The sequence below is a fragment of the Acidisarcina polymorpha genome (assembly GCF_003330725.1).
GTDB lineage: Bacteria > Acidobacteriota > Terriglobia > Terriglobales > Acidobacteriaceae > Acidisarcina > Acidisarcina polymorpha.
In genome coordinates, this window is record NZ_CP030840.1 from 6902975 (window position 1) to 6960645 (window position 57671).

Genomic DNA, 57671 nt, shown 5'->3' on the forward strand with positions numbered 1-57671 from the left:
TAGCGCTAACTGTGCGCAACAGGGTTAATGCAACAGAGCCTTAAAGCGGCTGTGATAAGAGTCGACGATGCGGCGCGCCCCGGGGTTCCCAGGCCAGTAGGGCAAAGACGTAGGAGACGCCTACAACGGAACGGACGAGATCGTTGTCCCTGAGTTTAGATCACCGCTGGATATGCGCTCGATAGACGACAAAGGCAGTATGGATAGCGGGCAATAACAGTCGAGAAAGGCGCATAGAGCCCTCGGCGACTGTTTTATGGCTAGAGGAGGAGCTTTTTATCGGACACTGTGGTCGATTGGGAGCACCACTCAAGTGCGGGACGCTTCAAGAGAAGGAATGTTGGCAGCAAATCGCTGTTCGGCTGTTAAGTTTCTCCGCCGAAGAGATCGAGATCGTCAAAAGAGAGACCACTTTTGCTACAATCATAAGAGGCAGTGACAGTGCCGCGAGATTCAGGTCTCCTCCACAGCAACTCTGGTGTCTCTTACTGGATGTTTACTGGATGTTTCCCCCGAAAATTGGTCATATTCAATGGAAAGTGTGGAATCTGGAGAAAGTATGGAAATTCAGGTTGACCAGTAGAATCAATGAGTTAGGACAACTGGTTAAAAACATAGCAGGCGCGTAGCTCAGTTGGTTAGAGCGCTACCTTGACACGGTAGAGGTCAGGAGTTCGAGTCTCCTCGTGCCTACCATATTTTCAACAACATAAGAGGACACTTCACCTGACAGCATGTATTTTGTGTCGTTGTTTGTGTCGTAACCCTCGGTTGTTGGCCTCCTCGGGCACTTCGCCGATAGTACATTCACCGCTTCCCTCTTCGCTTCCTGGCGGACGTGGGAGTAGTGCTCCAGCATCTTCCGGGAGACATGCCCAGCCAAGGCCATGATGGTAGCATCGCTCGCCTGCGACTCGGCAAGCTCGGTAATAGCATGGTGGCGGCAGTCATGAAAGCGGAAGCCCTTAAGCCCAGCAGAGGCAGTCAGCTTGCGCCAGGCCGTGCGCCAGCTCTTCTGGCAGCGCTTAGGGTCGATATAGCCACGCTCACAGGCCGGGAAGAGGAAGTGGTCAGGCTGAGTGCCGCCGAACGCTTTAGCGCGCTCCCAGAGCTCAAGAACAGTACTGTATGCGTCCTCGTTCATCGGGATCGACCGCAACCCCGCATCGGTCTTGCTACGCCGGACAGTGAACCCACGCCGGGGCCAGTCTACATCCCGCCAGCGCAGATTTTTGATCTCGACGCCCCTCATGGTAGTGCATAAAGCCAGTGCCATCGCCAGCCGGGCATTTTGCCATTCAGGTTTGGAGTCGGCAGCCTGGAGCAAACGCAGTTTCTGCTCATGGGTCAAGGCCTGACCGATGGAGCGCGGTTCCTTCAATGGCCGAACGTCATCGGCAATCAGACTCCAACGCTTCGCCCTTTTGAGGATCCGGCGCACAGCTCCGACTTCCATGTTGATGATCGCTGGACCAACCCCGCCTGCCGTGCGCCACTGCCGATAGGCGAGAACATCTTCCGCCGTGATGTTTCTCAGCCGTCTGCCCCGAAAGAACTCTTTCGGCTTCACCAGTATTTGGCGCTCCTTCTGCTGGCTAGATTCAGCTAGTTCGGGCAGCCGACCCTCGAGATACTTTATAGCTGCTTCATCGAAGATCAACCTTGCGAAATCCTCACTTGATGCGCTCAGTTTGCCCTGTTTCGCCGCCGAAATTAGGGTTTTCTCTTTTGCTTGCGCCTCTCGCCAGTCGCTTGTTTCCAGCGACTGGCGAAAACGCTGTCCGTCAACAAAGAAATGCGTGTGCCACGTCTTACCACGTTTTGTAAGCGCCATCCATTCCTCCTAAACGAATCCTGCTGTCGCCGTGATCGGTGTCATATCTCTCAGCGGCTTTCGATCTTGGTAAGCTCCCGCATGACCCAATTTGCCTCTACCTCGGCTTCGCTTTTTGACTTTCGCGTAACCCATTCTGCGATCCACTGCCATCGGTCAAGCCCGCTCTGGCTTTTAGGTGTTAGTTTCTCCCATTGCTGTGCGGCCTGTTTGAGGAGCCTAATCTTGCCCCTACGGGCTGTTGTAGTAACGTAGTTGCGGCATCTACTGGAGCAAAATCTATCACGACCTCGAACCTTATCTAGCCATTTGCTACATCGAACGCACTGTACCCATCCACGCGAGGAAAAGTTTCTATCTAAATGTATTGAGATACACACAGCGGCCATCGGAGAATCCACTTCGGCGACTACATGCGGAGAGCCGCTACTATCCCAAGAGAACTTCCCACGCATCACTTCCGACGTCCCCGTCCCCCTGAGAGCCAAACCCAGCGTTTCAGGGTCGAGGTGTGAAGGTGCCTTGACTTCTTTGATGAATTCTCTGGCCGGATCTTTCAACCGAGGATTTTTACCGCACTCCATGGCTCTGACACGCGTCTGATGGAGTTCGTTCCGGATTTCGCCATATTCCTTCGCAAGACCGATGGCGTTACGGAACTGCTCTCCGTTCAGGCCTATTAGCCACGCAAAGACATCGCGGAAGGTCTGTACTCTCTGCCTTATTGCTGGTGTCAAGAACTCCTCACGCCATCCGAGATCCCGAGACGACATATTCTCCACGTCCTTTCGCGAGAAAACCATCGACTCTGGCTTTTCCAACATCTCGAACGGCACGTACCCCGCTGCACCCAACCATCCGATGACAGCATCGCCATCGTCAGTTCTTAGGTTCACAAGTCGTTCTCGAAGGCTCCGCCAATCCCGCTTCATCAGTCCTTCACTGATTGCGCAATTTTCCGCGGGCATGAACCTTAGCCAACCTCCATCTTCGAAGCCTGTGCGATCAAGCGTCACCACACCCGACTTCATTCGAATGGAGACGGGAACGCTCGCTAAGGTCAGCAACGAGGCATCGTTGTACTCCTGTTGTACGCTTGTTCCCATAGTGACATTCGTACTGCACACTCGTAGCATAAGCACTAGGCCAACTCGGGTCAAGGAGGAATCTTTCGTGAAATATCAGCGCGAAGCTGAAATCACCGCAGTTGAAGCTGCCCGGAGGCTCGGAGTCGGGTTGGATTATGTGTATTCATTGCTTTGGACGGGAAAGCTGCAAGGCCGCAAAATTGGTAAGCGATGGATTGTGCCTGCCCGGGTTGTTCAAGCTCGACTTAAAAAGCTAACGGGAGGTAGCAGTGATAGAAGCCGTTCCTAGCTTGCTAACGCTCAATACAGTGGCCACCGCACTTGCTGTGAGTCCTCACACTGTCCGGTCATGGGTACGTAAGGGCCGTTTACGTCCTGTGCGCTTGTGCCGCCGACTGCTGTTTGATCCAGCAGAAGTAGCACGTATGGTCGCGGAGGCACGCTAGCCACGATGCCTAAACGCAAGTCCAAATCAGACCAGAAATCAAGTTCGCGCCCGGAAAGCTCGCCAGCATCTATCTCTTCTTTCGCCATGACCGACTCCGGAAATGGCGAGTGGATCGGCGAGCTCTACAATCGCCGTCTGTGCTTCGATCATCGCAGGGGAAAGTGGCTATTTTTCAAGGAGAACCGCTGGATTGAAGACTCCAACGGTGAAATTTACCGCGTTGCAAAGGCTGCCGCAAGGAAAAGGCTTGCGCTTGCGGCGGATCTACAAGAGGAAAAGGAGCGCAACGAGCAAGCCGAGTGGGCCCGAAAGAGTGAATCGCGATACCTGATCGACGCTGCTCTAACCATGGCCAGGAGCACAGAGACGCTAGCGGACTCTGGAGAAGGCTGGGATGCTTCTGCAACTCTCATAGGTGTTCGCAATGGCGTTGTGGACTTGCAATCAGGTCGAGTGCGAGCTGGATGTCCCGAAGATCGACTTACGCTGCAGACATCCGCAGCCTTCGATCCCTCTGCACAATGCCCTCGGTTTGAAACCTTTCTAAATGATGTCTTTTGTGGCGACGACGAATTGATTCGCTATGTGCAAAAGGCGATTGGTTACTCTTTAACCGGGGAGGTAGGCGAGCAATGCCTTTTTCTCTGCTTTGGCGATGGCGCGAATGGAAAGAGCACTCTGCTGGAAACGATAAGGCATATCCTTGGCAGTTACGCCTACAACGTTCCTTTTTCCACATTTGAGCTGAAAGCCCGTTCAGGTATACCGAATGACGTCGCCGCACTTGTGGGAAAGCGCTTTGTCACTGCCGCTGAGACGAACGAGGGAGCGACCTTCAACGAAGCGCGCGTCAAGACGCTCACCGGTGGTGACAATATCACCGCGAGGTTTCTGTATAAGGAAAACTTTACATTCCAACCAGTTGCAAAAGTGTGGCTGGCCTTCAATCACAAGCCGGAAGTCATCGATGAGTCTCATGGGTTTTGGAGGCGGATACGGCTCATTCCATTTCATGCACAATTCGATGGTGCGCGGCGAGACCCTGAATTACCCTCCAAGCTCAGGGAGGAGGCAAGCGGCATCCTTGCCTGGGCCGTGCGAGGATGCCTGCTTTGGCGAAAGGAAGGGCTGGTACAACCCACCTGTGTGACAGAAGCGACGAAAGCATATCGCGAAGAGAGCAATCCAGTATCGGCCTTCCTAGAGGACACCTATGAGGTGAAACCCGGTGGTTTTGTCCCGTCCGCGCTGCTCCGTACGGGCTACGAGAGGTGGTGCCACGAGAATGGAGAAAAGCCTCTCGATGCTCGCGCCCTCGCGAGTAGGCTACTCGCTAGAGGCTTCACGCAGGACCGCCAAGGACATGGGAGAACTCGTGGCTGGAAGGGGCTGAGGCCGAAGGCTGAACACCTTTCCGACGCCCAAAAACCTGCGGACATGAGGACGGGGGCGGACGCGTTAGTTCAATGATCTCTATACTAGCTTTTGCCTAATGGACTTGTACCAAAATGCTGTCCGCCTCTGTCCTCGTGTCCGCACTAAAAAGCGGTCATGTACGTTGTTCACTGATCCTCATATTCCCAGGATTGAACGACCATGAAGAACATTCGAATATCGAGCAGTGTAGCGGGCTTGATCGTGTTGGGCATTGTTCTCGGCCTATGGATCAACCGTCCCAGAGAGCCCAGCATTGATCTAGGAGCAGCTGCACCAAAGTTCGTGGCCGCTGGAACTATGAAACTGTTGGATGTGGCTAGCGTGGAAGTTGCGACGGTGGGTGTCGATATCATGCCACCCGAGGTTCAACTGCGGATTGACCTCAATAATGGAGCTAATGGCTATCTCGGCTACTACACAAACGGAAGGTGGGGTGCCAACCTCGTACTGACTAGACCTGTACAAGGAGGAACAGACAACGTCGGCCAGGTCACAGTCGAAGGATTTTCTCTCGACGACTTCTACAATGTCTATTCTAAACCGCCACAATCATCGGGGGTGTTTGTGCCTGTGCATCGGTCCAGAGTATCAACCTTCTCGCGCGAATGGTGGCTTTCTCTTATGGACCGGGAAGGTCTGGATTCATTGGAATCCGAAATTTCTTCCGAAGACACGCGATTGGTGAGGCGGGACGGAACTCCTTTCGCGGTCTGCGGGCGTGACAAATACGGCATACCGACAATCGCATTCGTTTCGTCTAAACTTGCACTCCAGTCCATCTTAAAGTTTTCGCCGATCCAGACCGACGACGGTTCGACGGTCTCAACGTCACTCGAGGTATACAACGTCAAGGGACAGAACGTGGCTCTCGTGGACACCAGACCCTCGCCGGGGCCTCAGCTCTCCCTCACGAGTGCAGTGGATCATGACTCGGAAGTGCCCATCCTCGGGCACACTCTCGACCCGACCGGAACGAAACTCATCCCCTTCCGATCGCCATACCCACAAGGAGACGAAGGCGTTGTCTCATGGCTTGCACAGCCCATGTATCGAGGGCGATTACCTCTTCGCCTTATTGGGGCGGACGGGAGTGAGATATGGTTTTCCGGCAAGACAATAGGCAGATAAGGACGAAGATGTTTCGGCTTGTGTCACCATCCTGCTTGCGAACAATCTTCTATGTTCAGGCGACTCTGGATGGAAAGATGGAAACGGCCTCGCGTACAGCCCTATCGGGACGCATTGATCCTGCGCCAGTCCCGCATCCGCGCCGCGTGGCAAGGCCTGCAGTAACGCTGAGTTTTCGTGCTTGGCGGCCTGTCGTTACAGGCCGGGCAAAGCTTCTCTCCACGCCGTCTCATAGCACCAGTGTGACACGAAAGGTGCCACGTGGAACGGCGCGAACTGAAGGTTCGTGGAACTATACACAGAGTCGTGTAAATCGAGCGCGGCTGAGCGATCACTTCCTAGGCTTATCCAAATTCACTGCGCACAAGCTTTTCCATGATCCGCGTGAGCACCAGCCGCCTTGGCATCCGCTTCGGTCACATATTTTCCCACTTTGGTGGTGCCGTAGTACTTTGTTCCCGGGCAGTGATAGACATTGCTGGAAGTGTTCAGCCATACCAAACCAGGACCACCTCCTGGCGCTGGCGTTCCCGATGCAGCGCTACTGCGGGCCTTGGTCGAAGTTGGAGTGGCGCTCTGCTGAGACACCGAGGAAGGTGTGGGGGCGTTAGTAGCGGTGGCCGGTGCGGCAGCCGGTGCGGGTTGAGCGGAACCTGTGGGAGTTGTTTCCGCGGTTGCATACCAGACTTTGACTCCCTGATGACCGCGGCATGCTCCCTTCTTTGTCGCACTGGTTGAAAATGTTCCATCATTGCACTGGCCGCTAGAGCCTGCAGGTGCCCCGACGGGCGCCTGTGCCCTGCCAATGAGGCAAGTCAGAACCATCAATGCAAAAGTGAGTATGTTGAGCCGCCATTTCAATGGAAGAACCTCATTCCGCATAGGTTTCAGGGAGACTCCCCTGCCGCGCGCCATCATACCAGATTCGAGGCTATATCCGGGCCGAAAAGCCATGGCCGTTCGGCATCAAAGCTAACGCCACGCCTTATTGCAACAAGCAGAAGCTACGCGGGCCCCCCGCTGTGATGGCGAACAAGCTGGCGCACCAGACAACAGGCCACTGCAGAAACCTCATCAATGTTGCGTATATCTCACGGCATAAGGCCACAGCGAGCATAACGCGAAAACGCCGCGACCGTGGCCACGAGACTCGTGGCGATGCGTTGGCCCGATGGAGTTCGGTGTTCAGTCTGCGGAAACGACAAAATCTCCAAGATCAGCCGTAAGGGTGGAAGCAAGAACAAGCGCGGCCAAATCTACCAATGCCTGCCAAATCTACCAATGCCTTAGGATGACCTGCGCGCCCAGCAATTCTCAGCCACATCCGGCACAATCTTTGGCGACTCTCATCTTCCTCTGGCAAAATGGCTCATGGCTTTGTCCATCTTTGTAGACGCAAAGAAAGACATCTCGGCAAACCGGCTCAAACAGCATCTCGGCATCGATTCCTATCGGACGGCCTGGTATATGTGCCATTCGGAACAAAGTGCGAACGGATGATGCACCGAAAGATCGAATTACCTAGACGTGAAGGATGTAGAGGCGGACGAAATCTGGGGTCTTGTCCGCAAGAGGGAAGGCCGCAAATCAGATCAGGAAGGCCTGGAACTGGCGATGCGTATTGCTTTGTAGCGATGGAGCGCAACACGAAGCCGGTACTTGCTCACCATCTCGGCAAGCACAGCAAAGTGTCCGGCGCTTCGCCTTGGTGCCGCCAAGCAGTCGGTGTCGTCTTCTTGCAGTTCGGGCAACGAAAGCGACTGAGTCCGTTGCGGTGCTTTCCGAAACGCTGGCAGTTGACTTGGCAGAGGTAGCAAGTCATCGTTTTTGCGGATTGGACGGCGTAAGCGCTAGCTGTTTTTCAACGCTGAAGGGTGTTATTGTCATGGCGCGGACGGTGGGACTTGCACCCACAATTCCTCGACAGGACGGCGGTTTTGCAGACCGCTAGTATTCTTCCACCACGCCCGCGCATCAGTACAGCCGGGGAGCATTTTCCAAATGCTCCCCGTTGGTGTTTCTGAGCATGTAGTGGTGGCCCTCGAATGTGTAAATTGCTTCCCATGTGATTGACAATAAAGCGCCATCACCGGGGAAGGTCGAGAGGGGAAATGCTTAACAGTACCGGGGAAATACTCGGAAAAAGCAGGGGATAAACAAGGGGGAAACAGGGGAAACCTTTACTCCCACCCCTTGGGTCTAGGTGGGGAGCGGAGCACTGAGGGTGCCTTACCGCTAGTCAAGACCTGGCGAAATGCTCTGTCAGGCGTAGACCCGTCTTTGCTTTCGTAGTGAATCCACCGCTTCCACTCTCGGTAGTGCTGCTCAGCGGCCCAACAAATGTCTCTGATTTTTGCGATGGGAAAAGTAGCCCGGTAGGAATCAACCAATGCGCGTCGTTCATCGGTGACGGGTTGCAAGTTCTCCCCTCTCCGAAGAACGGCTTCAGGGGCCCTCATCACAAGTGGCGATTCAGAATCTGGATCTATTCCCAAGACATCTCTTTCCAGCTCTTTCTGTGGAGAAAGAGGAACGAAAACTGAAGGGCGTGCATTGGCATGGGGAGTCGAGGTCACGACGCGTTCGATGTAGTTTCGAGCGGCATGAGCAGTTATGGTCTGTACGAGGCCATCCCAATGTGCTTTGGTAAATGCATCCCTCACGCCGTAATTGTTGTCGATGCATCGCAGAACTCGGCCCAGTGATTGCCTCTCGGCTGCACAATGCCAGTACGCTTTATATTCCCGGTATTGTGAATAGACCTCGCGGTAAAAGTCGTAAAGATCTATAGCGGTAGCACGGGAATAGTCAATTGCTCGCGAAATATCGACATTATCGTAGTGGTCACACTCGCTTAGGCGCCTTCTCAATCGAAGTCCTATAGCTTCGACTTCGCGAAGAGCATCATGCGTAAGCGGGGGCAAGTCTGGGCAATCCGCCTGCTTTTCCATTCGCACCATTGCATAGGCGCGAGAATAAACATACAAAGAGGGTATCCAGCCGCATCACCGAATGCCCCCGCCTCGCGCCGGGCTTTCGTTTTGTAATGGAAGAATTCTACTAGGATTCTTTGCGGGGTCTTCCGTCAGCGTTCGTCCTCCGCTTTGCGGCAAGCTGATGAAACAACGAGCCGCCGGGAGCTTATCCTGCTTGAAGAGGTCATCCGTCAAGGCGACGGCAGCGCCAATTCTGGCGTTCCACGAATGATGTACTTACGTGCTTCGGATCGGGGTTTCCAATGACCGTCTTCATTCCGCAGCCAATGCACTGGGCTGGCGAGTAGCGCTTCAGACTCGCTTGGCGCTCCGTAAATCTTGTGGAGCACTGCGAAGTCTACATCCATGCCAAATGCGCCCTCACAGCCTCCTGATAGGCTTTGTGCCCGTCCATAGTGAGTTGGAGACAGCCTTTGATGCGGCTGACACAATCTTCCATGAAATCGTGCTCATCCACTATCCCGAGCGCCTACTAGGTAGCTCAGGCACAGCTTTTGTGTCCGCGTCGATTGCCGTCCAAGTCCAATCGTCCGCCCCGACCCATCGATTTCTGTTCGAGGGTAACGTTCTTTGCCTTCACACCAACGGAGCACCAAACTTCATCGCATTGCAAACCGTGCACCTTGACGTTGCGGACGGCCCGATAATGGAATCCTGCGGCAGCCGTTCCAACATCCACCAAGAGCTTGGCGACGGTGTTGATTGAAACATCGGCCATCCGACTAGTGGCGCGGAGCCTGCTTCCTCTTCCAGCATCCCGACGATCTTTGCCCGGTCTTCTGTGGACAGGCGGTTCATGAACCTAACAACAATGAATTCTTAGCCATAAAGTTCAGTTTCAATCCGTAATTAGGGTGGCGCGGGTACAGCGAACGAGAAAAATGTGACAGCGAGCGCAAGAAACCTGACAGCGAACGGAGGTAAGATTGCCGGATGGAAGAAACCCAAAAATATCGTCTAATGCACGAAATTCACGAAGCCTTCACGCCCGGAGCCCCGATCGACAGCAAAGACTTATTTGCGGGCCGCAAAAAGCAGAGAGAGCGGGTCATGGGAACGATTTTTCAAAAAGGCCAACACGCGATTCTTTTTGGGGAAAGAGGCGTCGGGAAGACTTCCCTTGCGAATACGATATATGACTTTTTGGTGATGATGGGCAAGTTCAAGTATCAGCGGGCCCGCGTTAACTGTAGCGAGGAAACCGAGTTTGGCGACATCTGGCGCTCGGTTTTTAAGCAGTTGACCTACGAACCAAACAGGGACGTGACCCTCTCGCTTGAAGACGCGCTTCCTGATAACCCAAGTCCAGAAAACATCAAAGAGACCTTCCAGCTCATGAGTGGGCCGAGCATTGTTGTCATCGACGAACTGGATCGGCTGGGCGATCCCGATATTCAAACCAGACTCGCTGACACAATCAAAACCCTTTCAGACAACGCCATTGATACCACTCTGATTTTGGTAGGAGTTGCGGACACGATTGAGCAACTCATTGCCGAGCACGAGTCGATCCAACGTGCACTCGTTCAAGTTCCAATGCAGCGAATGTCAAAGGCTGAATTGCTAGAAATTGTAGACAAAGGTTTATTCAAATGCGAGCCGCTGATCATCCTTCCCTACGTTAGAGAGCGAATCGCGGACTACTCCCACGGTCTTCCGTTCTACGCCCATTTGCTCGCGAGGGAAGCTGCGTTGAATGCTGTGGATGCCGAGCGGACTGTCATCGTGATTGACGATCTTGAGTACGCCGTAAAGCAGGCTGTAGATAGCCAACTGGAATCCATGCTTGGAGCCTACAATCGCGCCGTCTCCGCCCCTCGCGGAAACAATTACAAGCCAGTCCTGCTTGCCTGCGCTCTAGCACTCAAGAATGAGCAACGAATGTTTTTCGCCAGAGATGTAATGGAGCCACTGAGATGCATCACGACCAAGATTTACAAGGTTCCAGCATTTGCCAAGCACCTAAAAGAATTTTGCGAAGAAACTCACGGCCCTATTCTGGAAAGGCGGGGACCTCCGCGCAAGGTGCAATATAGATTTATTGCGCCCCTGATGGAACCGTATGTGATTCTGCGGGGATTGGCGGAGAATCTGATTAAAGAAGCACAGCTTATTCCGCCTTCGGAGCGCTCCACCGCGTTTGCGCAGCTTTCACTGCTACCTCCCGCTTCTGATCCTGCGATAGAGCTTTAGCGCGAGCTATGCCGCCCTTGAGTCCGCCCGCCCTTCCACGAACCTTTGATCGATTGCGCATCTTTGGGCTCACCGTGTCCTGAGCCTCACCCGTTGCGATGTCCACAATCAGCTTAGCGAGCTGGTTCGGATCGCGAGGACGTTTCGGCATCACTCATTGTCCCGTCCACCCTTGGGGCCCGGCGCAAGGGCAGTGGATTTCAAACTGAGACACTACCAGGTAGTGGGTCATGTGTTTTCCACTTGGCCCACCACCCACTACCGGGGTAGTGTCTGAAAAGTGCGTGATCTCGTTTATCATTCATTGCACTTGTCCGATTCCAACCCTATCGACGAATTCCTCGAAAAGAAGTTGTCGCTTCGTCGCTCCAAAAAATCACGTTTGGGAGCGGCCCCGTGGGTAAGCTGACTTGGCTTGGGATAGTGGCTATCGTCGCCACCGCCGTCATTGCGCGAGGGATCTTACTGACACCGACTCTTGGGATGGTTGTTATCGGCACAGTGGCGCTTTTGTGCGTCATGCTTGTCGGGGCAATCCTAGTGGTAGTGGTTCGCAATCCAGAGGCAGCGTGCTCGAAGGGGGCCAGCTTGTGCAATGGCAAGCGCTGGTACTTGGAGCAAAGGACTATAAGCCAGGAAAAGACTTGCCGCCGATCCCTGATCCTAAAATGGAACTTTCTGTCGGGAATCAGGACGAGGCGCAATGAGCACAAAATCAGACTTCGCGGGGATTGGCGCTTTTCTCGCCGGGTTAACCAAGAATCACTATCTGCATATTTTCTTTTATATTCCGCCATCTATGTCTTCAGTTGAGACAGGACACAGGATTCAACCCATAATCAACACTGAGGCTGACTGGATTAGATATACCGAGAGTTATTGGATCGTATGGTCACCCTGACACCAGACCAGTGGTACCAGATGCTCGTTGCCGATGTCGAGATAAAGGCGAAATGTTCAGTGCTGGTCTTGAAAGTTGATCTCTCCCCAGAAAATAGAGGGGGGACAGCTTCAGGATTGGGTTTGGCAATGGATGCAAAAGCCTCGCTCTCCTTACTGAATCAACTCCGCGATAGTCCAGATGTGATCGGTGATGCCAGGCTCCATCGCGGGAGTGACAGGCGGAGTTTTTGTGAAGCCGGCAGAAGTTGTAATAGGCGAACCATAGCGCTATGCGGCTTCCAGGTTCTCCCATTTCTTGCTGAAGCCGTTGGTCAGGCGCGTCATGCTGCGCATACCCATGCGGATGCTAAGGTTCTGGCGCTCGACACGAGACGTGCAAATGCGCTTCGGGTCAGGCTTGTGACCCGGATTGGGACTGCCTCCAAGACTTCGCCGGGGGTGTACCGGTGCTCACCTTCGCGGGGAGCGCCATACACTTTGATGAGCTGAGCGAAATGGACGCGAGTGCCAAGGATGGTGCTTGTGGCGTCAATGTAGGGCCGAAAACCGTCCGTGGTGAACTGGAAGCGTTTTCCCGATGTTGCCTATCCGAGCTTCTCTCTAAACGCTTCCGTCGAAGCCTTGCTGCGCTTGCCGAGCCAGTCCGGGAGTTCGTTGTAGCCTCCCACCTCAAGCACCACGGCGCACACTGAGTGCAGCGTATTTGTGGGATATTCTCCCCCGAAAGATCTCCTGCGAAAGGTAGCGCCGGGTTTCAAGGCAAAACGGGCAAGTCTCGATGATCCAGTCATCGGGCATTGTCTGGATGCGGGCCGCCAGGTGCTCGCCGCAGCGCTTGCACGTGATCACGAAATCATGAAAGGACGAATTCGGCCCCGGATAAATGAAATCAGTGTATAGCAAATAAACGGCGAACACGCTGTGGAATTTAAATGGACTCAACGCACCCTGGATCTGCTTGCAGAGAAGCTTGGGGAGAGTCCTTTCCCCCCGTACGCGTTGCTATGCGCCGAAATCCCCTTTGTGCGGATAGCAAGTTGCATTGAGCGGTCATGAGTTTTCCAGGCGAGGGGTGAGGTTCTGCCGATGCCGAGTCGCCTTTGCAATTTCCGATTTAGAGAGCTTTTCCCCTTCGGCAGAGGCGTCTGATTTCGGGGGTCTTCTTTCCTTTGGATCAGGCCTGAGCGTTGCCGGGCTTTCATTCACCCGCTCTCGCAATATGTCTCATCGGTAAGCATGTGGAAACATCTCCAAGAAACAAGCTGTGTTTTCATTCTTGACTTCCGATGCTGGTTAGACCACTATAAGCGCGGCTATCTTGTCTGACTCCGGGATCGTAGTTCTTCTGATTATTAAACACTGAAGATTTTCCACTTTCTGCCTGGAGCTCGCATGACACTCGTTCCATTCCTACGTTCGCTGGTTTTCGTTTACATCCAATTATCGCTGGGTCTAGCCTTAGGCCACTCGCAATTAGGGTCGAAGACTGAGACGACCAATTTTCCCAAAAGCTCCTTCCCCGCCATGGCGAAAGTGGATGAAGCAGCGATCGCAACCTCCTACGGCAAACTCGTTTTGAGCTTTGAAGCCAACGAAGGACAGAGCGACCCTCAGGTGAAATTTCTCTCTCGCGGATCCGGCTATTCCCTATTTCTTACTGACACCTCGGCCGTCTTGGCGTTAGCGCCGACACCTAATGTGGCTAGAAGTAAGCAACGATCCGAACTTGGGGGGGCCTGGGCATTAACTGCGCAGAAGACCAAAACGGACGTTCTGCGAATGGATCTAGCAGGGGCATCTCATGGCCGGCCGATGATCGGTACCGATAGGCTACCAGGCAACGCAAACTACTTTATCGGCAACGATCCGGCGAAGTGGCGCACGGATGTACCGACCTTTGCCAAAGTGAGGTTCCCTGCAGTCTATTCAGGCATCGACCTCGTCTACTACGGCAATCAACGGCAATTGGAGTTCGACTTTGAGGTCACCCCAGGCGCTGATCCAAATCAAATAAAGCTGCATTTTAGTGGGCAAGATAAGCTGAAGTTGAACTCTGAAGGTGACCTGATGATCGCCACCAATAACAACCAGGTTGTTCTCCATAAACCGGTGGTGTACCAACTAAAGACTAGCGATAGGCAAAGCGAACAAGCGAGTCAACGGGAGGCGGTTAAAGGAGGCTTCGCGCTCCTTGGGGGGAATACCGTTGAGTTTAGACTTGGCGGTTACGACAAGCGTCGCAAGCTGATAATCGATCCTACTCTAACTTATTCGACCTATCTGGGAGGCAGCGGGGACGATAAAGGCAACGGAGATTATGCCCTTGGCATCGCGGTCGACAGTGGCGGAAATGCCTATGTCACGGGGGTTGCATGGTCTGCAGGCTTCCCAGTGACTAAGGGAGCCTTTCAGACATCCAGTGATGACCAAGAAAGCAGTGCATTTGTAACCAAAATGAACCCGTCGGGCACAGCATTAGTCTATTCGACGTTTTTGAGTGGGAACTTCGCGGATCAAGGCAATGGTATCGCTGTCGACGCAGTTGGGGACGCCTATGTAGTGGGAACCACATCATCCGACCATTTTCCAGTGACTAAAGATGCGATCCAGGGCTATAACGCTGGGGCTCAGTATGGCTCACCAAACGCTTTCATCTCAAAGCTCGATTCGTCGGGTTCGTCTTTGCTTTTCTCTACCTACCTGGGCGGAAGCGGGCGAAACTACTCAGGTCCGCCGGGTGACTCTGGGCTCGCCATTGCTGTGGATGCTCACGGCAATGCCTATGTTACGGGACAAGCGTACTCCGACGACTTTCCAGTGACCGACGGCGCGTTCCAGACTTACAACATGTCAATGTCAGAAGGTTCGAACGCTTTTGTTGCCAAACTGAATACGACCGCACCGGCCCTCATCTACTCAACGTACTTAGGCGGTAGCAGCGATGACACAGGAAACGGGATCGCCGTCGATGCCAAGGGCAATGCCTATTTGACAGGAGCGGCGGGTTCTAGCGACTTTCCAGTAACTAAGGGAGCTTTTCAGGTTGTTAATTTAGAGGCGAATGCATTTGTCACTAAGTTAAATGCTGCAGGTTCGGGGCTAAGCTATTCGACCTTTCTTGGAGGAAGTAGTGGAGAGGTCGGCTATTCCATCGCGGTAGACAGTTCTGGATCTGCGTATGTGACTGGCAGCACATCCTCGATGGACTTTCCCATTACTAGCAAAGCCTTCCAGAAAATGAACAATGCCCCACCAGATGGATCCAGCACTGCTTTCGTTTCAAAGGTTGATCCGGGTGGCACCGCGCTAATCTACTCGACATACCTTGGGGGTACAGGGGGCGAAGACGTGGGAAAAGGAATCGCCATTGATAGCTCAGGAGATGCTCTCGTAGCGGGAAACGGATCCGAGATGGGTTTTCCGGTGACAGTCGATGCTTTTCAGAAGGTCGCGATATTTAGCCAAAGCACCACTGCTCCGTTTGTAACCAAATTGAATGCGAACGGGTCTGGGCTCATCTACTCGACTTATTTGGGAGGTAGCGGTGGGGAGTATGGTTTTGGTGATGAAGGATCCGCCATCGCGGCGGATAGTTTAGGCAGCGTCTACTTCACAGGCACGGCTCAGTCGCTTGACTTTCCTGTTACCAGCAATGCCTATCAGTCTTACAACGGAAGTGGCAGCGTTGAGTCAAACGCGTTCATTGCCAAGTTTTCTTTCGTGCCACCGATCGCTACCGTCACGAGTTTGACCTCGGACAGCAATCCACAGCAACTGGGAATCGACGTGACATTCGCTGCCCGAGTTAGATCAGTGAAAGGCAATGGAACTCCCACTGGAATGATGGTCTTCACGGTGGACGGGATTACGATGGCCAATGAAGCGCTCGACGGCTCCGGCCGTGCTGTTTATATGCCCGGTTCACTTCCGATGGGCAAGCATACGATCACAGCCACATATTCTGGCGATGTGGTTTACTCCGCAAGCGGCACCAGCTTGACTCAAACGATCAGTCCGTTAGCCGTATCGACTCCAACATTCTACCCTCTGGCAGGCACCTACCCAGTGGCTACGCAGTTTAAGATCGAGAGCGCAACGAGCGGCGCAACGATCTATTACACGACGGACGGTTCGCGCCCCACAACCGAGTCGATGAGGTACACGGCCCCGCTCACTGCTTCTACGACTGAAACGGTTAGAGCCATTGCAGTAAAGGGTGACGTCAGCAGCGTACCGGCGAGTGGTACCTACAATATCATCCCATCAGCAATCCCGACTGAGACATCAATTTATTCTTTCAGGAATCCCTTCTACTCAGGGGAGTCGATGACGTTTGCCGCTAAAGTGACGGGAATCGAAGGATCGAGTCCAACCGGATCGGTAATTTTTAGGCATGGAGCAGTGGTATTGGGGACGGCCAGTTTAGCTGGTGGAGTCGCAAGTTTCACGACGAGCTCCCTTGTTCCGGGAATTTACAGCATCACAGCCTTCTACTCTGGTAACCAGACTTTTGCAGCAAGCATCTCGACAAACCTTCCTCAAACCGTCGTCGGAGTTGCAGCGCCGACGTTCTATCCTCTCCCTGGGACATACCAATTGCCAACGCAGTTCATCATTGAAACAGCTACGCCTGGAGCCGCGATCTATTACACAACGGACGGATCCACTCCCACGGCAGACTCAAGCACGTACACCGGAGCGATGACCGCTTTCTCTACTGAGACGATCCGCGCGATTGCGGTGAGTGGAGGATCTACAAGCGCAACATCCTCGTCGACCTACTCTCTACAACCATCGGCCCTCACCACAGATACGTCTATCAAATCCTCGTTGAATCCTTCGCTCCTGGGGCAAGGAATCATATTCACTGCTACTGTGAAGTCCGCTTCTGGACGAGTGCCTACCGGAAGCGTTCTTTTCAGACATGGGGCAACGGTGATCGGCAAATCGACTCTAAGCAAGGGAACGGCAACAATTGCGGTATCTACACTCATACCTAGCACCTACAGCGTTACCGCCTTTTACATGGGTAACTCGACCAATGCAGCGAGCATCTCATTGAATCTTGTCCAAGTGGTGAACAAATAGCTACCCTCCTCTTGCACTTGCAGCCTGAACTTGCGTGAGCTATGGCCAAGGCGTGTTTTGTTAGCAAACGCAGTACCGCCCCAGGATGACCGTGAAAGCGATGGGCTTTTGTAGTCTTGGCTTGACCATGACCGCCAACAGCAACGAGTCTCATCATCGCCGCTTCAGCTTGTTGTACTGCTCCGCGATGAGTTCCAGCCAAATGCCTTCCCCGGCCCCTTCTGAACCGCGATCGCGCTGGATTGCTGGGAGATGCTCTCTCCTTTCGATATCGACTTCCGAATTTCGAGTTCCCCGAAATACATGATTCGCCCGCGCGCAGTAGCGCGAATGCTCAGAACGAAGTGCTCAATATGAGCGCCGGGGGGTAGATAAGACCAAATCGCGCTGCGGTAACTGCGTTACGTGGCGGAGCAAAAGTGGACCACCGCCGCATTCAAGTTCCAGGGACAACGGAAGCTTTGGAACCGTATGCACGAGTGCGACTGGCAGTTCATGTCGATGCGCGCATCCAGGCACATCTGGGCGCGGTGGTCCGATCGACGGCGGAGGAGGCGCTGAACGGGCTGCTGGCCGCGGAGGCCGACCATCTGTGCGGGGCTCGGAAGTAGGAGCGCACCGAGGGACGCAAAGACACACGGGCGGCGGCCAGTTACACGCGGCAGCTGCACCAGGGCCGGCGAAGTGAACCTGCAGGTGCCGAAGCTGCGCAGCCTTCCCTTCAAGACGGCGATCATCGAGCGCTATCGGCGCGCCGCGCCGCGTCGAGAACATCACCCAGGCTTAGTGGGGCCGCGGGTGAGCGCCTCGACGGTCGGCGATCTGAACCAATGTAGCAATGTACCGAAAGAGCAAACTTTTCCGGCAATTTGGGTAGATAATGATAAAGCTTGGCATCACTCTCACACTCGGAGCCAACGACTTTCTTCGACGTAGCGCACGAGCAAGACAGTTGCGGTAAGCGACACGGGCTCATTCTGGTGAGGTAAGCGTGATGAACGCTGCTCCGTATGCCCACCGCTATGTTCGCAACCGACGCGGCAGGGGCCGCATATGTTGTCCCTGAAGCCGAGGCCCGCGTGGTCGAGCGCATCTGCGAGATGTACGCAGTTGATGGTCTCACAATCTGCGAGATTAGCCGTCCGATCAACGCCGGAGACCGGCTCCGCCCAATTATCCTCTTACCGAGTTGTTCCACAACCTTACGCGAAGTAGTGTACTTTACACAAACTCGTGTAATGCTCTGCGGCAAATTTTTAATGAAAGCCGTCTCTGAGACCAGACGATAATTTTCGCCACTTCCCAATGACCCCTCACCCCTTTTCTGCTTCTCACTGCAAACAAGAGAATGATCGTTCGACGTACGCAGCAAGTAGAGCGAAAGAGAGATTTGGCAATTGTGTCGTTGTTTGTGTCGTAACCCCCGCATCCCTACCCATACCTACATGCCTCCCTCAATGTCGCTTGGGCATATGTCGCCGGCTACATACTGCAATAAACCCTTGTAAACACAATGGCTCCATATCACTCAGGCTTCTTCGGTGATACATCGTCAGACAAAGCACCGAGATTTGACACGGTAGAGGTCAGGAGTTCGAGTCTCCTCGTGCCTACCAATCCCATCAACGACTTAGCGAGCGTGATCTGGGAACAGGATCACGTTTCTGGGAACAATTTGGGAACACAGCTTGCTACCTGTGGTTCCGTCCTTGTCGCGGCTGAGTAAATGGTCGACAGCCTTCTGCTGGGCAAACCGCTTCTTGTCCATTGCTGCATGGGTGTAGATTTCCATAGTGGTGCTCACCTTGGCATGTCTCATTAGCTCCTGAACCACCCGCACGTCATTGCCGGTATGAGCCAGCAGTGAACTGTAAGTGTGGCGAAAGGTGTGCCACCCTACCCGCTTCGTGATCCCCACTTTTCGCGCTATAGGCTGGAGGATTTTCTGACGGATACTGTCGGGCCATACGGGAATCTTGCCGAATGTTTGATGGCTGGCGAAGATCCAATCTTCTTCCCTGGGGATAGCCGGAGACGGGCTTCCACTCTCGAAGCTGCTCCACCGCCGAACTGTCCAGCGGAATCGGCTGGTGGGAGATCTCGGTCTTGCACGGTCCAATCGTCCCATCCGCGAACGACCGGCAGACGTTGAGGCTCTGATCGGTGAATGAGACATCAGACCACTTCAGTCCGAGAAGCTCGCCAATCCGAAGACCCGTCGTGGCACATATCGTGCCCATCAGGCGCTCCCTTTGAGGTAAACCAAGCATCAAGGCTTGGAACTCAGCAGCTGTCAGGGTCTCCGGAACATGCAGTCGTCGCTAGCGCCGCCACTTGAAACGATGGCGAAGTTATCCCTTCAAATGCGATTTTGGAATCATTCCAGCTCCCCGGCCACAGGAAGGGTTTTCCCTGGTGTTGCCCCCCGGATATGCCCGTCTGGGTCACCATCCACCAGCCCGCCATTCGGCGGTAAGCAGGCGAGGAGCCTCGGAAGTCGCTGCGTTGCCGCGCGGGTCGGAGCCCGGCCATATTGAATCTTGCCTCGATGAGTGACTCGGCCTGTTCTCGCCAACCGAGGGAACTCGCGGTTACGGATTGCTGGCGCATCACCACCCTGGCGCCCGGCTTCTGCAGGCGCCTGCCAAGCCGTCGGTGAGCGTACTTGCGATCTCGCGTCAGTCAACCGGTATGCTTGGTGATACAGGTTTGAAACCCTCTTGCGATAGAACGTGAGAAAACTTAGAAGATCGTGGCCTGAAGGTGTCACCAGTAATTCCAGCCAAAATCAGCGGTCATTCGCCAAGTCAAGGTTATCGACTCGCCCGTCCCAAACCGACTCCATCAACCAGCTTTACTGTACGGGAGACAATATGCGAACGATTCGCGATTTTCGCGGAATGCTGATGGGACTTATTGTCTCGATTGCGTTGTATGCCGCCGCTGCTTCGGTTTTTGCCTGCACACGGGTACTCTACGTCGCGAACGATGGAACGGTCATGGTCGGCCGCTCCATGGATTGGGGGGAAGATTTGCGTTCGAACATGTGGGTGCTGCCAAGAGGTATGCATCGCGATGGCAGGGGTGGCGCAAACAGCGTTTCGTGGGTTTCCAAATATGGCAGCGTCATCGTCACCGGCTACGACATCGGGACCTCTGAGGGAATGAACGAGGCTGGCTTGGTCACGAACCTGCTTGCGCTGGTCGAGTCGGATTACGGCAAGCCGGCTTCGGGCGGAAAAGTGATCTCCATGAGCACCTGGGCGCAGTATGTTCTCGACAACCATGCGACTGTTGCCGAGGCAGTCGCCGACCTGCAGAAGGAGGAGTTTCGCGTCCAGACTATTGTGCTGGCTACCGGCCGCCCGGCAAACATGCACTTGGCAATCTCGGACGCTACCGGAGACTCGGCTATCTTCGAGTATGTCAATGGCAAGCTCGTCATCCACCACGGCAAGCAGTACAAGGTGTTGACCAACTCCCCGACCTACGATCAGCAACTGGCGATCATGGAATATTGGAAGGACGCCGGCGGATTGTCGAAGTCGTTGCCGGGCACCTCGCGCGCAGCGGACCGCTTTGTTCGTGCAACTTTCCTCGCGGGCGCCATCCCCGTCGAGGCATCCCCGAAGTACATCAGCGGATCGCCTCAGCAGAAGTTCCAGTACCAGGCGGCGATGTCGGTACTTTCGGTGATGCGCAGCGTCGGCACGCCGTTGGGATATTCACTGGACGATCAACCCTGGGTCTCCTCGACGATCTGGCGAACGGTGAGCGATAGCACGAACCACGTCGTGATGTTCGACTCGGCGATGACCCCGGCGACGTTCTGGGTGAAACTCGATGATCTGGACTTCAAGCCGGACGCGCCGGTCAAGAAGTTGGAGCTGGTCGGCGGGAAGACTTACAGCGGGAATGCTACAGATAAGTTTGTTGATGCGAAGATGTTCGAGTTTGCCGATTTGAACGATTTATACGAGCCTCCGGCGAAATAGCCATGCCCCGCCAACCACTATGTCGAGTCGACGGTCAGCGCCGCCTCGACATAGTTTTGTCTTGATATTCGAAATACGTTTATCACCCGAGAGGTAAAGCGAGGCGCGGATGACCCAGAACTTGACCTCTGCAATGGGACCTAAAACCGGCTGTCGGACAAGTCATCTCTGCCCAGACTTTTACTGTTTCTGGATGAGCGGTAAATCGCCGAGTCACTCAGCGAGATCCTCTCTCAGAGCGGGTTGCGCAAACGACGTTTATGCAAGCCGATGCCTGCTGGTTGGATCACAGCATTCCGTGATGCAACCCCTGAAAAGATATCCCATGCGGAGGAGAACCCCTTCTAGAAAGGTGGCCGTTCCGCTTTGACGGAGCAGCAGGTGCTATAGGGGAGAAGTTTTGAGAGTTGACCGGCAGGGTGGGCCCCACCCTGCCGGCGGGATCTCACTCTTTTTTCGGGAAGTAGAAGGCCATTGCCGCGGCGAGAACCGCAGTAATTAGACCAACGAGGATGGGAAGCATCTCCTTGGCACGGTCGAATTGGTCCTTGGTGCCGAAGAGCGCCACGATGACCAGCAAAGCGGTGATGAGAAACAGGCCGATCAGGGAGGAGAGAAGCAACGTGCGACCTGGGCTGCGCCGGTTCTGGTTGGATAAAGTGCCGTTCATTTGAGTCTCCGTTTTGGTGTGACGTATGGGACGCCCAGTGTCGGCATCGGGGAGCTCCCAAGGGCAAGGGGCCGCATTCTCGGGGGGACCGAAGAAATATGCGAAGCAAGGCCGGGGGGCCGTTATTTCTTTGCGGGAGCCAAGAAAGCAGAGGCCTGAAGACCGCAGCGGCGCGACCCGCTTCGGTGCCGACAGGCCCACACGACAGAACGAACGAGGAGGGAACAACGACACGTACTCTCACAGCCTGGATATATAGGACGATAGCAACCGGTAGCAATGTGTAGCTATCAGACTGCGAATAGTGCTCCGGCTCATAAGGTTGCAGTTCTAATCATCCTGCTCAAATTGAGGAAGGCGTTCCCAAAATAAACGAACACCTTCCTGTCCGAATTGCTATCTGACGATGGCTTCCTGCTTCAAAATCTCCAGATCCTCTGCGAAGGTGGTGGGGGAAAGTACATTCGGGCACTGAGTACGTTGTAACCGGGGAATCATGTAATGACCTATCAGAAACAGGCAGGGTATGTGGGGCTGGGAGAGGTGGTGACCTCAGCAGTTCCGGTAAGCGAGTTCACGGTGGGTGATCAACCGATCCTGTCCTTGAAGTTGCAGGCACCTGACTTCGGACAAAACCTGGACGACCAAGACCTTTGTGAATTCGTCGTGGGTGTTCAGTGGCAAAGGACATATCCACTCAGTGAGGCAAAGACATTCCAAGGTGTGTTTGCCAATCAAAACGTGGTGGTAAGCTTCGTGATCCTGCTACTCTTCGGTTTCTGGCCCAATCCTTTCCCCTTCCAACTTCAGCTGTGAGCACCGAGTGAGGATGACCATATGCGCATCTGAAGATCTCCTGGCGCGCCGGAGGCTTGGCTCCGGACCGTGTAGCCATGGGGCAGGCGTTCGTCAACGAACATCCGAGGTGACATTGGAATCAGAAGCGGTTCAAGAGCTGCTTAGGGCGGCGCTGCCGGAAACAGCAAAACGCGACGCTTTTCTCTTCAAAAGCGACGCCGGCGAACGGACCATAGCCGCTCGGCTGGCGTTCCGTTTGCAGAACTTGTTTACGGAGGGGACGGTGGATACCGACTACAACCGTATGGTCGATCGACTGCCAAAGTGTGTTGAACTACTTCCGGGTTGCGCACGGTACAGAAGCAATGAGGGCCTTGCTATGGTTCTGCCGGATGTCATCATCCACGAAAGGGGCTCGAACGGTACAAACCTACTGGTAGTCGAGCTAAAAAAGACGACAAACCGAGACGATGGTGCCTGTGACCTGATTCGACTCCATGCGTCCAGGAACCAGTTGAACTGTGCTTTCGGGGCTGTGCGCCTGATATGGTTCTGGCCGACTGGATCGAATAGTACTTGCGCCACCGCAAGGACAAGCCGTTGTTCCATGACTTGGGTGAAAAGTCACACGGAGAGCGTCTTAGAAATGTGTAAATGCAGAAATGCGTCCGTTTGGCCTTCACGCAGAGACTGATTGCTCGCAATGCATCAACAGACAGACGGGAGCGTTTTTGTAGAGTTGTCCAGCTTCTAGAAAGGGAGATCCACGCCCTTGATGAGCGCCGGCGGCTCGACAAACGTGGGCATCTTCAAGCCCTCGTCGTGGAGGTAAATGGCAAGGTCAAGTGAACCGTCAGCGACGTCCCAGCGCGTGACCAAGCCATTTTCAATCCTTAGGATGAAATTCTCTACCGATGTTCCCGTCTTTCCAGTCGGAGCGAGCCCGTTGAAAGGACGATCGTGCTTCCAATGGAGGTTGATCGTGACGAGGCCGCGATCTCCCGCGACAAAGTGATCGACTAGATCAGTCCGTGGACGGAAGGAGTCAATGAACGACTGGTTCCAACGTTTGAGCGCGGCGATACCGTCGATGTTGCGTCCTGCAGGGCTGTTGGACTTGACGTCAGGATGTATTACCGCGTCCCAGAGATCGAGCTGGTTCTGCGAGAAACCTTTGTAGATCTGCAGCGTGATGCTGGAGTCGGCTGCTTTGCCAATCTTCGTTCCGCCTGCTGCTGTCTGGGCTCCTGCTTCTCCAATGAGAGCCAACCCTGCGGTTGACATTGCGCCATGAATGAGCAGCTTTCGACGTGAGAGCAGCAATGGGTAGTTCGCTTCAGCGTTCTTCATAATGACCTTCCTTCTGTGTCTGCGCTTGGACCAATATGGTCAAAGTGTCGGTCCGAAACCTAGTGAGCGGAAACTGTTCGTCTCGCTCCGCATGCAGGTGCAAGCTCTGCATACGGAAATCGCCGTGGTTGGCCCGATTAAACCTGGCCAATCCCACCGTCCACCATCAGGTCAGCGCCAGTGACGTACGAACTCTGATCCGATCCGAGGAACACGGCCGCATTCGCGATCTCTACGGCTTCTGCCGCTCTGCCGAGCGGGATTGCGCTGACATAGCCGTTAATGACTTCCTGACGGTCCAACCCCTCGGCTTGGCTGTCCAGGATGGGAGTGTCGGTCAGGCCAGGGCTTAAGGTGTTGGCGCGAATGCCCCGGTCCTTGAACTCCGCAGCCCAGGTTCGGGCATAGGACCGGTTCGTAGCCTTTACTGCGGCGTAGGCCGTGTGACCAGCGAAGCCCATCTGGTGCATCGCGGAACTGACGAGGATGATGGATCCCTTGCGCGTCATCAACGGCAAGAGTTTCTGCACCAGAAAGACCGGCGCGCGCGCCATTAGATTGAAACTTTTGTCGAAGTGCTCGGGGGTGATTTCCTCGATCATTGATCGTTCCGTGAACCCGGCATTGGACACGATGATGTCAATCACGCCCTTCTCGGCCTTCACTACTGTGGCGATTTTGCTTATATCCTCGATCTTCGCTAAATCTCCGGCGATTGCGGTGACGTCGTGACCGATCTCCGCGACTGCTTTATCCAGTTCGCTCTGACGCCGTGCCGTGATGAAGACATACGCGCCTTCCTCCACGAACCGCTTCGCGGTCGCTAGACCGATTCCGCTGTTCCCGCCTGTCACAATGGCTACTTTCCCCTCGAGTGCGCCCATACAACCTCCAATCTGCTTAATGCTTGCTCACCGTTGTGAGTACGTCGGACGATCATTGTCGAATGTTCGTTACAGAAACATATAGTACGATCATTACAGATGTCAGCAGCGCTGCATCGGATTCAGTCATTCTGCATCTAAAACGGCATGAGCACCTCGAACAAGCTCGGAAGACCTACCGCATTCGACAAAGAGGCCGCCCTGGATGTCGCTATGCGTTTGTTCTGGGAGCGGGGTTACGAGGGCACGTCCATGGCGGATCTCTCGCAGGCTATGGGCATTCATCCGTCCAGCATCTATGCGGCCTTCGGTGATAAGCAGGCACTGTTCGCGCTTGCGGCGAAACGTTATATGGAGGTGCCCGGGCAGTACATGGTGCGAGCGCTTGCAGAGCCGACGTTCGAGAGGTTCATCCAGGCTGCGTTTTACAACACAGTCGAGTTCTTGGGTGGCAAGGAATACCCAGCGAGTTGCTTCACCTTGACTGGCTCGCTGTCCTGTGGCGTAGACACTGAACCCGCGAAGGCTCTGATGCTTGACATACGGCTTCGAAATGAAGCCGTCCTTAAGTCTCGTCTTCAGAAGGCCAAGAAGGCTGGGGAGTTTCCGAGAGAGGAGAATATCGACGACTTCACCCGTTACCTTTCGTCACTCTTCAGCGGTCTTGCCGTTCAAGCCGCGAACGGCTCTACGAGAGCTCAACTGAAGCGCACCGCTGAACTAGCCTTGAGGCATCTTGGGATCCGCACGCGAAGCGAGGAAAGTTCTAAAGCACCCACTCATGCCACCGAGTAACGACATCCGAGCCCATGTTCGCAACTCTAGGGGCTTTATAAAGCTAGAGAGCCTATACCTGCCTGATAACCGGGTCGTAAGGGTTAGTTGAAGGAGAGATAATGAAACGACAAGTTGGCAAGCTATTCCTTGTGCTGCTAAGTTCGACCTTTGCTGCTCTAGGCCAGAGCCCACAGTCCCCGCAGATGGTTCCGTCTACCAATAGCAACATCGCATCGGACACCATGGATGTGCAGCACGTACTTGATGCTTACCACGCGGCGATTCTCGCTCACGATGGAGCGCGACTCGCCAGCCTGTTTCTTCCTCAGGGGAGCACCTGGATCAACGTGCTTTCTGACGAAGCCTACGCGCGTGTCAAAGCCAAGACGCCGAATGCGACAAGGGTTCGCGTCGGTAGTTATACAGACTTTGTCAAGCTGGTATCCTCTTCGAAGGCAAGCTTCAATCCGACCCACACAAACATGAGCATTCACACCGACGGAACAGTGGCCTCCGTGTACTTCGACTTCATCTTCCTGGTTGATGGAAAGGAAACAAATCGCGGAAGCGAGATCTGGGTCCTTTTGAAGTCGGAAGGTGGATGGAGGATTGCCGATATCACTTATTCATCAAATCCCCGTCTATGATCGATTGTGATCAGTCGGAAGAATGGGATGGGCACGGCCAAAGCGATTCACCTGGGCAATGATGAGCGGGTATCTAGGGCGAGAGGTCATCTGGTAATAACAGGAACCTCTGCCTGAGGAACAAATCTGATCTGCTTCACGTAGGACGTTGTAGACGAAGAAAGTAGACTTCCGTTGACCTTCCAGGCCACTTCTGCGAATCCACGACTCCACTACGTCCGGCTAATACTCGGGATGCTGTTAACTCTTATTCTCTCGCTCAGCATTCACGTTGTCATGCTGCAGGTGTTGCGCGTTCCTTTTCCGGATTTCACAGGGATAAGTAAATGGGCTCCACTATCGAACACTGCTCTCGCCCTTTTCGCGCTGATCGTCGTATGTGGCGCCGCCCAACCGCGACTGGGCCGATTCTCCAAAGGCACTCAGTGCATCATCCTTTTCGTTCTCTATGCCATGTTGAAGGAGTCTATCCGGGGCATCCTGATGAATGGGGTTGTGACGACAGGCTGGGGGTTCGCCCTTGTGTCCGGCCTGCCAAGCCTGACCTACGCCTTCGTTATTAGCAGTCTTACCGTCTTTCTGACTCCAATGTTGCGCAGTCTCTGGGCCAAGATGGGTGGCGCTGCTGTCTTAGCGGGACTCGCGACCTTCGCCATTCGGCCGGCACTTGGCATCCTCTTTGCTCCCATGCTGAAGGCGGTGGCACATCTCGATCATCCGGAGGTATATGCCTTCCCCTATGGATGGCACGTGCTCATCCCGGCCTACATCACCTACGCGGAGCCGGTCGTCGCCTGTATGTGTATCGCCTTCCTCATTTGGGGACGCCTGAGTGCCAGGAGCGGTCTGCGGATGCTCCAGTTTTCCATGCTCATCCTGTTGATGAGGGGAATGCTGTTACCGACCTTCATCTACAGCTTCTACAGCAAAGGGAATCTGCCGATGGCGATGCTGAGTGAAAGCCAGTTCTTGTTTGAAACGCTGGCGCTCGCTGTTCTCACAACTGTCGTCTGGCAATTCTCCATGACCACGCAGCCCTCTTTGCGCTCCAACTGAGGGCTTACGCAGCCCATGGAGGCGCTGCGCCACTCCTGTGAGCGCCGCAGCTATCTCTGGCGCGACCAGATGATATCGTCCCGGTCAGGTCTCGGAAACCGTTCTACAAGAGTTTTGCTGTGAGAGTTATAACGGGGCGCAGGCTGAGGCTGTTGTGACGCGGACGAGTCGTGTACGTCGCAGAGCAGTAGCAGAACGATTTGGTCGCGATGCCCGCTCAAGTCTCGAGCCGCACGAAAAACGTTGAGTTCTCCAAAGGAGCAAGATGGCAATCGCAACTGCCGAAGGTAATTTGAAAGTCTCGTTTGGTCCCTTTTCCACTGTGCAGCAGCTCTCCTCCGCGCTAAACAGAAATGAGTTGAGCGCAGAGGAGTTGTTGATGGCGACCGTCGCTCGAATTGAAGCAGTCAACCCCACTGTTAACGCCATCGTCGCTATGAACGTGGATGTCGCCAGGAAGGCGGCAAGGGAAAGCGATGAGAGGCGCGCGGCAAATGCCGTTCGCGGGCCGCTCGACGGTATACCAATGACCGTAAAGGACAGCATTGCTGTCGAGGGGTTTCCGGCCACGTCAGGCTTTCCCCCGCTGGCAAACTATCGCCCGAGCTCCGACGCGCCGAGCGTAGCGCGATTGAGACATGCAGGCGTCACGATCGTTGGCAAAACGAATCTGTCCACAATGGCTAGCGACTTTCAGAGCGACAATCCGATTTTCGGGACTACGCGCAACCCTTGGAACCTGGAGATGACAACTGGAGGTTCCTCGGGAGGCGCAGCAGCGGCCCTCGCTGCAGGGATGATTCCGCTGGAGTTCGGTAGTGATATCGGCGGATCGGTTCGCCAACCGGCTCACTTCTGCGGCATCTACGCACATAAACCGACGTTCGAAATCTATCCGCAACGAGGCCACGTTCCGCCGCCGCCCGCGGTACTGAGCATAGCCGACATGGGAGTACTCGGACCGATGGCAAGGTGCGCCGAGGACTTGAACCTGGCGCTGGAAGCTCTACTCCTTGACGAAGGCAGCACAGGCCGAGGCAGATGGATACCTGAAATACCACCTCCCCGCTTCGCACGTCTTTCAGAAGCCCGCATTGCGGTCTGGTCAAACGATGATGCGTTCCCGGTAGATCGCGCTACTGCCGACATGATGGAAACGGTCGCCACGCGTCTTGAAAAGGCAGGTGCTGCTGTAGATCGAAACGCTCGACCGTTTTCTAATCTGACCGAAGTCGCCGACGCCTACTTTCAGCTCCTCATGCCCCTGCTGCTCGGGAGTTACACGCAGAACGATTTGGAAGCCATGTTGGAACGTAGCCCCAATGCAAAGTTTGTGAAACTGATCCACGCCGGCGCGCGTCAGACTTCCGCGTGGATGGCTAAAGCGAAGGAAACTCAAGCGATTGCAATCTCATCGTGGCGTACTTTTTTTGAACGATTTGACGTTTTAATCTGCCCCGTAGCACCCCACACCGCATTCCAACACAATCTTTCGCTTCCATCCGTCGAACGCGAGTTGGTGGTGCAAGACCGCCGCTACCCTTATTGGGATCATGTTGTCTGGTGCGGAGCACTCGCGAATTTTGCTTATCTTCCGGCGACAGCCAGACCAATCACCTGCACCTCCGACGGACTTCCGATGGGGATCCAAGTCGTAGGGCCATATCTGGAAGACCGAACACCGATCCACGCGGCCCTGCTAATGGACGATCTATTCGGAGGCTTCGTACAGCCTCCCCCATTTGAGGAAGATAGACATCTGTGAGCTCAGGCTTCATTGATTACACTCGCCCGGCGAAAGCTGACGGTAGTCGAGAACGATAGTCAGCCGGAGTGGAGCAGTCCAGCCGTCTTTCAGTAACAGAAGAATGTTATTCCATCGGTTCTGCCGACATTGGATGGCAACGCGCCTGCGGCTCCCGGAAACCAACTCCTGGGGCCGCATGCGATCAGGCTGACTCTGTGGCGCTATCTCCGCAGTCCACTTTGCCTATAGAAAGTGTCATGCAACTGCCGCCTGCCTGCGTTTGCGAGTTAGCGGTTGCCACCCGCAACATCAAGCGTGGAGCCGCTTACCCAACGCGAGTCGTCAGAAGCAAGAAACACCGCCACGTCCGCCACGTCAGAGGTCTGTCCGAGGCGGCCAAGCGGCGTGCCTGCCAGCACCATCTTCTCGAACTCCGAGTTCCCACCCGTATACCCGGCAGCGTCAGTGCCTTCGGTCACGATCAGGCCGGGATTGATCGCATTCACCCGAATCTTCTTTGCGCCCAATTCCTTCGAAAGCACGCCGGTGATGGTGTCGACCGCTCCCTTGGTTCCGCCGTACACGCTGATGCCTGGAAACGTGCCTTTAGCCACGACGGAGCTGATGTTGATGACGCTTCCGCCGGACTCGCCGAAGAGCGGCAGCGCAGACTTGGTGGTAAACAGCAGGCCTTTAACATTCGTGTTGAACTGGCGATCGTACTCGGCTTCCGTCAGGTCTTCGAGTGGCGTAGGGCCAAAGACACCGGCATTGTTCACCAGCACGTCTATCTTGCCGAAGTGCTGCTTCACCTCGGCGAACAGTGTCTCGATGTCAGAGACCTTGGCCACGCTTGCACCTACCACCAGGGCCTTACCGCCGGCAGACTCGATCTCTTTGGCGACACGTTCCGCACCGGCTTTGTCCGATGCATAGTTCACCACAACGCTCGCACCTTCGCGGCCAAATGCCTTTGCAATACCTGCCCCGATGCCCTTGGAGGCTCCCGTGACTACCGCGACCTTGCCTGTCAGCTTGCCCATTCGCTCACCTCGTTCGATTGGTGCCATACTCTGGCGCCTGTCGAGTAGATGACCGCCGCACGGATCGGTTGCGGAGATACCATGCCGAAGTTGCCCGCACCCTCGTTCTCCGTAACGTTAAACCTTGTTATTGGCGTAAACGATCAATGCCAACCGTCCCCAGAGTGCGCTCGTGCCGAAGAATCACCATCAGCCGGGATTAATGCCTCTAATTCAAACCAAGCACTTATCTGGCAATATGTCAGAGGGCTATTACACCAGCAATCTGCTAAGTGCTTGTTTCGGAAGCCACTACTGGCGGCTCCTCGCATTCCGCCACGGTGCACAAATAACGATTTCGGTAAGGGAGCCAGCCAGGGAATAAGGGCGCAGTGTTGCTGTACCAACTCGGCGCGAATCGACCAAATCTCGGCATGGGCTCGGTGTTTTACCTTGATCTGCATGTAGCGAGCAACTGACCGCTTTGTCGCTTCGTCCTAGAACGACCTCGAGGTGATCTACATGGGCGGCGTAATACGCTGTGCCAGCGGTGTATACATCACAAGCTTCAACGACGGATCATCGTTCGCTTGAAACGAGACGATGTCAAAGCCGATCAGGCCTCGTCGAGGATGATGAAGCTCCTTTCGCAAGCCGAAAGCGTTGGTGACTTCGTGCGACTCCCACCAACTCTCAAAATCGGGACATGCCCGTCGGAGCCTTTCCCGAAGCTCAATGAAAGCCGGATCGTCGGCCCAAAAATCATATGTGGCGCGAAACGAAGAGAGCATGTGCTTCGCATGCACCTCCCAGGATCGTCCATACAGATTCTTCATCAGAGGGGACTCGAATATCAGTATGAGGCAATTGCACTCTTCCTGGGACACTCGAGTAAGGTCCGGAAAGAGATCAGCCGCTGCATCATTCCAGGCGAGAACATCCCATCTTCGACCGGCTATATAGGCGGGATTGTTCAGACCTTCGATCATTCTGCGCAATTCATCCGGCACCGTCTCGCGGCAAAATGCGGCACGATGGGAGGTTGTGGCCAAAGCCCGCAGGTGTGAGTGTTCGACTTTGCTCAGACATAGAGCCTTAGCCAGGGCGTCGACTGTTGCTGACGAGGGGCTTACGGTTCGGCCTTGTTCCAATCGAATGTACCAGTCCACTCCGATGCCTGCTCGCTCCGCGACCTCCTCCCGGCGCAGGCCGGGTGTACGCCGCCGCCGCTGTTTGCTCAAACCAAGAGCTTCTGCGGACAACTTTGCACGACGGGATCTCAGAAAATCTCCCAGCTCATTCCTTGCTGCCGTGGGCAGCGCTCCATCGTATGTATCTAATCTCGCACTCATGAAACCTAGGATGCTCCTAGGCCTTGAAAGGTCATAGCCTTTCAACAGAAGCTGAAAAGAAGGCGCTTAGACATGAATCCGGGATGTAGGCAATTACATCGGGCCGCAAGCGAGCATAGGGGGCTCCTAGATTTTTCACCTGCCCCGACCTTAGGTGCTGTCAACTGCACAACCAGAAGTGTGATAGCGATCGCGCACACGGCGTCGATGAAACTGCCGAGCCGACCGATCTGTCGTTCTTTTCGGTCCGCTTCATCAGGCACCCGCCAACTCTACAGGAAAGAGGCCGCGAGCGGAACATCCCGCCTGCGACGATCAGCATGATCACTCTTCCAACGCTCACCCTGACTGGTTGGCCATCGCAGGGCGGACGTGACCATAGCCGGGCAAGGAGCTTTATCACGAGGTAATTGCTAATCCGACTCGGTCAATTCGATATGTACGCCTTGAGAGAGTCCATGTTGATAACGAAGCGATACTTCACGTCACTCTTGGGTAGCCGCTCATAGGCATAGTCGACTTGATCCATGCGGATGATCTCGATGTCACTGACGATGTCGTGCCGTCCGCAGAAATCAAGCATCGCTAGGTGCATTCATCATCACCCTCACCCTCCCGTCATCGCTCCGACGTTCTCTGCCGGTCTCGAGCGGAACTGCGCAATCGTAGGCCCGCGTTCCGTAGTGCAGCCGATGCGGAGGGTGATATCTGGGGCTTTGCTCTCAAGTTCTACACCGAAGGGGGAAACTGAGATCTTGTTGGCAACAACACACCAGTCTTTTTCCATCGTGACCCCGGACATTCCCTGACCTAAACCATGCCATCAGGCGCGATCCTCGCACCGGAATGCGTGGCGCGCAAAATAACTGGGCCTTCTGGACGAAGGGCTAAGTCGATTCGTATGCCCCCACATCATCTGGGGACGGCGGTTAGGCGACTTTGAGCGCGATCCGCATTCCGTTGAGAGTTTTGAGCAATCTATCCATCGCGAAACAAATGATAGTGGATATCAACGCCGGTGGCGTACCCGCACATGCAGAACACCGTCGACATTTAAACCTCGGAGTGTGGATTCGCTTTGGAGGCTGATTTGTCCATGCAGACTCAAGGGATATTTCCGCAATTTCGTTCAAGACCCTATCTGTATCCACCCCTGAGTATCAGTACATGGAGCAGAGCCACTTCACGGTCTTCGTTTCCAGCACGGTAACTAAGTATCAACCTACTCAGATCCACCTAAAAGGAGACTTATGAGGACTATGAAAGCAGTACAGATGGACGAGGTACTAAAACCTATGGCCGTCCGAGATGTTTCAATTCCAGAGATTGGAGACGAAGACGCTCTTGTTCGTGTGACAGCCTCAGGGATTTGCCGGACGGACTGGCATCTTTGGAACGGCGACTGGGGCTGGATCGGGGTGAAGCTGTCTCTTCCATTGGTTCTAGGCCACGAGATCGGCGGGGTTGTTGAGCGTGTTGGTTCTCGAGTGGATGGCCTTACTGTTGGCACTCGTGTATGCGTGCCTTTCAACATGGCATGCGGGCACTGCCCGTATTGCGTGCGGGGCTTGCAGAACGACTGTGATAACTACATGTGGCCGATGCTGACCCAGGGCTCTGGTGGCTTTGCGCAGTACGTCAGGGTGCCGAAAGCTCAACTGAACTGTGTGACCTTGCCTGCCAACGTAACAGAAAAGGACGCTGCCGCGCTGGGCTGCCGCTATATGACAGCATACCGGGCAGTCCGAACACGCGCCGACCTTCACGCTGGTGAGACTGTGGCCGTTACCGGCGTCGGAGGAGTTGGACGCTCCGCAGTTGAGATCGCAGTGGCTCTCGGTGGCCAAGTTATCGCGATCGACACAAAGGATTCTGCGCTGGAAGCTGCTAAGAAATTAGGTGCCGTTGAGGTCATTAATTCCGAGGGGCTGACTCCAAAGCAAGTTGGTGAACGTGTGAAGGCACTCACCGGCGGCACTGGGGTGGATGTAGGTATCGACGCCATCGGAGGAAGCAACGCGACGCTCTCGACACTACAATCAATCGCTAAATACGGTCGCCTTGTCGTGGCTGGCCTCACCAGTCAGGAAGACAAAGGCGAAGTAACTATTCCTATCGATCAGATCGTTGCTCAGGAGCTGTCTGTAATAGGTACGCTAGGCAACCCTCAGTCTGATTATCCCGACCTTCTCCGCCTAGTCAACAGCGGGAAGCTTGCGCCAAGCCGGCACATCGAGAGTGAAGTTCGTCTCGAAGATGTTCAGGCTGTCTTCGATCGCATGCCAAAGTTCCAAACAAACGGCTTCGTCGTCATCACACAACTCAACTAATCAACTAGACCTGGAGGTTTCACAATGCCACTGATGTATGTCAACTATCCCGAAGATACGTTCACTCAAGAGGCCATTGACAAGCTGGCCATGCAATTGACCAATTTCGGTGAGGACGCCGAGAAGATCCCCAAGACTCCTTACCTCTTCAGCACGACCTGGGTGTACTTCCGGCCCTACCCGAAGGAACTCGTATTCCACGGGGGAAAGTCAGGTGGAAGAAATGTGATCAGTCTCGAGGTCAATGTCTTCGAAGGCGGCTTGGACTATGCGGCGAAGAAGGAATTCTACAAGAAGGCGACAGACGCTATAGCCGAAGCCACTGGCATGCCGAAAGACAAGCGGCGGCCCGTCTATATCCTCTTCCGCGATGTTCCTGACATCAACTGGGGCTTTTTCGGCAACATCATCGCGATTAACGACCTATTGGTCGCATCGGAAGACGAAGAGCCCATCTAACCTATACCATTCCGTGACTTCTTAGATCATAGGGGGCCAGCAGCACCGACTGGGCTGACATCTCGCTTCACACGAACACCACATGTGCGCCAGACATCTTGCGATTCTTGTGGAGCTGTTCAGCCAGTCGCACTAAGACGTTTCGCTTCTACCCAGTTCATCGGAGAACGGTCGGCGGAAAGAGTGTTACGTGTGATCCGCACGAATACACCCACTAGGACTCACAAAGGAGACTGAATATGAATATGAAAAAGGTATTGATCACAGGAGCAGCAACCGGCTTTGGCTATGGTGTGACGATCCAACTTGCAGAGAAGGGCTTTGATGTTATTGCCGCCGTTGAGATCTACGGCCAGGTACAGCCGCTCAAGCGCAACCTGGCTGAGAAAGGGATTAAAAACGTGCGGGTAGAAAAGCTCGACGTCACGGTGGAAGGCGACCGGCGAAAGGCTCTGGGTTGGGGCATCGAAATCCTGGTGAATAATGCCGGCGTTCTTGAGGGCGGCTCCGTGCTCGACATCCCGGGCAGCAACATGCGTCATGAGTTTGAGGTCAACGTGATCGGTCCTCTGCTGATGACCCAGGGCATCGCCAAGCAGATGGTGAAGCGCGGAAAGGGACGCATCGTGTGGGTCTCGTCGCGTGAAGGTTTGAATGTGAACCCGTTCACGGGCATCTACTCCGCTTCCAAGCACGCCGTCGAGGCCATCGCAGAGACAATGAGCATGGAACTGCAGGAGTTCGGCATTGAGGTTGCTACGATCAATCCTGGGCCCTTCCTCACCGGCTTCAACGACCGTGGTTTTCAGACATGGGAGAGCTGGGAGGATGAGCCCTCAGAGAGGCTCTTCGATTATTCAAAGCTCGCTTTCCCACGCCCCCAATTCAACCCCCGGGTGATGATCGACACCATGACCAAGGTTGTGGCTGGTGAGATCGACAGCTACCGCAATCTTGAGCCGCAATCGATGCTTGAGGAGACCAAGAAGAATATCGAGGCACCTTGGACAAAAAGCGTAAAGCAAGACTTGGGCAAGCGGGCCGCGCAAATCCAGAAGTGCTACGACATGACGCCGGAGATCCAGGAATCCGGTTGGACTGCGCAGGAACGTGACGGCGCAAGCGCATAGCTCGTCAGGGGTCCGCCTCTCACGCCCGGAGCTGCGACCTACTCCCTCATGCGCACCGACACGAAGCGACTGTTTCGATTCAAAATCACGTCACACGGATTGTTCCCGGGGCGCCGCCAATGCTGGACTCAAGCAGCAGAGCCGGGTGCGCCTTAATACTCAAACAAGATCAACCATCATCCAAAGGAGATACATCGTGGCACAGACTCTTGCTCGTAAGGCAATCATCGCAATCTCTAGCTTTCATGGAGCCATCTTCCCTGACGGCCACAAGACCGGCCTGTTCTTCACCGAGGCTCTGCACCCATTCCGAGTGCTCACCGCAGCCGGCTTCGAAGTGGACCTTGCTTCCGAAACTGGCACCTTTGGTTTCGATTACAACTCGCTGCAACCGCCATTTCTGTCTGGAAGTGACAAGGTAATTTACAACAATCCGGACCACCCGTTCATGGTGAAACTGAACTCTCATCTCAAGAAGGCATCCGACCTGAAGAAGGGTGAGTATGGTGTTTTCTTCGCATCCGCCGGACATGCTGCCCTCTATGACTACCCAACCGCGAAAGGCCTGCAGGCAATCGCTGCGGACGTTTGGAATCGCGGTGGCATCGTCGGAACTGTGTGTCACGGACCAGAATCCTGCCGGGTGTCAAGCGAAGACGGGCAAGTCAATCGTTGACGAAAGAACGGTGACTGGATTCACCATCGAAGGCGAACTCATCTTCAACATCCTGGACAAGCTCAGAAAAGACGGGGTTGTTCCAGTTGTTGAGGCCGTTACAGCGGCCGGCGGATTCTACAGCACCTCGATGAGCGCATTTGATGACTATTCCATTACATCGGGCCGCCTTGTGACCGGCACGAATCCTCAGAGTGGCCACAGTACCGCTGAGAGGATTGTGAGATTGTTCGATAACGGGATGCGTCCGTAATCGCCTTCTCACTCTGACGTCCTTGCTAAAGAGGAAAACCGAGCTACCGGAATCTCACAACGTCATCATGTTCTGCCGCCTTCATCAGCCGTAAGGACCAAGAACCAGCAACGAACGGGTCCGGAGCACTTCGTCTCGGACCCGCTAGCTTATTACAAGTAGTGAGACCCAAGAGCTTTCTAAGGATAAGTCATGCCGAAGATGTCCTTCACTATCCACAGGGCGCCTTCACTCAGGCTAACCTCGAATTGCTCGCGCAGGAGCTTACCCAAATAGGCCTGCAGTGCGAACGCATGCCAGAAACAACGTACGGACGCAGCAACGTTTGGATTTATGCACGCGAATATCCTACCTCAGGTCCGAGCAAGAGATTGCCGTGGCTGTCAATGACACCTGGAGTCTACCGGCTCTTTCAGCAATCAACGGCAACCAGGTTCCTGAGGAGTGCCGACTGATCTTTCTATCTCAGATCACTGATTTCCTAGAGACCGCGTGGACCCTCTATGATTATTTTTTCTTATAGCTGTCAGACGCTTTGCCATCGCATCGGCGTTCTCTTTGTCACCCAGCCTACTGTAGGCGCGGGAGAGCAAATAGTAGGCCTGTTCCGACGACGCATTGTCATCGACGGCAAGATTCAATTGAGCGACGGCGTCGGCCAACCGATCTTGATTCAGCAAAATCCTCCCCATTTCACAATGGGCCAAGGCGTAATGATCGTCGAGAGCAATGGCTTTCGCGAGAATGGCCTCTTCGTCATTCTCATCGTGCTGTGCACGTAGGGCAAGCGCCAGGTAGTAGTAGGTTCTTGGCTGGTCCGGTTCCAACTCCAATGCTTTTCGATACTCTGCTGCTGCCGGCTCCGGATCGCTCAATTTGAGCAAGATGTTGCCAAGCAGGTAATGTGCTGCGTACAAATTGCCGTCGAGAGAAATGGCGCGTTCTGCATTCGTGCGCGCTCTATCATAGATTGCCGCGTCGTACTGACTCTCGGCCAGGGTGGCGAGAAACGGCGCAGAGTTTTGATAAATAGATTTTTGGCTCTCAAGCAAAGCGATGACTTCCTTGTAGCGGCCCTCGAGTTGAAGCGCATTTGCGAACAGTAACAGGGATTGCGACGAGGGATAGTTTCGGTATCCGAACTCTGCAAGCGCCTTTGCCTTCTCGAGTTGATGGGCGGCCAGAAAGACCGTAACCCCCATCTGGATCTCTTGCCAGGGCGTGCGGCTCGTTGCTCTAAAGTTCCTCAACGCCTCTGCGGCGTTCTGAGCCTCTCCGCTGCCGAGGTATTCACGAGCGAGCGAGGTCGAGATAGCGGTATTGGCGGGCCAATCGGAAAGAGCCTGTCGCAGTGTTTGTTCCGCAGCCGGAAGGTCACCGCTGCTTTCGAAGGCAGCCGCCAGCAGCAGGTTGACGCGAGGGTCGCAAATATAGGAAGAAAATGGTTGCAGAATCTGGATAGTCGCGGCGTAGTTCCCCTGTTGCAATGCGGCGCTGGAGTCCATCAGCAGCTTGTTAATGCCCTCTGAACCCGGGCAGCGAGGATCAAGCTTCAGAGCGGGTTGACGGATGCCCGGGGAACTCTGTACTTCCGCACTCCCTCCTGCTGCCAGGCTTAGGAAGAGCCAAGCAGCAGCGAGAGGGCGGGTTCGAGCGAGTCGCTTTCTCAACCGCGGAAACGCACAGTCCATCCTTAAAAGGTAAACCTCAAACTAAGTTGGATCTCACGTGCTGCGTTTGCGTTGGTGACGAGTCCGAAGCGGGCGTCATTCACGCCAGCGTCGAGGCCATAGAAGTTGGCGCGGTTGAAGGCGTTAAAGAAATCTCCCCTGAAGTCGACTGTATAACGATCCGCGAACGTCCATCCCTTATACGCGGAGATGTCCCAGTCGGCGTACCCAGGATTCTGCAGGCTCTGAACGGAAGCGTTGCCCTGGACCGCCTCTGCAGTCACCGGCACGACGTTGCCAGTGTTGAAGTAGGGTCCAAGTCTGCCGTTCTTGCCGAGGCCGGAATGGAGTGATGAATTGTTCACCGGCCCTGTGACATCGGGAAGCGCGTTCACGAAAATTCCAAGATTTTGATTGCTGCCAAGTGTTGACCAGTAACCGGAATGCAGCGAGGCAATCACCGCAGCCTTCCAGCCGCCAGCGAGTGCATTCACGATGCCGCCCTGGTTCAGGTATGCTTTGCCTTTCCCGAAGGGAAGTTCGTAGATCGCATTGGCAACAAGGTTCTGATTCAAGTCTTCCTGGCAATGACCGCGATCAAGACGGAGGTTGAGAGGGTGCCATGAAAAGACATCCTGCCACGGATAGCCTAAGCATTTCGAGAAAGTGTAATTGCCCAGCACCGAAAACCCGGAGCTATACCGGTGTTCGGCGCGGAGGAAAAGAGCGCTGTAGAAAGAACTTCCTGAACTGGTATTCTCTTGAACTCCGTTCCATCCGGGCAGCGACGTGTCACCGGCGCTGTTCAAAAGAGGCGCAATGTTCGGACGCTCTTCATAGTGATGGGCTGCACTTCCCAGGTATCCTACTTCGGCGAGCCAGTTCTTGATGGTTCGATCAATCGTAAGATTCCACTCATACGTGTATGGAGTCTTGGCGTCAGGCTGAATAAAGGAGGCCGTAGGTCCGCCACCAGGTACCGTCGGCCCAAACAGGTCACCCACGGTAAAAAGCGGCGGTCCCGGGTTGGAGGGTGTCGGGATATATCCGGCAGGTGGTGCAGTAGTCGAGTTGTTATAGCTCTGAATTAAGTAATACTTCGTCGTATCAACCATGACTTCATATTGATTGATGTTTGGCTGAATAAAGTAAATGCCAAATCCGCCCTTCACATCCGTGTTGCCGTCATCGAATGGAACGAAGTTAAAACCAATTCTCGGTGCAAAGTTGAGGAAGCGCGGCTTGACCATCGCCCTGTCGAGTCCAAGTACCTTGGTGTCTGGGTACGAAAGGTCAGAGTTGGTCGCGACATCAAAGCTGCCAACGTGATTTTGTGTGTCCACTGGCTGCCTGCGGTGCTCATAATTCAACCCGACATTGACGCTGAGACGCTTGTTCAACTTAACATTGTCTTGAACGAAATAGGATTGGTACCACATCCTAAGGTTCAAGAGAGGATCGCCAAGTGCTGCAAAGCCAGAGGTCGGCACCCCTAGCAGGATGTCGGCCACTGGATCTCCGCTGTAATTCCCATTGAAGGAAATGGAAGTTGCCGCCCAGTCTTCGTACATATAAATCGGTTCGTAGCGAATGTCGAAGCCCGCAGAGATCTGGTGTTTTCCCTTTTGGATGGTTATCGATTCGGTGCCCATGGTAAGGCCTTCCCTGACGATGTCTGTTCCTTCGGTCGACCCCGGGTTGGCATAGTTTGTCACTCCGAAGCTTGGGGGACCGTACGAACCCGCCTGACCCTGCGCGTTGATCAAGCCGAGGGGATTTGCCGCAGCGGGATTGAAACCATCTGCCCTCTGCTCACCCGTTGCAGTGTGGGTGTAGCCGAAGCGAACGTTGTTCACCAGGTTCGGCGAGAAGGTATGCGTCCATCCGAAAGACAAGTTCTTGGGGTTGGAAGGATAGACAATCTCCCTCGATGGAGTGATGTCTGTGACGTTGGTGGTCTGGCTTTGATTGGTGAAGCGGGCAAAGATGCTGTCTTTGGCCGAGATTGCATAGTCGAAGCGGCCACTTTCCTGGTCCCACCCGTTGGTCGTGTTTGAAAGGTAGCGATAATTCGTGCCGCCAGAGTAAAGTCCGTTGGGAAGTGGATAGTAGGAGAGGATCTTCTGGCCGACGGAGTTGAAGCTGGCGGCGCCAATCTGATTCCCGGCAAATGGCGCTCCTGTAAAGGGGTTAAACAGCTGCTTGGTGTCCGCGGAGAAGTTGCCCGCGAGCTGCTCCGCGGTCGGGACCAGTGCATATTGGGTGGTCGGCTGCAGCAGTCGGAATCCTTCATAATTTAGAAAGAAGAACATCTTGTTCTTCTTAATAGGACCGCCCAGTCGGGCTCCGAACTGGTTCTGGTGAAAGGGCGGAGCAGAACCTACGTCAAAATAGTTACGTGCATCAAGGTCGTTATTGCGCAGGAACTCATAGACGGAGCCGTGGATCTCATTGGTGCCAGATCGCGTCACTACACTGATGAAGGCTCCACCCGCTGCATATTGCGCAGGTGCGCCGGACTGGATGACGTTAAATTCTTGGATGTTATCAATCGAGGGGAGCAGCCCTTCCGCGCCATACCAGGCGTTTCGCGTCTCGATACCATCGTAGAGGTAGCTCGTATCGTCTTCTCTCAGTCCGGCGATCGAAACAGCAACCGTCGAGGTACCGGTCCACTGATTGGCTGGTGAACTCATGCCTGGCGTGATAGGAGTGACTCCGGCAGAAAGCTGCGCCAGTTGCATATAATCACGCCCGTTCAGAGGAAGAGTCTCGATCTGCTGGTTGCCGATCACCTGGTCCTGGTTGGATGTCTGGGTGTCGATCAGCAGTGAGGCTGCAGAGACCGAAATCGTCTGAGTAGCCTGACCGATGGCCAAAGTGATGTTTAGCTGTGACTGCTGACCCACCAGCAGGGTAAATGCCTGCAGATGCTGCGTCTGGAAGCCGGTGTTGGCCACGTCCATCGTATAGCTACCGGGAGGAAGCTGGGGAATCCTGTACGATCCATCGCTATTCGTCGTCGCGTTGTGCTCAACACCTGTCGCGACATTGGTGGCAGTGATATTGGCTCCCACAACAATTGCACCCGTGGCGTCGGTGACGACCCCAAAGATGCCGCTGGTAGTTTGTGCAAAAATTTCGATCGAACTCAGGCCGCTAAAGATCGCCAGCATGGTTGCGCAAACTGCGACTAGCAGCCGTTTCCGGCCTAGGATTCGTGGAAATTGCTGATACGCGGATTTCTGCTTCATCTTGCCTCCTCGAAATTGATGCAGGGCGAGTTTTGCGACCATGTCTCTTGCGTGTAACCGGTTTCATTACTCTCTAGAACACCGCATGTTTACTAGCGCCGTAATACTACGCTTGCCGGTTTTCTGCTGTCAATCAAAGCATTCCGCAGAGGAAAAGCTCGGGAAGCAGCATGAGCACCCGATAGCGGTGGTACATTCCAGAGGCCTGACGGGTTTCGTTCGGCCCGGCAGCCGAGTCCCGGAATCATTTACACTTGGGCTTTGCATGCGCTGCTCCCGCCGACAATTCATTCAGATGTCGACCGCTGCGGGAGTAGCGCGCCATGCATTCCGCGCCCTGTCGCAGGGCGTCGTTGACCGGCAAGTTAAAGCACAACCAAAAGGAGCAAAGTCCGGTCTTCCCTTTCACTCCCACCTAGTTGATGTGGCTTGGCAGGCTGGCCTGCGAATGCCCACGATATATGGGCCTCTCGATCACAAGGACTATATTCTCGAGGCGGTCGGTTGCGGTTGCGCTTTTATCGATTACGACAACGACGGCTGGATCGATATCTTCTTGCTCAGCGGAACCCGGCGCGACTCCGCACCCGCAGGCACAACCAACCGGCTCTACCGCAATAATCGCGACGGTACTTTCACCGAGGTGACCCATGAAGCTGGGCTCACCTCGTCGGGATGGGCTTCGGCGGTTTGCGTGGGCGATTACAACAATGATGGTTTCGAAGACCTCTTCGTGACCTGCTACGGGCAGAACCGGCTTTACCGCAACAACGGTAATGGGACCTTTACCGAAGTCAGCAAGCAAGCTGGCTTGACGAACGATCCCGCGCGTTGGGGATCGGGCTGTACCTTTGTGGATTTAAATCGGAACGGGCACCTTGACCTTTTCGTAGCTAACTACACAGGCTTCGATTTTGCGAGCGTCCCGCGTCCGGGCAATGCTGCGAACTGCTCCTGGAAGGGAGTGCCTGTCAGCTGCGGACCTCGTGGACTGCCAACTGGGAGACATTCCCTATACCGCAACAATGGGAACGGAACATTTACCGAAATAAGCTCGCAAGCAGGAATATCCCAGCAGATCGAAAACTATGGCATGACTGCAGTCGCAGCAGAATTCTCAGAAGATGGCTGGCAGGACATCTACCTGGCTTGCGATTCAACTCCAAGCCTCTTTTTTTCCAACTCGGGCAAGCCCCTCCTGAAGGAAGAGGGCGTCATACGCGGCGTCGCTCTCAGCGATGATGGCGAGGAGCAGGCAGGTATGGGTATCGCGGTCGGCGACTATAATCTCGACGGCCATCTGGACATCTTCAAGTCCCACTTCTCTGACGACACAAATATCCTCTACAGGAACGATGGCAAAGGCAACTTCACCGACATGACGTTCAACGCCAAGATCGGCGTGGAAACGCGATATACCGGGTGGGGAACAGGAATGGTCGACCTCGACAACGATGGACTTCCCGACATCTTTCTAGTCACCGGGAATGTCTATCCCGAAGTCGGACGAAAGGTTCCCGACTACCCCTATAAGACGCCTCGAGTGGTGTTTCGAAACCTGGGAGATGGAAGCTTTGAAGAATTAATTGAAGAAGCCGGGCCCGGAGTGGCCGCACCACACTGCAGCAGAGGCTGCGCTTTCGGCGACTTTGACAATGATGGCGACGTTGACATCCTGATCATAAATCTCAACGAATCTCCTTCGCTTCTGCGCAACGATGTTGCGGGCCAGCATCGCTGGATTAAGGTCAAACTGATTGGCGTAACTTCAAATCGCAGTGCCATTGGGGCCCGTGTTCTGGTTCACTACGGAGGTAAAACCCAAGCTCAGGCAGTGCTGAGCCAGTCTAGTTTTTATTCAGCGAGCGACACTCGCCTTCACTTCGGTCTCGGTGACGCTTCGACCGTAGACATGGAAATATTCTGGCCATGCAGCGACAAGCAGTCCCTGCATGGTGTCTCTACCAATCAATTAGTAACCATCAAAGAAGGGATTGGTATAGTGTCAGGTTTGGGATTGGCTAAGAAGTAAAAACGACGCGATATCTTCATAAGCGCTTCTCCCTTTCCTGGGAACCTTTCCACGTTTCCGGTTCTGCTTATTTGCAACACCTCAACGGGCAAGTACCGGCGACTCGGTCGCGACGTCATGGAGGCATAAGTGTTGCGACCAGATACGTTAAGGGAAATATCCAGATAAGCTCCATATTCCGATTCAGGAAGAGAGATCCCGGCAATTGCAGTCCTGACGCCCTCGAGGCCTACGCCGATCTTGCCAGACTCCTGGGCAAGGATGACGTTGCCCGCGACTACTCTGGGACCGCCCATGACTTTGCCGGCAAGTGGATCACCATGGATCAGGAAGGCGACCACTACAAGCTCGCCTACGATTCCGCCAACAACCTGGAGCCAGAAATACAACCTCGTCTGGGATCAGATCCTCGGTTATAACCTCTTCCCCAAATCCCTCCGCGACTCGGAGATCGCGTTCTACAAAACCAAGATCAACAAATTCGGCCTTCCGCTTGATAGCCGCGAAGATTACACCAAGCTCGATCGGTCGATCTGGACCGCCACCCCTGGCATCCAATCCCGTCGACTTCAACGCTATTATGGATCCCATCGCCCTCTGGATTAACCTAACCCCGAGCCGCGTCCCGCTCACCGACTGGTATGACACCAAGACCGGCGAGCAGGAGCATTTCCAGGCCCGCTCCGTCGTCGGCGGCGTCTTCATCAAAGCCTTGACCGACAAACAACTCACCGACAAATGGCGCGCGACAAGAAATAGATTTGCCAAATCTTTCCCATGTTGAGATATCGGCGCATTCCATAAAGTCCACCACAGAGATAGGTCTCTAGAAGCGCCTTGTCGCCAGGTGGATTCTTCCGGCGTCGATCATGATTCTCGGTCGGAACTAGTGTCAAGCTAACCGGTGTTCCGGGATTCAAGTGCAGGGCGACAGCTAGTTTGACCGCCTCGCAACCATGCGTATCGCTCCGCATCTATTCTCCATCCGGAACATTCCGCATTGATGCATTTACGCATTTACCTCTGTACGTTATGGCGACTAAAGTCCGCCCTTAAGGGGTCCGAAGTTGTTTCGCAGAGGAGGGCTCACGCGTCTTTTACCAGCTTCGTACCGATGAATCCTGTCGCTCCCGTCACAAATACACGCATCATTCTGGTCCTCACGACGACCGCCCACGACCTGCACTTGCGTATCAGAAGCAGTTGTAGCGGCTTGCGACAGGTCATGCAGAGCGCGGGTCACGGAAGACCCTTTCAGTTCGACGAGATGTAAAGAGATGCCTGACCAACTGACTCAACGTCACTGCAGAAACCCCTGCAACGATCAGGTTGGCTGCGATAAACAGGATTGGCGCAAGAATGCGCAGCGCTCCCTGTTCACCATGTTCGACCGTGCGGCAGGACGCGGTCGATAAAGACGCCGCACCAAAGGTGAATGCCCAGTACCTGACATTCAAAGGCGACACCATGATCCAGCCGATCAGGCGCACCACCACCAAGCCCTGCAGGATCGCGTACCCAAGCAATGCCTTGCTGAACAGATCCGGTACGCCACCCTGAATGCTCAAGTAAGTGACTGCCGCGACTGCCGCAGGGGCGAATTGGATGCCGAGGCTCGGGCGTTGCTCTGGCGGCATCTCGCTCTTATCGTAGAGCCGGTGAAGGATGACGGATTCAATCGAAAGCCAGGAGAACATCCCGGCACCAAAAGCAAGTTGCGCCAGCCCATGGTACCCAAGCGTTGCTGCGGCGGTGCCTGTGACAAAGCAGCCCGCGACAGTCGGCAGGTATAGCGATCCAGTGGTGGCACTAGAGTGCCTGTCGCCGCTCCACGCAAAGCTGGTGAAAAAAACGCCGTGCGTGACGGAGACCAGGGTCGCCGGAACAAACAAAGCAAGCGCACCGCGCTGGCTATAGGGGTACAGGCCGATAGCCATCAGATTGGTTCCAATTCCAATCAGGCTGATATAGGTGGACTGGATGGCATCCTTAAGTTCCGCGTGAGCGTCACACCTAAAAAGGATCCACTTGACTGCGAAAAGCCCGAGCAGCGTTGCCCAGACCATAGCGGAGATTCCCAGGGTGCTCTCACCAATCAAGGCTGGCATTCCCCACACTCGATGAGCAACGCGCCAGCTGAGTCCAAGCCCCGCCAGGCCAAGCACGATCCCGAACCAGGACGCCGGTACCTGCGGTAGTTTCTTGATCGTTTCCATATCCCGATGATCAGGGGTATAGAGCGGTAGAGTATTGAACGAAGTTGCGGTAATATCCCTTGATTTTGCATGGACAAAGCAACCCCCAAAGCGTGAGTTTGCATGGAGAAATCAGCCCCCAAAGCAATGCCGCATGACGAGGACCGGCCCTGGGATCCAGCCGCAGCCGCTGCCTTGTCTAAGAATGAAACGGGCACGCTGTGGCGGAATGAACGGGTGGCGGGCGCAGAACTCTTTCGCGGAGACTTCCAGGCCTACTCCTTCACTCGCCATTTCCACTCCGAAGCCTCCTTCGGTGCCATGCAGTCCGGGGTTATGCGCTCCTGGCATCGCGACCGCAACTACACGCTGCAACCAGATACGGTAATTATGTTCAACCCCGGCGATGTGCACGCGCCGTTCCCAGCTGATAGCCGGCGCTGGTCGTTCCGCATGTTCTACCTGCAGGACGAACTCTTTGAGCGGCTCAGCCTGCAGATCTCCGCAACGCCTATCCGATTTACAGAAGCCTTTCGTCTCGATCCACAACTCGCCGACAAGATACTGGAGCTACATAAGAAGCTGGAAGGTCATTGCGAGGCAATCGAGTTTGAATGCAGGATGCTTAACGTCCTGGAGCACGTCGCGCAGAGACACGCTGAGAAGGCGTGCACCATCCCATCGACGGCACCTTCGGGCAGTGTCGCGCGCATGCGTGAGTACATTCACGCGCACGCCGAAGAGCAGATCAGCCTTGAAGCGCTTGCCAACGTTGGCCACCTGAGTATGTATCATGCGCTTCGCAGTTTTCGCGAGGCGCTGGGCCTGCCGCCGCACAAATACCTGCTGCAGGTACGGATCGAACGAGCCAAAAATATGCTGCAGCGCGGCGAACCGATCGTCGATGTTGCTTCAACGTTGGGCTTCTCAGATCAGAGCCACCTGACTCGCCACTTCAAGCGTGTTTTCGGCGTACCGCCGGCCCAGAGCCTGCGTAGAGTGGTTTAGCCAGGAGCAATAGGCACAGAACGCTCTTAGGCCTAGTGCCATGCAAAGCAGCTCAAATCCTCCCTGTGACGAGCTCGCGGAACCACAAGAATCTCGTCGTGATGCTCTCGATGCTGGATGCGCTGGGAAACGCTGTGACCACATATAAGGGGTTTGTTGAGCTTTGGGGCGAGCCGGAACTGCTCCTGAGAGCAGCGCTAGATGCTTTATGAGAGCCTTTCCTAGCCGTGAAGCTTTTGGGGATATTGAAGCTCCTCGATAGCAGGTATAAGGCGCTTATGGTGGCCCGGAGGTTGTTTTCGCTAGGCCACTCTTCTTTCCTGTTTAAGGAATCAGCCCGCGACAGGCATCCCTCTTATCAAGTGGAGTGTTTTAGCGGCCTTGGGGACTGGAAACAATAAAGAGATGGGCTAGCGCAAGGAAGTCAACGTCTACACGGGCCGCTCGGGGCTCGTGAGTGCCACCATTCGGACGCTCGACAACGTCTGAATTTTCTCTAATGCAGCGAAGCCTTCTTGCTAGGAATGGCCGTCTGGAAACTACCTTCATCATTGATGTCTACTGACGGATCTCGTCCCGGACAGCGCCATATGACACGGATGTTTCACGGCTGACAGACCGACCGGCAAAGGCGGTTTGGTCCTTAGAAATGGCACGCCTAGGTTTGGTTTCCAACAACAAAGACGTACTAACCAAGCTCGAGGAGCTTGGTTAGTATGGTTATCAGGAATTTCTCGTCGATGCAAGCTCGCCAACCGCCTTTACGAACCTGTCTAGATCTGCAATGGTCGTGTACACATTAGGAGTGATGCGGACGCATTGCAGGCCATCGTGTATCTCTACTTTGCTATGTATCTTGTAGCGCTGAAATAAGGCGTCGGCCAAATCCACAGGCGTGTACTGCTCCATACTGATGCTACCGTTAGCACAGGAGAATTCGGGTTTGTTCGACGTGTGAAGCTTTACGCCCTTGATGTCTCTCACGCGGTTGGACCAGTAGGTCTTGAGATAGAAAAGACGTTCCTGTTTGCGGCGCCCACCAATTGACTCGTGAAATTTGATAGCGTGACCGACGCCTTGTTCAAGCGCGAAGCTTCTTGTACCCAGCACTTCAAACTTGCGGATGTCAGGACTGTGCGGCTTGTCGGCACCGAGAAGCGGCCACACTTGCTCGATCTTGTCCCGACTGACCCATAGCATTCCGGTGCCGACGGGTGCGCAGAGAAACTTGTGGAGACTGGTGGCAAAATACTCGCAGTGCAGGTCTGTGATTTTGAAGTCGAGCAGACCAAAAGATTGAGCTCCGTCAACGACGACCTCGGCACCATGTGCGTGGGCCATGTCTGCGATCTGGCGCACGGGCATGATCTGGCCCATGCTATTCATGACATGGGTGATATGTACGAGCTTGGTCTTCGGCGTCATAGCTTTTTGATATGTCTTGACTATGGCGTCGATGTCTTCGACCGGAAAATCAAATGAGACCTGCTTGTAAACGATCCCTTCCCGTTCCTGGCGCTGCCGATATGCTTGCATGACGTGCCAGTAGTCGTAAGAACAGCCGACGACTTCGTCACCTGCCTTAAGCGGTAGGCCGAAGATGATCGCGTGGAGTCCGTCGGTGGTGTTGCGATTGATTGCGATTTCTTCCGGGGACGTCCCGGCGAGGTGGGCAAGCTTTGCCCGAAGGGGTTCGCGACCCTGGTCGAGAATCTCCCACATGAAGTAGTTAGGACCTTCGTTGGTGAGCTGGTTGTAGCGGGCGACTGCCTCCTGCACCACGATGGGCGACGGCGAGATGCCGTTGTGCAGATTCAAGATCAAAGGACTGACCGAGAAACCGCGCTGGATGACACCCCAATACTCCTCGTGTTGTGCGACCTCTCTGCTGTCCAGGTGACTGACAGCATGTGTAGCTGTCTGCAACTCTTTGGCGTGGGCCTGCTGAAAGAGACCGTCGATCGGTAGGGCGCCAGCCATCACCGACATCTTGAGAAATGAGCGGCGGTCGGAGATTTTCATGTAAGCAGTGTAACTGTACGGCCCTTTGCTTCTCCTTTCTCACCGCGGTAAGCAGCCAGAAAGATCTTCACCTCTTTGATGCGGCAGCCACACTGCAAGTTTAGGGATGGAGAGACCGATTCCGTTCCGCTGCGGCGCAAGACCGTCCAACCACACCACTGGTGAGCGTCAAATACATCGGTCCCTGCTAGCCCTGGCCGTGCTCTTGCCGGTCAGCCCGGCTGAAGGGGTGGGCTCCTAGGATGGGGTGTAGAGCAGCATGCCCTGATTGAGCCGGTCGATCCAGTCGTTCAGCGCATCAGTTGCCGGTTGAAGAAGCGATACGCCGCAGCAATTCCCAGCACGAAGCCAAGAGCAATCAGCGCAGCCTCATAGCGCTCCGACTCAAACCAAATAGGCGACTAGATGTTTCCGAGCGCGACCCAAGCCGCGGAAGTGGCGTAGGTGAAAGCCGCGATCGGCTTCTTGACCGTGCTCTACAGAAGACCTCCGTGACGCGTTGGCTGCGGCACAGGAAAGACACGTTGGCATCTGCGCCAAGGCAGATCCGCGCCACGGTTCCGGGGTCGAGACCGCTCTGAGTCATCTAGCGACTGGAGGTCACCGCGGGGGGTTCTACGCCCGCCCCTCGTTCTTTCAGCCCACAGCGTGGCCAATTCATCTTTGACAAGGGAGCGGTTGATCCCAGTGCCAGGCCTTGTCATGCTGCATATTAACCGCAATTTCGTTCAATACTCTACCGCTCTATACCCCTGATCATCGGGATATGGAAACGATCAAGAAACTACCGCATGTACCGGCGTCCTGGTTCGGGATCGTGCTTGGCACGGCGGGGCTTGGAATCAGCTGGCGTGTTGCTCATCGCCGTGCGCTCGGTTTGTGGCATGTGACGTGTGCAGCCGACGGGCTTCCGCGAACAACCTTGCGCGACAGGATCCCGGAAACTCCCCATTCATTGCTTGCTGCTCGTGAGCAACGCTCTATCGGGCGTGCCTCACCTTGGTATTCATCAATCCTAGGATAATTTTGTCCCTTGAATGTCACAGCCTTTCAACCGACGCTTATTAGGAGGCAATGCCCCTTGGAAGAACTCTTCATCAATCCCGTGATCGCAAAGGAACCCTGGTCGTTCGGCAAAGGCGAACGCTGGATCTAACAGCGACAACCTCGAGCGCGATTCGGCACGCCGCGCTTACTACTTCTTCCCACAAGAATGCGAGAGGCTTTAAATGGATGACTTATTCCTTGACCGTCGCACATTTGTTTCAACCGGCGCTGCGGCTGCTGCGTCGCTTTTCCTGGAGTACTCTCCGCTAGAGGCGCAAAGCGTGTCAGATACCAGAACAGAACCACAGATGGTAAACATCGTACTCTCGGTGAATGGCGAGAATCGCCCTATACAAGTGGATACTCGCATGACCTTGCTTGACGCTCTCCGGAATAAGCTGCTGCTCACCGGGTCTAAAAAAGGCTGTGATCAGGGCCAATGCGGAGCCTGCACAATCCACATGGATGGAGAGCGTCGTTTGTCATGTCTCACTCTCACCGTTGCAGCCCAGGGACACAAGATCACTACTATCGAGGGCTTGGCTCAACACAACGGGCTCCATCCCATGCAGCAGGCTTTCATCGACCATGACGGCTTCCAGTGCGGATATTGCACCTCTGGACAGATTATGTCGGCAGTGGCCTGTGTACGTGAAGGACATGCCCAATCGGATGAAGACATTCGAGAGTACATGAGCGGTAATCTATGCCGCTGCGCCGCTTACCCGAACATCGTGGCGGCTATTAAGCAGGCAAGGACAGAAATGGAGAAGGACTAATGCGACCTTTCTCTTACGAACTAGCGACCGATAGTGCTTCTGCCGTTGCACTCGCCTCAGTCCCTGCAAGTGCTCACGTCACTTCCAGTGTGCAGTTCATTGGCGGCGGCACCACCTTGGTCGATCTGATGAAGCTGGAAGTCATGCAGCCGAGTACGCTTGTCGACATCAGCTCGATCCGTGATGAAGACATGCACAAGGTTGTTCAAACCGAGACGGGATTGCGGATTGGCTCTCTCGTTTCCATGGGGCAGTTGCATTCTGATAAAGCCATCGTTCGGGACTATCCGATCTTGACAGAGAGCCTCTGGCGAGCAGCCTCGCAGCAGCTGCGTAATATGGCGCGACTCGGAGGCAATGTACTTCAGCGCACGCGTTGTTCGTACTTTCGCGACACGAGCTATGAGCAATGCAACAAACGTATCCCTGGTTCAGGTTGTGCGGCCTTGGATGGAATGAACAGAGGCCACGCGATTCTGGGAACGAGCGAGCACTGTATCGCTACCTACCCCGGTGATTGGGCACCTGCGCTCATCGCGCTGGACGCCCAAGTGGAAGTCTTGAGCCGGTCCGGTAAGCGCACGCTGCCGTTTTCAGAATTACATCGTTTGCCTGGCGCCACTCCGCATATCGAGACGAACTTAAGACCCGGTGATCTGATCACAGCCTTCATCATTCCAGTCGGCCCACAGAGACGATCACTGTACAGAAAGATTCGAGATCGCGAGAGCTATCAGTTCGCGAACGCGAGCGCTGCCGTGGCCCTCGACCTTCAGGGAGACGTTCTCCGGGAGGTAAGGATCGGATTAGGTGGCGTGGCTACGGTTCCCTGGCGTGCTCACCGCGCCGAAGCTATGCTCCGCGGGAGAAGTCTCAACGAAGCGACAGCTACCCTTGCCGCAGAAGCGGAGTTTAAGGAAGCTCACCCACGCGGCCACAATGCACCCAAGGTTGCTCTTGGAAAGAGCACATTAATTCGCGCACTGCTCGAGGCAAAAGCCATGGAGGTTTCCTAATGAATGATCCACTAAATGCTGCCGCACCTGCGCCCCTCGCCAACATGGGAGATCCTATTCGCCGAACAGAATCAGTGGCAAAGGTCACTGGCGGACTGCAGTACGCAACTGATTTGCCTTTGAAAGAGCCTCTTGAGGCTTACTTTCTTACCAGCGCGATCGCAAAAGGTGAGATTACGTCAATGGATACCTCGCCAGCAGAAGCGCTGAGCGGAGTGGTCAAGGTGTATACACACCTCAATGCTCCCAAACGAGTAGCCACGCCCTACATCCAGAAAGGCGGGTACGTTTCTGATACCAACATGCCGCTTACTGGAACGGAGATCCATAACGACGGTCAAATCATTGCCATGATCGTTGCCGATTCCTACGAAACAGCCCGCGACGCCTCTCATCGGATCGTGGTACGGTATGCCTCGGTCTCGCCTGCATCATCACTCGATAGCCCTGGAGTGCAACTTATGCATCCCGGCGCTCTTTCCGAGAAAGAAAAGAAGGTCGGTGACTTCGAGGCTTCGTTTCGTTCGGCCCCGGTAAAGATTGATGCTACTTACAGCACCCCGGCACAGCACCAGAATCCGATTGAACTCTATTCCACTACAGCCTTCTGGTCCGGAGACCAGCTGACGATCTATGAACCGTGTCAGGCTGTGGTGGAACTCGCATTCGGCGCGGCGACGATGGCCAACATCGATCCAGCAAACGTGCACGTGGTCAACCACTACATGGGAGGTGCTTTCGGTGGAAAAGGGTACATGACACAGCGAACCGCCCTTATCGTCGGCGCCTCCCGAGAGCTGGGAAGACCGGTTCGGAATGTGGTCACGCGCGATCAGGGATTCACACTCGCCACCTACCGTTCTGAAACGAAGCATCACGTCCGTTTGGCAGCGGACAGCAGCGGACACCTGCTGGCGTATGGACACGAGAGTTGGGAGATGCAGTCACGATTTGACGATTACCCGGTCCCGGGCTTTGAAGTAACAACGGCCATGTACGGCAAACCTGCCATCACGTCACGGGTCAACTTGGTCAAGGCCGACCGGCAAACGTCGGGATTTATGCGGGCGCCAGTCGAGATGCCTTACATGTACCCTTTGGAAAGTGCCATGGATGAGCTCGCGGTGGCGCTCAAGATGGACCCAATCGAGTTGCGACGAATTAATGAAATCCGTGAGAGCCCTGTTGACGGTGCAAGGTTTACGAGTCGATCTCTGATGCAGTGCTACGACCAGGGTGCCGCAACCTTCGGTTGGAGCAGACGCAACCCGAAACCAGCGTCGATGGTTGACGGCGATTGGATGGTCGGTTATGGTTGCGCGACCTCCTGCCTTCCGACCCATCTCGCTCCTGCCACTGCGAGAGTGACACTCCACGCGACCGGGGAGGTCTCGGTGGATGTGGCCGGGCAGGACTCCGGGCAGGGAATGTATACCGCGCTCGGTCAAATCGCCGCTCGTGCGCTCGGTCTATCGCCACAACAGGTTAAGGTCAACATGGGCGATTCGAAGTTGCCGGCTGCACCCGCCTCAAACAACTCGCTCTCAACGGCGTCTGTCGGGTCTGCAGTAAAGCTGGCCGCCGACAAGATCAAAGGACATTTTGGAGAAAGCGTGCTCGCAGGAAAGAAGCTCACGGAGGCTTTTCGTCATCTAGGAATGTCGCAGATCAGTGAGGTGGGGGAGTATGTTCCCCCAGGCCGGAAGCCCGAAGTGCTGGATATGCTGCGTAGGGGGCAGGTCCCATTTAAAAATGAAGCGCGTGGTGACGAGTCAAAGGACGGCAAGCCACTCATGTTTGCTTTTGGTGCACAGTTCGTGGAGGTGCGCATTCACCGCCTGACACATGAGATTCGGGTGCCCCGAATCACGGGAGCGTTTGCTGCTGGCCGTATCATCAACCCGCGAACAGCCCGAAGCCAGTTGATGGGCGGCATGATCTGGGGCCTGTCGTCCGCGCTCTTCGAGGCAACAGAGGTCGATCCTACACGGGGTCGTTATACAAATGACAGTCTCGCTGAATACCTCATCCCGGTCAACGCGGACATCCCGCAAGTGGACGTCATCATGGTTCCCGAGGAAGACAACGAAGTCAATCCTCTCGGAGTGAAGGGCATTGGAGAACTCGGCATTGTTGGAACAGCCGCGGCGGTTGCAAATGCTGTCTTTCACGCAACTGGCAAACGCGTCCGGGATCTTCCGATCATCATGGATAAGCTGTACGCCTAGATGCGCTCCCGGCACCCGACACGAAGCGACTGTTTCGATTCAAAATCACGTCACACGGATGTTCCCGGGGCGCCGCCAATGCTGGACTCAAGCAGCAGAGCCGGGTGCGCCTTAATACTCAAACAAGATCAACCATCATCCAAAGGAGATACATCGTGGCACAGACTCTTGCTCGTAAGGCAATCATCGCAATCCCTAGCTTTCATGGAGCCATCTTCCCTGACGGCCACAAGACCGGACTGTTTTTCACCGAAGCACTGCACCCATTCCGAGTGCTCACCGCAGCCGGCTTCGAAGTGGACCTTGCTTCCGAAACTGGCACCTTTGGTTTCGATTAAACAATCCGGACCGCCCGTTCATGGTGAAACTGAACTCTCATCTCAAGAAGGCATCCGACCTGAAGAAGGGTGAGTATGGTGTTTTCTTCGCATCCGCCGGACATGCTGCCCTCTATGACTACCCAACCGCGAAAGGCCTGCAGGCAATCGCTGCGGACGTTTGGAATCGCGGTGGCATCGTCGGAACTGTGTGTCACGGACCAGCAATCCTGCCGGGCGTCATCGACGCGAAGACGGGCAAGTCAATCGTTGACGGAAGAACGGTGACTGGATTCACCATCGAAGGCGAACTCATCTTCAACATCCTGGACAAGCTCAGAAAAGACGGGGTTGTTCCAGTTGTTGAGGCCGTTACAGCGGCCGGCGGATTCTACAGCACCTCGATGAGCGCATTTGATGACTATTCCATTACATCAGGCCGCCTTGTGACCGGCACGAATCCTCAGAGTGGCCACAGTACCGCTGAGAGGATTGTGAGATTGTTCGATAACGGGATGCGTCCGTAATCGTCTTCTCACTCTGACGTCCTTGCTAAAGAGGAAAACCGAGCTACCGGAATCTCACAACGTCATCATGTTCTGCCGCCTTCATCAGCCGTAAGGACCAAGAACCAGCAACGAACGGGTCCGGAGCACTTCGTCTCGGACCCGCTAGCTTATTACAAGTAGTGAGACCCAAGAGCTTTCTAAGGATAAGTCATGCCGAAGATGTTCTTCACTATCCACAGGGCGCCTTCACTCAGGCTAACCTCGAATTGCTCGCGCAAGAGATTACCCAAATAGGCCTGCAGTGCGAACGCATGCCAGAAACAACGTACGGACGCAGCAACGTTTGGATTTATGCACGCGAATACCCCACTGATCAAGTGTTTGTAGGGGGCCGCACGGGTGGCACTAAGGTGATCACGATTGAGGTGAATGCATTTGAAGGGGGACTTGGCGATGAAGGCACGAATCTCGTTGGAGCAAATGTGGGGAATGCGGGCAGTTTTCCCGGCAACAAGCGCGCTTCTATTACTCGTTGCATGGATGAACCGCAGGGTCTCCTCTCATCAACCATAAGACTACGCACTGTCGACCTAGCGCCTATTCACTCGCGAACGCTCGCCTTTGCCAAATCAGCAATGCTCAACAGATCGGAGACAAACGATGGATGTTTTAGGTTATGAACCGGGCCCAATCACTTGTGAGGCCGCCTTTATCGCGGATTTTGAGATATCGAGTGTCGTGCCGTTTGGCGCGATGGTTACACAAATCGATTCCGATCGTAAGCAGATGGATATCCGACCAGGCCTGGTCATGAAATACGTGCCGGTCCGTTTCGATCCGGTGACTGGAGCTCGGCAAATCGGTGGACGTTACCTATTTTCCACTTGGTCAGACGTGCTGGGTTACGCGCGGTATACAGAGGAGGAACTGGAATTCGAGCCAGGTGTGAAGTTCTGGGAACGGCCGATCTTCAGCAACATTGCCAGGGCGGCGTGGCGCGTCGAGGGAGCTTACTTGTTCCACTCCCTTGAACACCACATGGGTAGTCGAGTCGAACGCTACCGCTATACGGCAGACGCAGCATCAATCCTGACCGACGCTTGGCCGGCGATTCGTGAGAGCGCCGCTCAAGGAGGGCGTTGTAGCGTATGGCTCCTCTCCCGCCCCGAACAGAAGGAGCTTATGCTTTTTAGCTCCGCAGCGAAAGTGGAAGTCGAAGACGAATGGACCACTGCTGCGCGATCCATTGACCGGTTGGAGAAGGCGGAAGGTCTTCTGGAGCCATTTGCGTCGGACTTGCAAGCCGTCAAAGCGTTCGACAGAACCAGTCTCAACCTCTCGCTTTGGTTACCCCGCTCTCGTCAGCTGAGCGGTGCATCATCTATCTTCCCTGCTTCACCTCCTTATCCGTTGCCTTAATGAAGATCTTCGAGGGCATCACGGTGCCCTCTACTTTTTGTGGAAGGAGAATCCAGGGGGCATCGAAATCCCGCTTCCCCCAGGAACGGGAGAAGAGGCAGAACGTACACTCCTTAATGGATGGCAACGATCCGTACAGCCGAGCGTTGCAGCCACCGGGAAGCGACGCCATCATCAACTTTAGTGCTGCAACTTAAGCTACATGCTCCCTTCCTTGGACTCCCGTGATGACATTTATCCAAACGCGTCCGGTTATGGCACCATGGTAATAGCGCTCTCTCTCAACCTATTGGAGTGAACTGACTTAGCTGAATGAAACACCTGCTTCGGAGCTGGGACGAACAGCCTTGGTCCATTCAGGAAAATATCGGACACCTGCTGGATATTGAACCCCTCATGTCGGGTCGCTTGGACGACTTTCAGAATAAGCTTCCGAAACTTAGAGCTTGGGAGGAAACCAACAGCGATACGTGGCGAGCAAATCACAACGCCCGGTCGCTTCGGGAACTGATGGCTGAGTTCCACAGTGCTCGATCGACGCTTGTAGGCGTTTCGACTCCCTCGACAATTCCTTGATCGAGGAGGCCGCGTATCATCCTCGCCTTAAGCGTCCGATGCAGACTATCGATTTGTCTACTTTATTGCGGAGCACGACGATTACCACCTCGCGAAGATATCGGCGATTAAGAGACACGCGGCGGGCTTGCGGCCGACGGCTAAGACGCTCTCATCCGCGCTGGCAGACATCCTTGCAGGTGTACCCCTCGGTTGGTGCTGGACTTGCGACAGTTGGGTGACTGTATCTAGCCCGTCGCTTAGCACAACCAACGTCCGGCTCATCGGCAACCTGCACTTATAGACGGGCTATGCCGCGTCGGCATCGAAGCCCATGCTGCCCCGCTACAAGACAACGAGTTCTCTGAACGCACTATGTCCGAAGCAGAGGACGATATGGAAGGTTTGTTATGAGTAATACTATGCGGGGTGGCGATATTGTAGCTCGGTCCCTCGAACTGCTCGGATGCAAGAGGATTTTCACCCTATCCGGCAACCACATCATGTCGCTCTTCGACGCAACGCTGGAGACCAAGATCGAGTTGGTCCACGTACGGCACGAAGCCGCGGCAGTGCACATGGCGGATGGCTGGGGACGCCTCACCGGCGAACCCGGTGTCGCAATGGTCACGGGCGGTCCAGGGCATGTGAATGCTATTGGTGCCCTCTTTGCCGCGTTGGCCGCGGAGTCGCCGATGGTGCTGTTGTCGGGACATGCTGCAACGTGGGAGTTGGGACGTGGCGGGTTCCAGGAGCTCAGACAGGCCGAAATCGCTGCGCCGGTACCCAAGGCCTCATGGATCGCGCAATCGGCCTCCAGCTTAGGCCAAGATATCGGCAACGCGATGCGTATTGCCAGACAAAGGGAGGCCGGGACCTGTCCACGTCAGCCTTCCCTCAGATCTTCTGGACGAGATCGTCGATGTCGCTTCGATTGTCTGGCCCAATGGGGATAGCGGATCAGTCACACCGGACGTTGCGCCGAATATCGCGGACGACGTACTCGCGGCGATTGCGTCCGCTTCCAGGCCAGTCATCTTCGCTCCGCCTGAGCTTTCTAATGTCAGCGGACGCACGCTTCTCAGGCGGTTAGAGGAGGTCTCGAAGGCGCCCGCAGTGTTACTGGAAAGTCCACGAGGCATCGCCGATGCTACTCTCGGCGCATTCCCGGATCTGCTCAAAAGGTTCGATCTTGTTGTACTCCTTGGGAAAGCTCTTGACTTCACAACGCATTGGGTTGCCACCCCAGATTTCGCCCAGGATGTAAGAGTCATCGCGATCGATCCTGAGGTGACGATGTTAGAACGTGCGGCAAAGGAGCTAGGCGACCGGCTTCTTCTCGGCAGAGTAGCGAACACG

Annotated in this window: 49 protein-coding genes, 2 tRNA genes and 2 pseudogenes (2 of these 53 running past the window's edge); 37 read left to right on the top strand and 16 right to left on the bottom strand. The window is 54.8% G+C overall.

Translation table 11 applies throughout. The features are described from left to right. Together ACPOL_RS36690 and ACPOL_RS29630 are read left to right on the top strand one after the other, a co-directional pair. Positions 1-28 (top strand): annotated as a pseudogene (locus ACPOL_RS36690) (IS6 family transposase) (it extends 710 nt beyond the left edge of the window). Positions 29-619: 591 nt separating this feature from the next. After that, positions 620-696 (top strand) — tRNA-Val (locus tag ACPOL_RS29630). Here ACPOL_RS29630 and ACPOL_RS36695 read toward each other — a convergent pair. Next, entirely contained in the window at positions 647-1381 is a 735-nt protein-coding gene (locus ACPOL_RS36695; RefSeq protein WP_414633399.1) for a tyrosine-type recombinase/integrase, read from the bottom strand. The two genes, ACPOL_RS29630 and ACPOL_RS36695, sit on opposite strands and share 50 nt — an antisense overlap. Between ACPOL_RS36695 and ACPOL_RS35200 the strand changes: the two genes are divergently transcribed. Continuing rightward, positions 1292-1609 carry a hypothetical protein gene (locus ACPOL_RS35200; protein WP_236657118.1) on the top strand — a complete coding sequence of 106 codons (318 nt, stop codon included), beginning with the start codon at positions 1292-1294 and terminating at the stop codon, positions 1607-1609. The two genes, ACPOL_RS36695 and ACPOL_RS35200, sit on opposite strands and share 90 nt — an antisense overlap. A 275-nt stretch (positions 1610-1884) precedes the next feature. Here the strand turns inward: ACPOL_RS35200 and ACPOL_RS29640 are convergent, their stop codons facing one another. Then, positions 1885-2730 carry a hypothetical protein gene (locus ACPOL_RS29640; protein ID WP_150133183.1) on the bottom strand — a complete coding sequence of 282 codons (846 nt, stop codon included), beginning with the start codon at positions 2728-2730 and terminating at the stop codon, positions 1885-1887. Between the two features lie 139 nt (positions 2731-2869). Between ACPOL_RS29640 and ACPOL_RS36700 the strand changes: the two genes are divergently transcribed. The 4 genes from ACPOL_RS36700 (at position 2870) to ACPOL_RS29655 (ending at position 5935) form a co-directional block, all read left to right on the top strand. Continuing rightward, positions 2870-3211: a helix-turn-helix domain-containing protein gene (locus ACPOL_RS36700; protein WP_414633400.1), complete on the top strand. Its 342-nt coding sequence runs from the start codon at positions 2870-2872 to the stop codon at positions 3209-3211. Continuing rightward, positions 3192-3368, top strand: a complete 177-nt coding sequence (locus tag ACPOL_RS36705) for a helix-turn-helix domain-containing protein (RefSeq protein WP_114210364.1) — start codon at positions 3192-3194, stop codon at positions 3366-3368. Before ACPOL_RS36700 ends, ACPOL_RS36705 begins: the two co-directional genes overlap by 20 nt. A 5-nt stretch (positions 3369-3373) precedes the next feature. After that, positions 3374-4840 (top strand): DNA primase family protein, encoded by a 1467-nt coding sequence (locus tag ACPOL_RS29650; RefSeq protein ID WP_114210365.1) that lies wholly within the window; start codon positions 3374-3376, stop codon positions 4838-4840. A gap of 126 nt (positions 4841-4966) precedes the next feature. Further along, positions 4967-5935 carry a hypothetical protein gene (locus ACPOL_RS29655; protein ID WP_114210366.1) on the top strand — a complete coding sequence of 323 codons (969 nt, stop codon included), beginning with the start codon at positions 4967-4969 and terminating at the stop codon, positions 5933-5935. Positions 5936-6289: 354 nt separating this feature from the next. On the opposite strand, the gene ACPOL_RS29660 is transcribed toward ACPOL_RS29655, so the two are convergent. Then, the gene (locus ACPOL_RS29660) at positions 6290-6817 is read right to left on the bottom strand and encodes a DUF3761 domain-containing protein (protein WP_236657119.1); all 528 of its coding nucleotides are present in this window, start codon (positions 6815-6817) and stop codon (positions 6290-6292) included. A gap of 270 nt (positions 6818-7087) precedes the next feature. Between ACPOL_RS29660 and ACPOL_RS36710 the strand changes: the two genes are divergently transcribed. Then, positions 7088-7225 (top strand): transposase, encoded by a 138-nt coding sequence (locus tag ACPOL_RS36710; protein ID WP_414633401.1) that lies wholly within the window; start codon positions 7088-7090, stop codon positions 7223-7225. A 596-nt stretch (positions 7226-7821) separates the two neighbouring features. Here ACPOL_RS36710 and ACPOL_RS33295 read toward each other — a convergent pair. Beyond that, positions 7822-7906, bottom strand: a tRNA-Cys gene (locus tag ACPOL_RS33295). 1377 nt (positions 7907-9283) lie between these two features. Here ACPOL_RS33295 and ACPOL_RS35205 point away from each other — a divergent pair. The 5 genes from ACPOL_RS35205 (at position 9284) to ACPOL_RS36715 (ending at position 18051) form a co-directional block, all read left to right on the top strand. Further along, positions 9284-9637, top strand: a complete 354-nt coding sequence (locus ACPOL_RS35205; RefSeq protein WP_236657120.1) for a hypothetical protein — start codon at positions 9284-9286, stop codon at positions 9635-9637. 227 nt (positions 9638-9864) lie between these two features. Then, entirely contained in the window at positions 9865-11124 is a 1260-nt protein-coding gene (locus ACPOL_RS29685) for an ATP-binding protein (RefSeq protein WP_114210371.1), read from the top strand. A 2295-nt stretch (positions 11125-13419) separates the two neighbouring features. Further along, positions 13420-17115 (top strand): DUF7948 domain-containing protein, encoded by a 3696-nt coding sequence (locus ACPOL_RS29700; protein WP_114210374.1) that lies wholly within the window; start codon positions 13420-13422, stop codon positions 17113-17115. A gap of 419 nt (positions 17116-17534) precedes the next feature. Beyond that, complete coding sequence (locus ACPOL_RS29705) at positions 17535-17726, top strand: hypothetical protein (protein WP_114210375.1); 192 nt, start codon at positions 17535-17537, stop codon at positions 17724-17726. Next, positions 17704-18051 carry a transposase gene (locus ACPOL_RS36715; RefSeq protein WP_114210376.1) on the top strand — a complete coding sequence of 116 codons (348 nt, stop codon included), beginning with the start codon at positions 17704-17706 and terminating at the stop codon, positions 18049-18051. The genes ACPOL_RS29705 and ACPOL_RS36715 overlap by 23 nt, the downstream gene beginning before the upstream one ends. A 694-nt stretch (positions 18052-18745) precedes the next feature. Here ACPOL_RS36715 and ACPOL_RS29720 read toward each other — a convergent pair. After that, positions 18746-19385 (bottom strand): annotated as a pseudogene (locus tag ACPOL_RS29720) (site-specific integrase). 603 nt (positions 19386-19988) lie between these two features. On the opposite strand from ACPOL_RS29720, the gene ACPOL_RS29725 reads away from it, so the two are divergent. Then, positions 19989-21110 (top strand): linear amide C-N hydrolase, encoded by a 1122-nt coding sequence (locus ACPOL_RS29725; RefSeq protein WP_114210379.1) that lies wholly within the window; start codon positions 19989-19991, stop codon positions 21108-21110. Between the two features lie 445 nt (positions 21111-21555). Here ACPOL_RS29725 and ACPOL_RS29730 read toward each other — a convergent pair whose 3' ends face one another. After that, positions 21556-21780 carry a hypothetical protein gene (locus ACPOL_RS29730; RefSeq protein WP_114210380.1) on the bottom strand — a complete coding sequence of 75 codons (225 nt, stop codon included), beginning with the start codon at positions 21778-21780 and terminating at the stop codon, positions 21556-21558. Positions 21781-22281: 501 nt separating this feature from the next. Here ACPOL_RS29730 and ACPOL_RS29735 point away from each other — a divergent pair. Continuing rightward, positions 22282-22596, top strand: a complete 315-nt coding sequence (locus tag ACPOL_RS29735) for a hypothetical protein (RefSeq protein ID WP_114210381.1) — start codon at positions 22282-22284, stop codon at positions 22594-22596. 732 nt (positions 22597-23328) lie between these two features. Here the strand turns inward: ACPOL_RS29735 and ACPOL_RS29745 are convergent. Beyond that, positions 23329-23928, bottom strand: a complete 600-nt coding sequence (locus ACPOL_RS29745; protein ID WP_114210383.1) for a nuclear transport factor 2 family protein — start codon at positions 23926-23928, stop codon at positions 23329-23331. 137 nt (positions 23929-24065) lie between these two features. Next, positions 24066-24812, bottom strand: a complete 747-nt coding sequence (locus tag ACPOL_RS29750) for an SDR family NAD(P)-dependent oxidoreductase (protein ID WP_114210384.1) — start codon at positions 24810-24812, stop codon at positions 24066-24068. 147 nt (positions 24813-24959) lie between these two features. Between ACPOL_RS29750 and ACPOL_RS29755 the strand changes: the two genes are divergently transcribed. The 4 genes from ACPOL_RS29755 to ACPOL_RS29770 all read left to right on the top strand — a co-directional run bounded on the left by ACPOL_RS29755 (position 24960) and on the right by ACPOL_RS29770 (position 29057). Further along, a complete protein-coding gene (locus ACPOL_RS29755) occupies positions 24960-25607 on the top strand; it encodes a TetR/AcrR family transcriptional regulator (protein WP_114210385.1) in 648 nt (215 codons plus the stop codon). 101 nt (positions 25608-25708) lie between these two features. Next, on the top strand, positions 25709-26236 hold the full coding sequence (locus ACPOL_RS29760; RefSeq protein ID WP_114210386.1) for a Cif family virulence factor: 528 nt from the start codon (positions 25709-25711) through the stop codon (positions 26234-26236). A gap of 234 nt (positions 26237-26470) precedes the next feature. Further along, the gene (locus tag ACPOL_RS29765; RefSeq protein WP_150133185.1) at positions 26471-27292 is read left to right on the top strand and encodes a hypothetical protein; all 822 of its coding nucleotides are present in this window, start codon (positions 26471-26473) and stop codon (positions 27290-27292) included. A 265-nt stretch (positions 27293-27557) separates the two neighbouring features. After that, positions 27558-29057 (top strand): amidase family protein, encoded by a 1500-nt coding sequence (locus ACPOL_RS29770; RefSeq protein WP_114210388.1) that lies wholly within the window; start codon positions 27558-27560, stop codon positions 29055-29057. Positions 29058-29326: 269 nt separating this feature from the next. Here ACPOL_RS29770 and ACPOL_RS29775 read toward each other — a convergent pair whose 3' ends face one another. The 4 genes from ACPOL_RS29775 to ACPOL_RS29790 form a co-directional block, all read right to left on the bottom strand. Next, positions 29327-30082: an SDR family NAD(P)-dependent oxidoreductase gene (locus ACPOL_RS29775; RefSeq protein WP_114210389.1), complete on the bottom strand. Its 756-nt coding sequence runs from the start codon at positions 30080-30082 to the stop codon at positions 29327-29329. Between the two features lie 497 nt (positions 30083-30579). Continuing rightward, the gene (locus ACPOL_RS29780; RefSeq protein WP_114210390.1) at positions 30580-31413 is read right to left on the bottom strand and encodes a helix-turn-helix transcriptional regulator; all 834 of its coding nucleotides are present in this window, start codon (positions 31411-31413) and stop codon (positions 30580-30582) included. A 41-nt stretch (positions 31414-31454) separates the two neighbouring features. Then, entirely contained in the window at positions 31455-31676 is a 222-nt protein-coding gene (locus ACPOL_RS36720) for a TMEM175 family protein (protein WP_114210391.1), read from the bottom strand. Positions 31677-31840: 164 nt separating this feature from the next. Further along, positions 31841-32008, bottom strand: a complete 168-nt coding sequence (locus ACPOL_RS29790) for a hypothetical protein (RefSeq protein ID WP_201759014.1) — start codon at positions 32006-32008, stop codon at positions 31841-31843. A 664-nt stretch (positions 32009-32672) separates the two neighbouring features. On the opposite strand from ACPOL_RS29790, the gene ACPOL_RS29800 reads away from it, so the two are divergent. The 5 genes from ACPOL_RS29800 to ACPOL_RS34355 all read left to right on the top strand — a co-directional run bounded on the left by ACPOL_RS29800 (position 32673) and on the right by ACPOL_RS34355 (position 36261). Then, positions 32673-33743, top strand: coding sequence for an alcohol dehydrogenase catalytic domain-containing protein (locus ACPOL_RS29800; protein ID WP_161557652.1), 1071 nt, complete (start codon positions 32673-32675; stop codon positions 33741-33743). A gap of 24 nt (positions 33744-33767) precedes the next feature. Further along, positions 33768-34202 (top strand): tautomerase family protein, encoded by a 435-nt coding sequence (locus ACPOL_RS29805; protein ID WP_114210393.1) that lies wholly within the window; start codon positions 33768-33770, stop codon positions 34200-34202. A gap of 239 nt (positions 34203-34441) precedes the next feature. After that, positions 34442-35332, top strand: coding sequence for an SDR family oxidoreductase (locus ACPOL_RS29810; protein ID WP_201759016.1), 891 nt, complete (start codon positions 34442-34444; stop codon positions 35330-35332). Positions 35333-35528: 196 nt separating this feature from the next. Further along, positions 35529-36008, top strand: coding sequence for a type 1 glutamine amidotransferase family protein (locus ACPOL_RS29815; protein WP_201759018.1), 480 nt, complete (start codon positions 35529-35531; stop codon positions 36006-36008). Positions 36009-36018: 10 nt separating this feature from the next. Next, positions 36019-36261: a type 1 glutamine amidotransferase family protein gene (locus ACPOL_RS34355; RefSeq protein WP_201759020.1), complete on the top strand. Its 243-nt coding sequence runs from the start codon at positions 36019-36021 to the stop codon at positions 36259-36261. Between the two features lie 470 nt (positions 36262-36731). Here ACPOL_RS34355 and ACPOL_RS29820 read toward each other — a convergent pair whose 3' ends face one another. Both ACPOL_RS29820 and ACPOL_RS29825 read right to left on the bottom strand, forming a co-directional pair. Further along, positions 36732-37952: a tetratricopeptide repeat protein gene (locus ACPOL_RS29820; RefSeq protein ID WP_114210394.1), complete on the bottom strand. Its 1221-nt coding sequence runs from the start codon at positions 37950-37952 to the stop codon at positions 36732-36734. Between the two features lie 2 nt (positions 37953-37954). Beyond that, positions 37955-41185: an outer membrane beta-barrel protein gene (locus tag ACPOL_RS29825; protein WP_161557654.1), complete on the bottom strand. Its 3231-nt coding sequence runs from the start codon at positions 41183-41185 to the stop codon at positions 37955-37957. A 448-nt stretch (positions 41186-41633) separates the two neighbouring features. Here ACPOL_RS29825 and ACPOL_RS29830 point away from each other — a divergent pair, with 448 nt between their 5' ends. The 4 genes from ACPOL_RS29830 (at position 41634) to ACPOL_RS35625 (ending at position 44001) form a co-directional block, all read left to right on the top strand. Next, complete coding sequence (locus ACPOL_RS29830) at positions 41634-43217, top strand: CRTAC1 family protein (protein ID WP_236657121.1); 1584 nt, start codon at positions 41634-41636, stop codon at positions 43215-43217. 71 nt (positions 43218-43288) lie between these two features. Further along, positions 43289-43636, top strand: coding sequence for a glutaminase domain-containing protein (locus ACPOL_RS35615; protein WP_275066502.1), 348 nt, complete (start codon positions 43289-43291; stop codon positions 43634-43636). Beyond that, on the top strand, positions 43518-43823 hold the full coding sequence (locus ACPOL_RS35620; RefSeq protein WP_275066524.1) for a glutaminase domain-containing protein: 306 nt from the start codon (positions 43518-43520) through the stop codon (positions 43821-43823). The genes ACPOL_RS35615 and ACPOL_RS35620 overlap by 119 nt, the downstream gene beginning before the upstream one ends. After that, complete coding sequence (locus tag ACPOL_RS35625) at positions 43798-44001, top strand: glutaminase domain-containing protein (RefSeq protein ID WP_275066503.1); 204 nt, start codon at positions 43798-43800, stop codon at positions 43999-44001. The genes ACPOL_RS35620 and ACPOL_RS35625 overlap by 26 nt, the downstream gene beginning before the upstream one ends. A 439-nt stretch (positions 44002-44440) precedes the next feature. On the opposite strand, the gene tehA is transcribed toward ACPOL_RS35625, so the two are convergent. Further along, the gene (gene tehA / locus ACPOL_RS29840; RefSeq protein ID WP_114210397.1) at positions 44441-45433 is read right to left on the bottom strand and encodes a dicarboxylate transporter/tellurite-resistance protein TehA; all 993 of its coding nucleotides are present in this window, start codon (positions 45431-45433) and stop codon (positions 44441-44443) included. A 102-nt stretch (positions 45434-45535) separates the two neighbouring features. Here tehA and ACPOL_RS29845 point away from each other — a divergent pair, with 102 nt between their 5' ends. Beyond that, on the top strand, positions 45536-46420 hold the full coding sequence (locus ACPOL_RS29845) for an AraC family transcriptional regulator (RefSeq protein ID WP_114210398.1): 885 nt from the start codon (positions 45536-45538) through the stop codon (positions 46418-46420). A 723-nt stretch (positions 46421-47143) separates the two neighbouring features. Here the strand turns inward: ACPOL_RS29845 and ACPOL_RS29850 are convergent. Next, positions 47144-48442 (bottom strand): aminotransferase class V-fold PLP-dependent enzyme, encoded by a 1299-nt coding sequence (locus ACPOL_RS29850; protein WP_114210399.1) that lies wholly within the window; start codon positions 48440-48442, stop codon positions 47144-47146. A 1229-nt stretch (positions 48443-49671) separates the two neighbouring features. Between ACPOL_RS29850 and ACPOL_RS29855 the strand changes: the two genes are divergently transcribed. The 8 genes from ACPOL_RS29855 to ACPOL_RS34370 all read left to right on the top strand — a co-directional run. Continuing rightward, positions 49672-50268: a (2Fe-2S)-binding protein gene (locus ACPOL_RS29855; protein WP_114210400.1), complete on the top strand. Its 597-nt coding sequence runs from the start codon at positions 49672-49674 to the stop codon at positions 50266-50268. Beyond that, entirely contained in the window at positions 50268-51284 is a 1017-nt protein-coding gene (locus tag ACPOL_RS29860; protein WP_114210401.1) for an FAD binding domain-containing protein, read from the top strand. Before ACPOL_RS29855 ends, ACPOL_RS29860 begins: the two co-directional genes overlap by 1 nt. After that, positions 51284-53512 (top strand): xanthine dehydrogenase family protein molybdopterin-binding subunit, encoded by a 2229-nt coding sequence (locus ACPOL_RS29865; RefSeq protein ID WP_114210402.1) that lies wholly within the window; start codon positions 51284-51286, stop codon positions 53510-53512. The genes ACPOL_RS29860 and ACPOL_RS29865 overlap by 1 nt, the downstream gene beginning before the upstream one ends. A gap of 155 nt (positions 53513-53667) precedes the next feature. After that, positions 53668-53850 (top strand): type 1 glutamine amidotransferase family protein, encoded by a 183-nt coding sequence (locus tag ACPOL_RS34360; RefSeq protein WP_201759022.1) that lies wholly within the window; start codon positions 53668-53670, stop codon positions 53848-53850. 20 nt (positions 53851-53870) lie between these two features. Next, the gene (locus tag ACPOL_RS29870; protein WP_201759024.1) at positions 53871-54356 is read left to right on the top strand and encodes a type 1 glutamine amidotransferase family protein; all 486 of its coding nucleotides are present in this window, start codon (positions 53871-53873) and stop codon (positions 54354-54356) included. A gap of 642 nt (positions 54357-54998) precedes the next feature. Continuing rightward, the gene (locus tag ACPOL_RS29880; protein WP_114210404.1) at positions 54999-55757 is read left to right on the top strand and encodes a hypothetical protein; all 759 of its coding nucleotides are present in this window, start codon (positions 54999-55001) and stop codon (positions 55755-55757) included. A 965-nt stretch (positions 55758-56722) separates the two neighbouring features. After that, positions 56723-57268 carry a thiamine pyrophosphate-binding protein gene (locus tag ACPOL_RS34365; protein WP_201759027.1) on the top strand — a complete coding sequence of 182 codons (546 nt, stop codon included), beginning with the start codon at positions 56723-56725 and terminating at the stop codon, positions 57266-57268. Then, positions 57165-57671 carry the 5' portion of a hypothetical protein gene (locus tag ACPOL_RS34370; protein WP_201759029.1) on the top strand. The gene runs 222 nt beyond the window's last position, so 507 of the gene's 729 nt are visible here — the first part of the coding sequence; the start codon lies at positions 57165-57167; its stop codon lies beyond the right edge, outside the window. Before ACPOL_RS34365 ends, ACPOL_RS34370 begins: the two co-directional genes overlap by 104 nt.

Coding starts and splice junctions, on each gene's coding strand:
- ACPOL_RS29825 (WP_161557654.1), bottom strand. CDS start 41,185: ATGAAGCAGAAATCCGCGTATCAGCAATTTCCACGAATCCTAGGCCGG.
- ACPOL_RS29660 (WP_236657119.1), bottom strand. CDS start 6,817: ATGCGGAATGAGGTTCTTCCATTGAAATGGCGGCTCAACATACTCACT.
- ACPOL_RS29700 (WP_114210374.1), top strand. CDS start 13,420: ATGACACTCGTTCCATTCCTACGTTCGCTGGTTTTCGTTTACATCCAA.
- ACPOL_RS29780 (WP_114210390.1), bottom strand. CDS start 31,413: ATGAGTGCGAGATTAGATACATACGATGGAGCGCTGCCCACGGCAGCA.
- ACPOL_RS29685 (WP_114210371.1), top strand. CDS start 9,865: ATGGAAGAAACCCAAAAATATCGTCTAATGCACGAAATTCACGAAGCC.
- ACPOL_RS29790 (WP_201759014.1), bottom strand. CDS start 32,008: ATGCACCTAGCGATGCTTGATTTCTGCGGACGGCACGACATCGTCAGT.
- ACPOL_RS29730 (WP_114210380.1), bottom strand. CDS start 21,780: ATGAACGGCACTTTATCCAACCAGAACCGGCGCAGCCCAGGTCGCACG.
- ACPOL_RS29765 (WP_150133185.1), top strand. CDS start 26,471: ATGCTGTTAACTCTTATTCTCTCGCTCAGCATTCACGTTGTCATGCTG.
- ACPOL_RS29870 (WP_201759024.1), top strand. CDS start 53,871: ATGGTGAAACTGAACTCTCATCTCAAGAAGGCATCCGACCTGAAGAAG.
- tehA (WP_114210397.1), bottom strand. CDS start 45,433: ATGGAAACGATCAAGAAACTACCGCAGGTACCGGCGTCCTGGTTCGGG.
- ACPOL_RS29820 (WP_114210394.1), bottom strand. CDS start 37,952: ATGGACTGTGCGTTTCCGCGGTTGAGAAAGCGACTCGCTCGAACCCGC.
- ACPOL_RS36700 (WP_414633400.1), top strand. CDS start 2,870: ATGGAGACGGGAACGCTCGCTAAGGTCAGCAACGAGGCATCGTTGTAC.
- ACPOL_RS29850 (WP_114210399.1), bottom strand. CDS start 48,442: ATGAAAATCTCCGACCGCCGCTCATTTCTCAAGATGTCGGTGATGGCT.
- ACPOL_RS29770 (WP_114210388.1), top strand. CDS start 27,558: ATGGCAATCGCAACTGCCGAAGGTAATTTGAAAGTCTCGTTTGGTCCC.
- ACPOL_RS29830 (WP_236657121.1), top strand. CDS start 41,634: ATGCCCACGATATATGGGCCTCTCGATCACAAGGACTATATTCTCGAG.
- ACPOL_RS29650 (WP_114210365.1), top strand. CDS start 3,374: ATGCCTAAACGCAAGTCCAAATCAGACCAGAAATCAAGTTCGCGCCCG.
- ACPOL_RS35625 (WP_275066503.1), top strand. CDS start 43,798: ATGGATCCCATCGCCCTCTGGATTAACCTAACCCCGAGCCGCGTCCCG.
- ACPOL_RS29760 (WP_114210386.1), top strand. CDS start 25,709: ATGAAACGACAAGTTGGCAAGCTATTCCTTGTGCTGCTAAGTTCGACC.
- ACPOL_RS29655 (WP_114210366.1), top strand. CDS start 4,967: ATGAAGAACATTCGAATATCGAGCAGTGTAGCGGGCTTGATCGTGTTG.
- ACPOL_RS29880 (WP_114210404.1), top strand. CDS start 54,999: ATGGATGTTTTAGGTTATGAACCGGGCCCAATCACTTGTGAGGCCGCC.
- ACPOL_RS29725 (WP_114210379.1), top strand. CDS start 19,989: ATGCGAACGATTCGCGATTTTCGCGGAATGCTGATGGGACTTATTGTC.
- ACPOL_RS29810 (WP_201759016.1), top strand. CDS start 34,442: ATGAATATGAAAAAGGTATTGATCACAGGAGCAGCAACCGGCTTTGGC.
- ACPOL_RS29735 (WP_114210381.1), top strand. CDS start 22,282: ATGACCTATCAGAAACAGGCAGGGTATGTGGGGCTGGGAGAGGTGGTG.
- ACPOL_RS34365 (WP_201759027.1), top strand. CDS start 56,723: ATGAGTAATACTATGCGGGGTGGCGATATTGTAGCTCGGTCCCTCGAA.
- ACPOL_RS29865 (WP_114210402.1), top strand. CDS start 51,284: ATGAATGATCCACTAAATGCTGCCGCACCTGCGCCCCTCGCCAACATG.
- ACPOL_RS29860 (WP_114210401.1), top strand. CDS start 50,268: ATGCGACCTTTCTCTTACGAACTAGCGACCGATAGTGCTTCTGCCGTT.
- ACPOL_RS29855 (WP_114210400.1), top strand. CDS start 49,672: ATGGATGACTTATTCCTTGACCGTCGCACATTTGTTTCAACCGGCGCT.
- ACPOL_RS29805 (WP_114210393.1), top strand. CDS start 33,768: ATGCCACTGATGTATGTCAACTATCCCGAAGATACGTTCACTCAAGAG.
- ACPOL_RS29800 (WP_161557652.1), top strand. CDS start 32,673: ATGAAAGCAGTACAGATGGACGAGGTACTAAAACCTATGGCCGTCCGA.
- ACPOL_RS29750 (WP_114210384.1), bottom strand. CDS start 24,812: ATGGGCGCACTCGAGGGGAAAGTAGCCATTGTGACAGGCGGGAACAGC.
- ACPOL_RS29755 (WP_114210385.1), top strand. CDS start 24,960: ATGAGCACCTCGAACAAGCTCGGAAGACCTACCGCATTCGACAAAGAG.
- ACPOL_RS29845 (WP_114210398.1), top strand. CDS start 45,536: ATGGAGAAATCAGCCCCCAAAGCAATGCCGCATGACGAGGACCGGCCC.
- ACPOL_RS29775 (WP_114210389.1), bottom strand. CDS start 30,082: ATGGGCAAGCTGACAGGCAAGGTCGCGGTAGTCACGGGAGCCTCCAAG.
- ACPOL_RS35205 (WP_236657120.1), top strand. CDS start 9,284: ATGCGCCCTCACAGCCTCCTGATAGGCTTTGTGCCCGTCCATAGTGAG.
- ACPOL_RS29745 (WP_114210383.1), bottom strand. CDS start 23,928: ATGAAGAACGCTGAAGCGAACTACCCATTGCTGCTCTCACGTCGAAAG.